Origin of the sequence: Pseudoxanthomonas sp. LjRoot127, from assembly GCF_964253495.1 — a bacterium.
GTDB lineage: Bacteria > Pseudomonadota > Gammaproteobacteria > Xanthomonadales > Xanthomonadaceae > Pseudoxanthomonas_A.
On sequence record NZ_CAXUQR020000001.1, the window covers coordinates 1 to 54,738 of the forward strand.

General features: G+C 65.4%; 59 protein-coding genes (1 of these 59 only partly in view). 37 read left to right on the forward strand and 22 right to left on the reverse strand.

Annotation, left to right across the window (positions count from 1 at the left end):
- From ACSQ19_RS00005 to ACSQ19_RS00045, 9 genes are all read left to right on the forward strand, one after another.
- A partial coding sequence (locus ACSQ19_RS00005) for a hypothetical protein (protein WP_436040751.1) occupies positions 1–293 on the forward strand: 293 nt, incomplete at its 5' end.
- Positions 294–813: 520 nt separating this feature from the next.
- A complete protein-coding gene (locus ACSQ19_RS00010; RefSeq protein ID WP_435999090.1) occupies positions 814–1,143 on the forward strand; it encodes a hypothetical protein in 330 nt (109 codons plus the stop codon).
- Positions 1,144–1,201: 58 nt separating this feature from the next.
- Positions 1,202–1,570, forward strand: a complete 369-nt coding sequence (locus ACSQ19_RS00015; protein ID WP_435999091.1) for a hypothetical protein — start codon at positions 1,202–1,204, stop codon at positions 1,568–1,570.
- A 59-nt stretch (positions 1,571–1,629) separates the two neighbouring features.
- Positions 1,630–1,986, forward strand: a complete 357-nt coding sequence (locus ACSQ19_RS00020) for a hypothetical protein (protein ID WP_435999092.1) — start codon at positions 1,630–1,632, stop codon at positions 1,984–1,986.
- A gap of 1,890 nt (positions 1,987–3,876) precedes the next feature.
- Positions 3,877–4,143 carry a hypothetical protein gene (locus tag ACSQ19_RS00025; RefSeq protein ID WP_435999093.1) on the forward strand — a complete coding sequence of 89 codons (267 nt, stop codon included), beginning with the start codon at positions 3,877–3,879 and terminating at the stop codon, positions 4,141–4,143.
- 772 nt (positions 4,144–4,915) lie between these two features.
- On the forward strand, positions 4,916–5,260 hold the full coding sequence (locus tag ACSQ19_RS00030; protein WP_435999095.1) for a DUF6794 domain-containing protein: 345 nt from the start codon (positions 4,916–4,918) through the stop codon (positions 5,258–5,260).
- Between the two features lie 930 nt (positions 5,261–6,190).
- Entirely contained in the window at positions 6,191–6,520 is a 330-nt protein-coding gene (locus ACSQ19_RS00035; RefSeq protein WP_435999097.1) for a hypothetical protein, read from the forward strand.
- A gap of 1,022 nt (positions 6,521–7,542) precedes the next feature.
- Complete coding sequence (locus ACSQ19_RS00040; RefSeq protein ID WP_435999099.1) at positions 7,543–7,755, forward strand: hypothetical protein; 213 nt, start codon at positions 7,543–7,545, stop codon at positions 7,753–7,755.
- A gap of 1,657 nt (positions 7,756–9,412) precedes the next feature.
- The gene (locus tag ACSQ19_RS00045; RefSeq protein WP_435999101.1) at positions 9,413–9,841 is read left to right on the forward strand and encodes a hypothetical protein; all 429 of its coding nucleotides are present in this window, start codon (positions 9,413–9,415) and stop codon (positions 9,839–9,841) included.
- A 35-nt stretch (positions 9,842–9,876) separates the two neighbouring features.
- On the opposite strand, the gene lolD is transcribed toward ACSQ19_RS00045, so the two are convergent.
- The 9 genes from lolD to ACSQ19_RS00090 all read right to left on the reverse strand — a co-directional run bounded on the left by lolD (position 9,877) and on the right by ACSQ19_RS00090 (position 16,530).
- Positions 9,877–10,584, reverse strand: a complete 708-nt coding sequence (gene lolD / locus ACSQ19_RS00050; RefSeq protein WP_435999103.1) for a lipoprotein-releasing ABC transporter ATP-binding protein LolD — start codon at positions 10,582–10,584, stop codon at positions 9,877–9,879.
- Positions 10,577–11,824 carry a lipoprotein-releasing ABC transporter permease subunit gene (locus ACSQ19_RS00055; protein WP_435999105.1) on the reverse strand — a complete coding sequence of 416 codons (1,248 nt, stop codon included), beginning with the start codon at positions 11,822–11,824 and terminating at the stop codon, positions 10,577–10,579. Before ACSQ19_RS00055 ends, lolD begins: the two co-directional genes overlap by 8 nt.
- A gap of 410 nt (positions 11,825–12,234) precedes the next feature.
- Positions 12,235–12,483, reverse strand: a complete 249-nt coding sequence (locus ACSQ19_RS00060) for a succinate dehydrogenase assembly factor 2 (protein WP_435999107.1) — start codon at positions 12,481–12,483, stop codon at positions 12,235–12,237.
- Positions 12,480–12,911 carry an MAPEG family protein gene (locus ACSQ19_RS00065; protein ID WP_435999109.1) on the reverse strand — a complete coding sequence of 144 codons (432 nt, stop codon included), beginning with the start codon at positions 12,909–12,911 and terminating at the stop codon, positions 12,480–12,482. The genes ACSQ19_RS00060 and ACSQ19_RS00065 overlap by 4 nt, the downstream gene beginning before the upstream one ends.
- A 4-nt stretch (positions 12,912–12,915) precedes the next feature.
- Entirely contained in the window at positions 12,916–13,698 is a 783-nt protein-coding gene (locus tag ACSQ19_RS00070) for a succinate dehydrogenase iron-sulfur subunit (RefSeq protein ID WP_055944159.1), read from the reverse strand.
- Between the two features lie 18 nt (positions 13,699–13,716).
- Positions 13,717–15,507, reverse strand: coding sequence for a succinate dehydrogenase flavoprotein subunit (gene sdhA, locus ACSQ19_RS00075; RefSeq protein WP_435999111.1), 1,791 nt, complete (start codon positions 15,505–15,507; stop codon positions 13,717–13,719).
- Between the two features lie 4 nt (positions 15,508–15,511).
- Positions 15,512–15,895 carry a succinate dehydrogenase, hydrophobic membrane anchor protein gene (gene sdhD / locus ACSQ19_RS00080; protein WP_296282418.1) on the reverse strand — a complete coding sequence of 128 codons (384 nt, stop codon included), beginning with the start codon at positions 15,893–15,895 and terminating at the stop codon, positions 15,512–15,514.
- Positions 15,892–16,284, reverse strand: coding sequence for a succinate dehydrogenase, cytochrome b556 subunit (gene sdhC, locus ACSQ19_RS00085; protein ID WP_296282420.1), 393 nt, complete (start codon positions 16,282–16,284; stop codon positions 15,892–15,894). The genes sdhD and sdhC overlap by 4 nt, the downstream gene beginning before the upstream one ends.
- A gap of 60 nt (positions 16,285–16,344) precedes the next feature.
- The gene (locus ACSQ19_RS00090) at positions 16,345–16,530 is read right to left on the reverse strand and encodes a DUF1674 domain-containing protein (RefSeq protein WP_296282421.1); all 186 of its coding nucleotides are present in this window, start codon (positions 16,528–16,530) and stop codon (positions 16,345–16,347) included.
- Positions 16,531–16,569: 39 nt separating this feature from the next.
- Here ACSQ19_RS00090 and ygfZ point away from each other — a divergent pair, with 39 nt between their 5' ends.
- Both ygfZ and ubiM read left to right on the forward strand, forming a co-directional pair.
- Positions 16,570–17,433, forward strand: coding sequence for a CAF17-like 4Fe-4S cluster assembly/insertion protein YgfZ (gene ygfZ, locus ACSQ19_RS00095; RefSeq protein WP_299343210.1), 864 nt, complete (start codon positions 16,570–16,572; stop codon positions 17,431–17,433).
- Positions 17,434–17,519: 86 nt separating this feature from the next.
- Positions 17,520–18,752: a 5-demethoxyubiquinol-8 5-hydroxylase UbiM gene (gene ubiM / locus ACSQ19_RS00100; RefSeq protein ID WP_435999115.1), complete on the forward strand. Its 1,233-nt coding sequence runs from the start codon at positions 17,520–17,522 to the stop codon at positions 18,750–18,752.
- A gap of 4 nt (positions 18,753–18,756) precedes the next feature.
- Here ubiM and ACSQ19_RS00105 read toward each other — a convergent pair whose 3' ends face one another.
- The 7 genes from ACSQ19_RS00105 to ACSQ19_RS00135 all read right to left on the reverse strand — a co-directional run bounded on the left by ACSQ19_RS00105 (position 18,757) and on the right by ACSQ19_RS00135 (position 25,500).
- The gene (locus ACSQ19_RS00105) at positions 18,757–19,299 is read right to left on the reverse strand and encodes an NADPH-dependent FMN reductase (RefSeq protein ID WP_435999117.1); all 543 of its coding nucleotides are present in this window, start codon (positions 19,297–19,299) and stop codon (positions 18,757–18,759) included.
- Between the two features lie 30 nt (positions 19,300–19,329).
- The gene (locus ACSQ19_RS00110; RefSeq protein ID WP_435999119.1) at positions 19,330–21,591 is read right to left on the reverse strand and encodes a thiamine pyrophosphate-dependent enzyme; all 2,262 of its coding nucleotides are present in this window, start codon (positions 21,589–21,591) and stop codon (positions 19,330–19,332) included.
- Positions 21,592–21,604: 13 nt separating this feature from the next.
- On the reverse strand, positions 21,605–22,255 hold the full coding sequence (locus tag ACSQ19_RS00115; RefSeq protein ID WP_435999121.1) for a glutathione S-transferase family protein: 651 nt from the start codon (positions 22,253–22,255) through the stop codon (positions 21,605–21,607).
- Positions 22,245–22,733, reverse strand: coding sequence for a hypothetical protein (locus tag ACSQ19_RS00120; protein WP_435999123.1), 489 nt, complete (start codon positions 22,731–22,733; stop codon positions 22,245–22,247). Before ACSQ19_RS00120 ends, ACSQ19_RS00115 begins: the two co-directional genes overlap by 11 nt.
- Positions 22,730–23,281: a GNAT family N-acetyltransferase gene (locus ACSQ19_RS00125; RefSeq protein WP_435999125.1), complete on the reverse strand. Its 552-nt coding sequence runs from the start codon at positions 23,279–23,281 to the stop codon at positions 22,730–22,732. The genes ACSQ19_RS00120 and ACSQ19_RS00125 overlap by 4 nt, the downstream gene beginning before the upstream one ends.
- Before the next feature lie 91 nt (positions 23,282–23,372).
- The gene (locus ACSQ19_RS00130) at positions 23,373–24,536 is read right to left on the reverse strand and encodes an acyl-CoA dehydrogenase family protein (protein WP_435999127.1); all 1,164 of its coding nucleotides are present in this window, start codon (positions 24,534–24,536) and stop codon (positions 23,373–23,375) included.
- Between the two features lie 148 nt (positions 24,537–24,684).
- Positions 24,685–25,500, reverse strand: coding sequence for a glycine zipper 2TM domain-containing protein (locus ACSQ19_RS00135; RefSeq protein ID WP_435999129.1), 816 nt, complete (start codon positions 25,498–25,500; stop codon positions 24,685–24,687).
- Positions 25,501–25,670: 170 nt separating this feature from the next.
- On the opposite strand from ACSQ19_RS00135, the gene ACSQ19_RS00140 reads away from it, so the two are divergent.
- Together ACSQ19_RS00140 and ACSQ19_RS00145 are read left to right on the forward strand one after the other, a co-directional pair.
- On the forward strand, positions 25,671–25,889 hold the full coding sequence (locus ACSQ19_RS00140; protein ID WP_296282438.1) for a DUF6116 family protein: 219 nt from the start codon (positions 25,671–25,673) through the stop codon (positions 25,887–25,889).
- Positions 25,890–25,892: 3 nt separating this feature from the next.
- Positions 25,893–26,660, forward strand: a complete 768-nt coding sequence (locus tag ACSQ19_RS00145; protein WP_435999131.1) for a TatD family hydrolase — start codon at positions 25,893–25,895, stop codon at positions 26,658–26,660.
- Here ACSQ19_RS00145 and ACSQ19_RS00150 read toward each other — a convergent pair.
- On the reverse strand, positions 26,641–27,456 hold the full coding sequence (locus tag ACSQ19_RS00150; protein ID WP_435999134.1) for a tRNA threonylcarbamoyladenosine dehydratase: 816 nt from the start codon (positions 27,454–27,456) through the stop codon (positions 26,641–26,643). The genes ACSQ19_RS00145 and ACSQ19_RS00150 overlap by 20 nt on opposite strands.
- Before the next feature lie 76 nt (positions 27,457–27,532).
- On the opposite strand from ACSQ19_RS00150, the gene ACSQ19_RS00155 reads away from it, so the two are divergent.
- The gene (locus ACSQ19_RS00155; RefSeq protein WP_296282443.1) at positions 27,533–27,973 is read left to right on the forward strand and encodes a cytochrome c; all 441 of its coding nucleotides are present in this window, start codon (positions 27,533–27,535) and stop codon (positions 27,971–27,973) included.
- Positions 27,974–28,114: 141 nt separating this feature from the next.
- Positions 28,115–28,591: a glycine zipper 2TM domain-containing protein gene (locus ACSQ19_RS00160; RefSeq protein WP_435999136.1), complete on the forward strand. Its 477-nt coding sequence runs from the start codon at positions 28,115–28,117 to the stop codon at positions 28,589–28,591.
- Positions 28,592–28,686: 95 nt separating this feature from the next.
- On the opposite strand, the gene ACSQ19_RS00165 is transcribed toward ACSQ19_RS00160, so the two are convergent.
- Positions 28,687–28,896: a cold-shock protein gene (locus ACSQ19_RS00165; RefSeq protein ID WP_055944114.1), complete on the reverse strand. Its 210-nt coding sequence runs from the start codon at positions 28,894–28,896 to the stop codon at positions 28,687–28,689.
- A gap of 229 nt (positions 28,897–29,125) precedes the next feature.
- Here ACSQ19_RS00165 and ACSQ19_RS00170 point away from each other — a divergent pair, with 229 nt between their 5' ends.
- The 4 genes from ACSQ19_RS00170 to ACSQ19_RS00185 all read left to right on the forward strand — a co-directional run bounded on the left by ACSQ19_RS00170 (position 29,126) and on the right by ACSQ19_RS00185 (position 32,443).
- On the forward strand, positions 29,126–29,611 hold the full coding sequence (locus ACSQ19_RS00170; protein WP_435999139.1) for a DUF456 domain-containing protein: 486 nt from the start codon (positions 29,126–29,128) through the stop codon (positions 29,609–29,611).
- 75 nt (positions 29,612–29,686) lie between these two features.
- Positions 29,687–30,871 (forward strand): phospholipase A, encoded by a 1,185-nt coding sequence (locus ACSQ19_RS00175; protein ID WP_436001040.1) that lies wholly within the window; start codon positions 29,687–29,689, stop codon positions 30,869–30,871.
- Complete coding sequence (arsC, locus tag ACSQ19_RS00180; protein ID WP_299343185.1) at positions 30,871–31,290, forward strand: arsenate reductase (glutaredoxin); 420 nt, start codon at positions 30,871–30,873, stop codon at positions 31,288–31,290. The genes ACSQ19_RS00175 and arsC overlap by 1 nt, the downstream gene beginning before the upstream one ends.
- A 43-nt stretch (positions 31,291–31,333) precedes the next feature.
- Complete coding sequence (locus ACSQ19_RS00185) at positions 31,334–32,443, forward strand: sterol desaturase family protein (protein WP_435999141.1); 1,110 nt, start codon at positions 31,334–31,336, stop codon at positions 32,441–32,443.
- Between the two features lie 116 nt (positions 32,444–32,559).
- On the opposite strand, the gene ACSQ19_RS00190 is transcribed toward ACSQ19_RS00185, so the two are convergent.
- Entirely contained in the window at positions 32,560–33,195 is a 636-nt protein-coding gene (locus ACSQ19_RS00190; protein ID WP_435999143.1) for a glutathione S-transferase family protein, read from the reverse strand.
- A gap of 148 nt (positions 33,196–33,343) precedes the next feature.
- Positions 33,344–34,861, reverse strand: a complete 1,518-nt coding sequence (locus ACSQ19_RS00195) for a fumarate hydratase (RefSeq protein ID WP_299343179.1) — start codon at positions 34,859–34,861, stop codon at positions 33,344–33,346.
- Positions 34,862–34,975: 114 nt separating this feature from the next.
- Between ACSQ19_RS00195 and ACSQ19_RS00200 the strand changes: the two genes are divergently transcribed.
- The 11 genes from ACSQ19_RS00200 (at position 34,976) to ACSQ19_RS00250 (ending at position 47,560) form a co-directional block, all read left to right on the forward strand.
- Positions 34,976–35,863 carry an RNA polymerase sigma-70 factor gene (locus ACSQ19_RS00200; protein ID WP_435999146.1) on the forward strand — a complete coding sequence of 296 codons (888 nt, stop codon included), beginning with the start codon at positions 34,976–34,978 and terminating at the stop codon, positions 35,861–35,863.
- A 43-nt stretch (positions 35,864–35,906) separates the two neighbouring features.
- Positions 35,907–36,347 carry a carboxymuconolactone decarboxylase family protein gene (locus ACSQ19_RS00205; RefSeq protein WP_436001042.1) on the forward strand — a complete coding sequence of 147 codons (441 nt, stop codon included), beginning with the start codon at positions 35,907–35,909 and terminating at the stop codon, positions 36,345–36,347.
- A 46-nt stretch (positions 36,348–36,393) separates the two neighbouring features.
- A complete protein-coding gene (locus ACSQ19_RS00210) occupies positions 36,394–37,038 on the forward strand; it encodes a trimeric intracellular cation channel family protein (RefSeq protein WP_435999148.1) in 645 nt (214 codons plus the stop codon).
- A gap of 105 nt (positions 37,039–37,143) precedes the next feature.
- A complete protein-coding gene (locus tag ACSQ19_RS00215) occupies positions 37,144–38,229 on the forward strand; it encodes a sensor histidine kinase (RefSeq protein ID WP_299343175.1) in 1,086 nt (361 codons plus the stop codon).
- 2 nt (positions 38,230–38,231) lie between these two features.
- The gene (locus ACSQ19_RS00220) at positions 38,232–39,080 is read left to right on the forward strand and encodes a LytR/AlgR family response regulator transcription factor (RefSeq protein ID WP_435999150.1); all 849 of its coding nucleotides are present in this window, start codon (positions 38,232–38,234) and stop codon (positions 39,078–39,080) included.
- 242 nt (positions 39,081–39,322) lie between these two features.
- Positions 39,323–42,421 (forward strand): efflux RND transporter permease subunit, encoded by a 3,099-nt coding sequence (locus ACSQ19_RS00225; RefSeq protein WP_435999152.1) that lies wholly within the window; start codon positions 39,323–39,325, stop codon positions 42,419–42,421.
- Positions 42,422–42,440: 19 nt separating this feature from the next.
- Positions 42,441–43,538, forward strand: coding sequence for an efflux RND transporter periplasmic adaptor subunit (locus tag ACSQ19_RS00230; protein WP_435999154.1), 1,098 nt, complete (start codon positions 42,441–42,443; stop codon positions 43,536–43,538).
- 77 nt (positions 43,539–43,615) lie between these two features.
- A complete protein-coding gene (locus ACSQ19_RS00235; protein ID WP_435999156.1) occupies positions 43,616–45,490 on the forward strand; it encodes an ABC transporter ATP-binding protein in 1,875 nt (624 codons plus the stop codon).
- 23 nt (positions 45,491–45,513) lie between these two features.
- The gene (locus tag ACSQ19_RS00240; protein WP_435999158.1) at positions 45,514–46,722 is read left to right on the forward strand and encodes a PQQ-dependent sugar dehydrogenase; all 1,209 of its coding nucleotides are present in this window, start codon (positions 45,514–45,516) and stop codon (positions 46,720–46,722) included.
- Positions 46,723–46,733: 11 nt separating this feature from the next.
- The gene (locus ACSQ19_RS00245) at positions 46,734–47,114 is read left to right on the forward strand and encodes a hypothetical protein (RefSeq protein WP_435999160.1); all 381 of its coding nucleotides are present in this window, start codon (positions 46,734–46,736) and stop codon (positions 47,112–47,114) included.
- On the forward strand, positions 47,111–47,560 hold the full coding sequence (locus ACSQ19_RS00250) for a PaaI family thioesterase (protein WP_435999162.1): 450 nt from the start codon (positions 47,111–47,113) through the stop codon (positions 47,558–47,560). Before ACSQ19_RS00245 ends, ACSQ19_RS00250 begins: the two co-directional genes overlap by 4 nt.
- Positions 47,561–48,189: 629 nt before the next feature.
- On the opposite strand, the gene ACSQ19_RS00255 is transcribed toward ACSQ19_RS00250, so the two are convergent.
- Complete coding sequence (locus ACSQ19_RS00255; RefSeq protein ID WP_435999164.1) at positions 48,190–48,987, reverse strand: amidohydrolase; 798 nt, start codon at positions 48,985–48,987, stop codon at positions 48,190–48,192.
- A gap of 18 nt (positions 48,988–49,005) precedes the next feature.
- Complete coding sequence (locus ACSQ19_RS00260) at positions 49,006–50,157, reverse strand: pyridoxal phosphate-dependent aminotransferase (RefSeq protein ID WP_435999166.1); 1,152 nt, start codon at positions 50,155–50,157, stop codon at positions 49,006–49,008.
- Positions 50,158–50,226: 69 nt separating this feature from the next.
- Between ACSQ19_RS00260 and ACSQ19_RS00265 the strand changes: the two genes are divergently transcribed.
- The 7 genes from ACSQ19_RS00265 to ACSQ19_RS00295 form a co-directional block, all read left to right on the forward strand.
- Complete coding sequence (locus ACSQ19_RS00265) at positions 50,227–50,733, forward strand: DUF3293 domain-containing protein (RefSeq protein ID WP_299343157.1); 507 nt, start codon at positions 50,227–50,229, stop codon at positions 50,731–50,733.
- Positions 50,734–50,837: 104 nt separating this feature from the next.
- Entirely contained in the window at positions 50,838–51,482 is a 645-nt protein-coding gene (gene ccmA, locus ACSQ19_RS00270) for a heme ABC exporter ATP-binding protein CcmA (protein ID WP_296282734.1), read from the forward strand.
- Positions 51,479–52,165, forward strand: coding sequence for a heme exporter protein CcmB (gene ccmB / locus ACSQ19_RS00275; protein ID WP_296282733.1), 687 nt, complete (start codon positions 51,479–51,481; stop codon positions 52,163–52,165). The genes ccmA and ccmB overlap by 4 nt, the downstream gene beginning before the upstream one ends.
- 13 nt (positions 52,166–52,178) lie before the next feature.
- Positions 52,179–52,937, forward strand: coding sequence for a heme ABC transporter permease (locus ACSQ19_RS00280; protein ID WP_435999169.1), 759 nt, complete (start codon positions 52,179–52,181; stop codon positions 52,935–52,937).
- Positions 52,934–53,101, forward strand: a complete 168-nt coding sequence (locus ACSQ19_RS00285) for a heme exporter protein CcmD (RefSeq protein ID WP_296282731.1) — start codon at positions 52,934–52,936, stop codon at positions 53,099–53,101. Before ACSQ19_RS00280 ends, ACSQ19_RS00285 begins: the two co-directional genes overlap by 4 nt.
- Positions 53,102–53,104: 3 nt before the next feature.
- Positions 53,105–53,566, forward strand: coding sequence for a cytochrome c maturation protein CcmE (ccmE, locus tag ACSQ19_RS00290; protein WP_435999171.1), 462 nt, complete (start codon positions 53,105–53,107; stop codon positions 53,564–53,566).
- A gap of 216 nt (positions 53,567–53,782) precedes the next feature.
- Positions 53,783–54,738: the 5' end (the start) of a heme lyase CcmF/NrfE family subunit gene (locus ACSQ19_RS00295; protein WP_435999173.1), read on the forward strand. It continues 985 nt past the right edge of the window; the window shows 956 of its 1,941 coding nt (coding positions 1–956); the start codon lies at positions 53,783–53,785; its stop codon lies off the right edge, out of view.

The following is a 54,738-nucleotide window of genomic DNA, read 5'->3' on the forward strand; positions in this document are numbered from 1 at the left end:
CGCAGGGGATAAATGTGCGGGATATCGACTTAATCATTGCTCAGCTGCATCTTGCACATCCGGACATGTCGGCAGCGCAACTGGCCGTCTTACATCCTGGGGCTGACGACGATGGCTTGTGGCTCTTCCGCCATCCGACTACTGACATTGAGGTGCAAATTGAGTCTAGTACCGGTAACTGTCCGTTCTTGCTGGAAAGCTCAGGGTCGTCTGGTCAGCTCACCGCGAGCAGTGTTGAACAGGCCGTTGCATTGGTGGTCGCTGGGCTTGGCATTTCCGGGCCAGCGGCCTAACAATTCATTCAAGCCGAACCCGCTTCGCGGGTCGGCTTAATTCCGGTGTTAGCCATCATGTCAGACAGTCCTCCACAGCTAGTCGATGTAAGGCCACTCACAGCGGAGGAGCTCGACCTTCTTAGCACCATCAGCATGGTTGGCTTCGGGGTCAGTGTGCTGGCCTTTGTCTGTGTAGTGGCAGCAGCCTCATTCGTCGCCGCTAAGACACGATTACCTGGACGCTTTAGCGTTCTCGCCAGTACGTTTGTACTCCCAATCTGGTGGGTATTCGAGCAATACATGGGCGGCAGCTTAGAGATGACATTCGGCCCGGTTGCACTTCTGGCTACTCTTATCGTGTATGCAGTGTTCTCAGGACTTTTCTCTTTTGGATTCGTGCGCATGTGCATGCACTTTCTCAAGCAACCGCCAAGCATGATGGCTAACAGTTCATTCAAGCCGAACCCGCTTCGCGGGTCGGCTTAATTCAGGTGTTAGGCCGCTTAAAGCAATGTTTCGCTTCCTCACACTCCTTTGCATGGCGATCTTCTTGATCGACCTGGTTGCTCGCTCGCTTGAGACCCGTCGCGTATGGGTGGGTTGGGGCATCGTCTTGAAGCGCAGGAAAAATCCAGTCGGCTACTGGCTGATGACATCTGCTTGGTCGCTACTCGCTCTTGGCACATCCGCCGGCGTCGTATGGCTCTTGTGTGTAGCACTCATTGGCTCTGGGCCTTACGCTCAACACCCCTTCTTTTCTTTAGATCAGGCATGGCCGCTAGCAGTATCTTCCGCTGTTCTCGGCTGGCTGGCTGCAAAGATCGTCACTCGCAGGCTGCGGCTCTGGCGTCACCGGCGCGCGGCCTAACAATTCATTCAAGCCGAACCCGCTTCGCGGGTCGGCTTAATTCTGGTGTTAGGCCCCAATGGCGACAGCAACGCAAACTGCAGCAGAAATCCAACGGCTCGTTTGGCTGTTCCTCCCTCTTTGCAATGACCGCGAGACCTTACTGGCTCTCGATACGATGGCTGCCGAGCCAAGTCAGTGGTCTGAGGGACACGAGTTGTTTCAAAGGATTCGTTCCAAGACTTTGGCCGCGGAGCGGGCCGGCGACCGCCTGAGCAATATCCAGTACTGCTTTGAGGAGGTTTGTGCCAAGACCCTCTACAACCTCAGCGGGTTCCCCGCGCCCTTTGACAAGGATTCTCCGGATTGGATTCGTCCCAATGCGTTAGCATTGGCCAATGTCTTGAGCATCCCCGATCCTGATTCAGCGATCCGTCTTGGGGCCTAACAATTCATTCAAGCCGAACCCGCTTCGCGGGTCGGCTTAATTCCGGTGTTAGGCCGCTAATGACAGATTCTCAGCAACTCCAAGATATCGCCAAGCAGCTGCGCGAGCTCCAGCGCACTTCTCCGATTGACGCGGCTGATCTCGCTGGCTGGGACGCTTCAGCACGTAAGTTCTCTAGCGCGCTAGATGTACCACTCCCACCCCAGGTAATGCACTATCTGCACGATGCAGACATCCGGATCAAAGACCCGGAATACCGCGCGTCCCAAGATCAGATCATCGCCGGCATCATTTCCGACCTTGAGTCCGGTATCGTCCCTGCATCAACCAGCACGACCTTATCGTTCCACCCGCGCTGGCTTGGGGCAGCTGCTCTCGTTGTTCTCGCAATAGTCTACTTGGCCGTGTTCCGGTGACGCGGCCTAACAGATCATTCAAGCCGAACCCGCTTCGCGGGTCGGCTTAATTCAGGTGTTAGCCCCAATGAAAGTTATCGTCCTTCTGATGCTTGTCTGGGCGCCTATCGCGCCCTTGGCTGCAAAGTGTGGCGATAGATTCCTTGTCTTTTCTGGATCTGTCGCAGACAAGCAAGGCAATCCTGTCAAATCTGCACTAGTGGGCGTTGCTTGGTCGGAGAACTCCATGCCAAGTGGTCCCGCCATGTCGCTCACGGATTCAGCAGGCCGCTACTCCATTCCTATCAGCTTTAACACATACTCGGGCCATTCCGCTTTGCGAGGCGACAGCTGCAAAGGTGTTCTTAAGAGAGTGTCCGTATCCGCTTACACTGATTCGGAGCGATCATGGCCCCTGATTCTGGATATCGATTCCAAGTCACAGGTTGATGTTCCTTTGCTAGAGATCGTCTTTCCAATCCAGCGCGAGCCAACTTGGCCACATGAGGTTGGGGCTAACAATTCATTCAAGCCGAACCCGCTTCGCGGGTCGGCTTAATTCCGGTGTTAGGTGCCTTGGGGAGGGCACGGCAAATGGAAATTTCTGCACTGCTAGGCGCGCTCACCTCCGCGTTCGTCCTTATCGTTCAGTCCTCAATGCTTTGGCTTCAGGCTCGTGCACTCCGACGACACGGGCATCCGTCATTTCGCTGGCTGGCTGCTGGCAGCGCACTTGGAGTGCTTTACTGCGCTGCTTCCATTCCTCTCTATGTGCTGCAGCTCGGAGAGACGACGTACTGGGCGTTAGTTGGCGGTTCTACTTTGCTGGTTTCTTCGGGTGCCACGCTCGGCTTGACTGGTACGATTCTTCTGTTCCGGTCGTACGCCAAACTTGCGGAGCGTGCTGGTCCAGGTTCAGTAGCCGGCACCTAACAATTCATTCAAGCCGAACCCGCTTCGCGGGTCGGCTTAATTCCGGGGTTAGGGCCCTATGGAAGCATCACTAGAAGTTGGGGGCTCTCTAGAGCATGACGGGGATGAGCTTGTCCGGTACACCGTGCGACTCTCTAACGGAAACTTTGTCGCCAGCACTTCAGCGTGGGGCAACGTCGGCGACCACTTGCAGCTAGCTGAAGCACTGACGGGTTTTCCTGCGTCAGCAGACTCGACGGCCAGCTACGCCTTTGGCAGTCCCGGCACCGGCCACTGCCACCTTGAACTCTTCTGCACTGACCGCCTCGGGCATGTAGGTCTTTGGGCCACCTTCGAGTCGACCTACCCGGTCGGTCGCTCCGAGCAGCGTGAGACAGCCCGTCTTTTCATGCGTTGTGATCCAGCTTCCATTGATACTTTCATTGCCGAGCTGAGGGGGTTCGCGGCAGGCTCGCCAAATCGGGCCAGGCTTCTCGGCTTAGGGCCCTAACAATTCGTTCAAGCCGATGCCGCTTCGCGGCACGGCTTAACTCAGGCGTTAGGTGGGGAGGACAAGATGGCGGTAACTCTAGGCTTAGTTGCATTCCTGCTCACCACCACGGGCGATCCGGCTTGTGCCGTCACCTTGTTCAATTTCTCCGGGGTGGACGTATCTGTCCCTATGGAGGGTCGTGATCTTGTACTAGAGCCGCGCGATAGTGCGCCTGTCCCGGTCACTTCGCTGTCTTCACTCGATTTTGGCGCCGTCAACCACCGCTTCTTGGTTTCTCCAGCTATGCTCGTTCTTTGTCCGGCCTCACGCCCGGTTGAGGTTGAGGCTCGCTCAGACGGACAGCTCTGGATTAAAGGTGTGGACGAGCAACCTGAGGGCATGCCGCTTAAGCCAGCTCAGTTGCAAGACCTCACCGGCTCCCCACCTAACAATTCATTCAAGCCGAACCCGCTTCGCGGGTCGGCTTAATTCTGGTGTTAGTTGCCATGGAAAGCTCACAAAAAATTCCCACCAAGAGCATGGCTGTTCTCTGCAGCTTGGCAGAGCTTTCTGATAGCGGACTGAGGGTAATTCTTGAGGATGCATGTAAAGGACATGAGTCAGGCACATGGGCTTACCACAGCCTGTTTACTTTCAAGGATTACGCACCGGGAAGTCTTGAAGACCTAGCTGGGCTACCCGAGGCTGAGCTAGCCGATTTCGGTTTCAACGTGCTGGCGCGCTTGCTTGCAAGCAACGGGCTTGGCACCTAACAATTCATTCAAGCCGAACCCGCTTCGCGGGTCGGCTTAATTCCGGTGTTAGGCCGCATGAAGAGCATCTTGGCAAACTCATCTATAACCTTCGGCATAGCCGTTCTTGCCTACGCGCTGGCTTGGATCCTAGGTTTGCTTCCCGTTGATTTCATGCTCCCCTCCGATGGCCAGGCTCACTCTCAATATTGGCGTGCCGTTCCGAAGGTATCGCAAAGTTTGGGTTACCTGCCGTACGCTCTCGCTATTGTCGGGTTGGCGATCCTGGTTGCGGGACTAGCTCTTCGTCGTCGGCTGCGCAACACTGCGGCCTAACAATTCATTCAAGCCGAACCCGCTTCGCGGGTCGGCTTAATTCCGGTGTTAGGCCCCGGGGTAGACTTATGGCAACTTCAGACAGCGAGTACTTTCATCAACTACCGCCGCTCACCTCAGACATCGTTGCTGAGCTCCGCACTGGCCAAGAGATTCCGCTTCTTCTGCTTGAGCACGTCCCTTCCGGCGGCGGTGCAATCTTTTCGGTTCAGTACACGCATCGTGAGCTCATCTACCGTAGCCCTGGGCAGAAGGATGCTGTCGCGGTAGGCACCGCCAAGCTCCTCGATGACGGAGAGTATCGAGACGCTCGCATTCTGTTCTCCCGCCCGCACCAAACCGCAACACTTCGCGGGCTTGTGCTGGAGGGACAGGTCAAGGTTGGTGGGCCGGGGCCTAACAAGTCATTCAAGCCGAACCCGCTTCGCGGGTCGGCTTAATTCCGGTGTTAGCCCTCATGAAGAAGCTACTGCTGCTCTTCACTCTTTCTTTCGCCAGCCCACTTTTGGCGCAAGACGAGCCAGAGTTGGGCCCTGAGAATTGGCCCACGACTGTCCAGGCGATCGCCGCAGACATCTTGGGCTCACTGTCTGACGAGGATAAGGCCACTCTGCGCATGACTAAGAAGGATGACCTGATCATGTTCCATCACGGCTGGGGCATGGGCATCCGTAACCATTACGGCCTATGGCGGGGTAACGACAAACTGATCGAGTCGGCTTGCGGCAAGGGGTGCCATCCGGATGATGCGTCCATGGTAATCATTGAGGCAGTCTGGTCAGCCCTGCAGCATGAGGGCTAACAATTCATTCAAGCCGAACCCGCTTCGCGGGTCGGCTTAATTCTGGTGTTATCCACCACATGAAGACTCTTGCAACGTTGGCATCAGTTGCTCTCTTGTCCGGCTGCGTGACTTGCGCAGATGGCGCTGCTGGCGTCGAGCAACGCGATCGATACGCTGGTGGATTCTGTGAGGCGACGCTGCAAGTCTCTGGCGACTTTGGATTTGAGAGTGTCGGCCACTTCAACCACTGCTTCTACAAGTCTAGGGACTTCGGTCAGTGCCAAAGTATGTCCGTTGCTCCATCGGGTTCAATCGCACTCTGGCAAGAGAGTTCAACGGGCTCCGTCGTGGCCTATCGCCCTGCCTGGGCACGGCCTGTGGTGCTTCTCAAGAGTTTTCCCACTCCACGTGCATTGGAGTCCGCTGTATGGGATGAGGCTGCTGGCTCTGTCACCGTCAAGGCATGGGAGCATGCGGAGACTCATAGATTGGCCATCCCGGGTGGTGGCTAACAATTCATTCAAGCCGAACCCGCTTCGCGGGTCGGCTTAATTCTGGTGTTAGGCCTGCACAACAGCATCTTGGGATCGCAATGCCTCACAACTCAGTCGATCTGCATATGCCCGATAATTTCTGGGATACACGTCATCCGCATCGACTGTGGACTTGGCTCCGCGTGCACATGCCCGGCCCGATCTCCGACTTTTTTCCCAAGGCCACTGACTGCACGACGAGTGGCGGATGGCATCGCTGGTACAACAAAGATGAGTTACATTCCGTCTGCTATCACTGCAAGGTCATCATCGAGGGCCAGCTTTGGCGCCAGCAGCCGAGCCAGCCCGGAGTGCAGGCCTAACAATTCATTCAAGCCGAACCCGCTTCGCGGGTCGGCTTAATTCCGGTGTTAGGCCGCTTAGAGCAATGTTTCGCTTCCTCACACTCCTTTGCATGGCGATCTTCTTGATTGACCTGGTTGCTCGCTCGCTTGAGACCCGTCGCGTATGGGTGGGTTGGGGCATCGTCTTGAAGCGCAGGAAAAATCCAATCGGCTACTGGCTGATGACATCTGCTTGGTCGCTACTCGCTCTTGGCACATCCGCCGGCGTCGTATGGCTCTTGTGTGTAGCAATCATTGGCTCTGGGCCCTACGCTCAACACCCCTTCTTTTCTTTAGATCAGGCATGGCCGCTAGCAGTATCTTCCGCTGTTCTCGGCTGGCTGGCTGCAAAGATCGTCACTCGCAGGCTGCGGCTCTGGCGTCACGGGCGCGCGGCCTAACAATTCATTCAAGCCGAACCCGCTTCGCGGGTCGGCTTAATTCTGGTGTTAGGCCCCGAAAGAGACATCTAAGATGGTCGGAAAATTCTTGAAACGTGGCGCGATCATTGACGTGATCAAGAGCCAGGAGCGCACCAATGCCATCCAAAAGCGGGATGGGCTATCCAAGCACCCGGTTCGCTTTATTACTTGCGGCTGCCCTGATCCAGACTGTGGGGGCTGGCATACAATCGAAACTGATCGCACTCTTCCGACAGAGGCTGATTGCGCTGAAGCAATTCGCTCACACAACAAGGCTCGCAAATCCCGCAAACGGATCGGGGCCTAACAAATCATTCAAGCCGAACCCGCTTCGCGGGTCGGCTTAATTCTGGTGTTAGGCATCAGATGGACATTGCCTCAAAACCATCGCCGTATCGCTGGAGGACCGCCGCGCGGCGGCGCCTGCCATGGTTTCTTATTAAGCTCGGCATCGCGGACAAAGGGACAGATTGCGAGGCTGCTGGCGGTACGCATGCCTGGTACAACAGGGACGATAGGAGCAGCGGGTGCTATCACTGCAAGGTCATCCGGGCCGGCCGCTCGTGGGAGTCGGCTGATGCCTAACAATTCATTCAAGCCGAACCCGCTTCGCGGGTCGGCTTAATTCTGGTGTTAGGCCGCAATGAAAGATCACCTTGTTACCGAGATCCATCTTCTACGGATTGAGACCGGTAGTCGATCAACTCCGTTGGCATCTGGTGAGTGGCGCACCATTCTTGGCATCGGCAACGAGCACTGGTCTGCCCGCCTTACTTTTGCGGACAGTCCTGGACCCGGCGATACCTTTCATGCCACGGTGCAGCTACTAGTTCCAGATGCACTTAAGCACTTTCCTGTGGGTTCTAATTTCACAGTCTGGGAAAATGGCAACAAAGGGACAGGTCGCGTTTTGTCGGTTGCGGCCTAACAATTCGTTCAAGCCGAACCCGCTTCGCGGGTCGGCTTAATTCTGGTGTTAGGTGTGCCTTGGGGAGTAAGTGATGGCCATTGTCTTCATAGTCCTCGCGATCGGCCTCGCCTTTGCCGCCCACCGTACGACCGATAAGCTTGTCCGCGTCTCCTGCATGGTCCTCTGCTTAGCAAATCTTGCGGGTGCCGCAACTGCTATCTACAAGGATGATCCGTATGCTTTCAAGCTTCGTCCAAATGACGGTGAGTACGACCCAAACTACCGACGTGACAGCCGTCGTTAGCATCAAGGCCGGCACACCTAACAATTCATTCAAGCCGAACCCGCTTCGCGGGTCGGCTTAATTCTGGTGTTAGGTGGGGAGGCCAAAAGTGGCGGTAGCTCTAGGCTTAGTTGCATTCCTGCTCACCACCACGGGCGATCCGGCTTGTGCCGTCACCTTGTTCAATTCCTCCGGGGTGGACGTATCTGTCCCTATGGAGGGTCGTGATCTTGTACTAGAGCCGAGCGATAGTGCGGCTGTCCCGGTCACTTCGCTGTCTTCACTCGATTTTGGCGCCGTCAACCACCGCTTCTTGGTTTCTACAGCGATGCTCGTTCTTTGTTCGGCCTCACGCCCGGTTGAGGTTGAGGCTCGCTCAGACGGACAGCTCTGGATTAAAGCTGTGGAGGAGCAACCCGAGGGCATGCCGCTTAAGCCAGCTCAGTTGCAAGACCTCACCGGCTCCCCACCTAACGATTCATTCAAGCCGAACCCGCTTCGCGGGTCGGCTTAATTCTGGTGTTAGCGCTCATGGTCTCTCTCATTCGCGCACTGACCGTTCTTTCGCTAGCCCTGCTCTTGGCGGCTTTGCTCTTGCCATTTGAGCGCCCCATGGCTGTGAATATCCCGCTGGATCAGCCACCCCCAATGTGGCTCTTCGGCGCCGCTTTGTTGCTTGCCGGCTTTGTGATTGGAGCCGCGGCTTCAGTGGGCCTCATGCGACTCAAACGATGGGGCCGACTGCTCGCCACAGCTGCATCTGCTTTTGTCCTCTTAGCCGCGTGGCTTCTAGCGCAATCGCCGCTCGCAAGCCATGTGGGTGGCTTTAGTACAACGCTCTTCGCTTCTGGGGCTTTGGCCCGGTTGTGTGGCGTCGCTCTGTCATACCATCCGATTGTTGCGCCACGCTTCCAGGCATGAGCGCTAACAATTCATTCAAGCCGAACCCGCTTCGCGGGTCGGCTTAATTCTGGTGTTAGCGCTAGGGAGAGTTCACATTGAGACGAGTGCGGCCAGTTCAAACAATATCAGGCGCCTACTGGTGTCTTTGGGCCTGACAGCCTTCGCGTGCATGAGTGTAGGCAAGTTCCCTGGCGCCGCTGGTTGGATAGGCGGCGCCGGATGGCTCTTGCTTGGAGCGACATTTTTCGCGGCGTCCTCTACTGTCGTCACCGGTCCAGGACTTTCCAAACCAAACGGTGGCCTGACAGTTCTTTCGTTCGCGCTTTCGCTGGCCCTTATCGTTGGTAGCGTAGTCATCTGGGCAGGCACGCGCTAGCAATCCATTCAAACCGAACCCGTTTCGGGGGTCGGCTTGATTCTGGGATCAGGCCCCGCGTGAGCCATATGGGGAACTTGCAGTCAGCAGCATGAAAACTCGCGTGCATTGTTCCCCCGATACGTACTGCAAGACGGGTATCGCGCTGGTTACCATCGCAGCCCTCCTCTTCCTGGTGGGACTTGCCAAAGATCCCGCGCCCAGTGACGAAATGAGACGTTTTCTTGTCGCGGGCTTGAGCGTGGGTGGGGCGTTGCTGTACGTCGCCGGCAAGATCGTGTCAGCCAAGCGCAGGTAGCTCAGCGCCTTCGCAGCAGCCTCCCCCCGCGGCGCCTAACGGCCAGGATCCTCTCGAGCCGAGTACGGGGGTAAGATCCCCGCACGTTCTTGGAGCCTGCCATGTCGAAGATGCTTCGCAACATCGCTGCCGTCGTCGCCGGCCTCGTACTGGGCAGCCTCGCCAACATGACCGTCGTCATGCTCGGACCCGCGCTCTTCCCGCCCCCGCCGGGCGTGGACATGACGACGGCGGAGGGCCTGCGGCAGGCGATGCCGCTGTTGCAGCCGCGGCATTTCATCGCCCCGTTTGTTGCGCACGCACTGGGGACGCTGGTCGGTGCGCTTGCCGCGCATCGGATCGCCGGCAGCCGCAAGGCACTGGTCGCCTGGGTGATCGGCCTTCTGTTCCTGTGTGGAGGCATCGCCGCCAGCGTGATGATTCCCGCACCCATCTGGTTCAAGGTCTGCGACCTGTTGTTCGCCTACCTGCCGATGGCGTGGCTGGCGATCCGGATCGCGACGTATCGGAAGCGCGCGCCTGCCGCTTGATACAGGAGCGCGGCGCGCGGTCGCGCCGCCCCCGATCAGACGGCGTCGCGGGGCAGCTCGCGCAGCCTGCCTTCGTGAAGTTCCAGCACCCGGTCCAGCCGGCGCGCCAGGCGGCGATCATGGGTCACCAGTACTAGACTGGTCTTCTGCGCCCGGTTGAGGTCGAGCATCAGGTCGAACACGGTCGCCGCGGTCTTCTCGTCCAGATTGCCCGTGGGCTCATCGCCCAGCACGCAGGCCGGTTGGTTGACCAGGGCGCGCGCCACCGCGGCACGCTGCCGCTCGCCGCCCGACAATTCACCGGGTTTGTGCGCCAGGCGATGCCCCAGGCCGACCGACTCCAGCAAAGCCCTCGCCTTGCCTGACGCCGTTTCCGCGTTCGCGCCACCCAGCATCACCGGCATCATGACGTTTTCGAGCGCGGTGAACTCGGGCAGAAGGTGGTGGAACTGGTAGACGAACCCGAGCGAGCAGTTGCGCAGCTGGCCACGCGCCGCGTCGGACAGCGACGACATCTTCTGTCCGGCGACGTACACCTCGCCCGAGGTCGGCGTGTCCAGACCGCCGAGCAGGTGCAACAGCGTGCTCTTGCCCGCGCCGGACGCGCCCACGATCGCGACGGTCTCGCCGGGCTGCACGTTCAACTCCAGCCCGTCGAACACCGGCGTGCGCAGCTTGCCTTCGGCATAGGTCTTGCCCAGCGCTTCGGCGTGGACGACAGCGGAACGGATGGCGTCATTCATAGCGCAGCGCCTCCGCGGGCTGGGTGCGGGCGGCCCGCCATGCCGGGTAGAGCGTGGCGAGGAAGCTCATCGTCAAGGCCACGGCGGCGATCAGCACGACTTCGCTGCCGCTGAGTTCGTAGGGCAAGCCGGTGATGTAGTACACGTCCGGCGGCAGCAACGTCACCTTGAACACGGCTTCGATGGCGGCGAGGATGTACTCCAGGTTGATGGTCAGCAGGATGCCGCCGACCACGCCAAGGACCGTGCCCATCACGCCGATCAGCAGGCCCTGCACCATGAACACCTGCATCACGCCGCGCGGCGTCAGGCCCAGCGTGCGCAGGATGGCGATATCGGCCTGCTTGTCGGTCACCAGCATGACCTGGGAGTTCACCAGCGAGAACGCGCCCATCAGGATGATGAAGGACAACAGGATGCCCATCACCGTCTTCTCCATTTTCAGCGAGTGGTAGAGGTTGGCGTTCTCGCTGGTCCAGTCGCTGATCCGGTAAGGTCCCTGCAGACGCAGCGCGAGGTCGCGTGCCACCTCCCAGGACTGGTACATGTCGTGCAGTTTGAGACGCACGCCGGTGACGCCCTCGCCCATCCGCAACACACGCTGCAGGTCGCCCATGTGCACGAGCGCGAGGTTGCGGTCGACGTCGTTGTGACCGACCGAGAAAATGCCGCTGACGGTGAAGCGCTTGATCTTGGGCATCGCGCCCATCGGCGTGCCTTGGAAGTCGCCCGCGGTAACGACGACGCTGTCGCCTACGCCGACGCGGAGCCAGGCCGCCAGCTCCTGACCCAGCAGGATGTGGAATTCACCCGGCTTCAGCGAGTCCAGCGTGCCCGACTTCATCTTGTCGCCGATCACGGAAACCTTCGGTTCCTCGCCAGGCAGGATGCCGGTGACCAGCGCACCCTGAGGATCGGCATTGCCGGTCAGCATCGCCTGCACGTTGATGAAAGGAGCCGCGCCCGACACGCGCGGATCGCCCATCGCGATCTTCGTGGCATGCGGCCAGTCGTGCATGGCCTCGCCCGCGCCCATTACCGTCGCGTGCGCCGTGGCCTGGAGCAAGCGGTCGCGGATTTCGCGCTGGAAACCGCTCATCACCGACAGCGTGGTGATCAGGATCATCACGCCGAGCGCAATGCCCACGACCGAGGCCAGCGAGATGAAGGAGATGAAACCGTTGCGGCGCTTGGCGCGGAGATAGCGCAGGCCGATGGCGACGGGAATGGGTTTGAACATGCCCCTATGGTGCCCGATCCCTCCGGTGCCGCCCAGCATCCCCGCTGCCCGCAGCAAGCCGGAGTTCACGCCGCCGTGCAGCCGGCAGCGTATCCGGCCACCAGGCAGCATGACGCCAACGCCCGCCGGCACGCTCGCGCCAACGGAGAAACGCCAGCGGACCCCGCCACCGCAGGCAAACCGCGCACATCGGCACGCCGTCGACGCTGGGGGCCCGCTCGTTGCCGGGAAACCAGAAGACCAAGGCGGGCTTCCGCCCTTCCTTGCGCGACAGCCAGAGGCCATACCCGAGCGCAAAAGCACCGGCAGGCCAGGCGATCGGTCGCGGCATTTCGCTCGTCAGGATCGAGACGGCACCCAGCGCACCCAGCAGGATCAGCACCGCCTGCAGCAGGCGCGACGGCCGCCACTCAAGCCGGCAGTTGACGGATCCGTTCGACCAGCGCGGCGAGTTCCGCATCGGGACAGTGCTCGTAGCCCATGAACCAGCGCCAGAGCTTATCGTCCTCGCAATCGAGCAGCCGTAGGAAAACAACGCGCTGCGGTTCGGATTCGACCGCCCAGCAGCGGTCGAGATAACGTCCGAACAACTGGTCCAGTTCGCGCATGCCACGCCGGCAGCGCCAGCGGATGCGCTTGAGTTCGCGATCGTCGCTCATGCCGCGGCCAGCGCCAGCGCGAGGCGCACCCAGAACGCGATCAACACCAGCGTTGCCAGCGCATAGGCCACGAAGCGGGTCATGACATGGTTCCAGGTGCAGTGCACCAGGCTATGCGCGGTTCGCAACGCGACGAACGCCCATGCCAGCCCGAGCGACACCGCATCCGAGACGCCGAGCTGCGCCGCCAGCATCACGCCGGCATAGAACAGCACCGGCAGCTCGAAGAGATTGCGGAAGTTGTCCGACGCGCGGGTGTCACTCAACAGGCGCACCGAATCCGCGGCATTCGCCAGGGCCTGCGCGTGGATGCGCTTGCGGGCCATTTCCCCCAGGCGAAGCTGGTACAGCCTGACCCACACGAGGAAGGTCAGGCCGGCCATTGCCACGGCGGGCCAGAGGATTGCCGTGGCGGGTCCATCGCTCATGCGGTCAGGCGCGACGCGCCATCATCAGCTTCTTGATCTCGGCGATCGCCAGCGCCGGGTTCAGGCCCTTCGGGCAGGTCCGGGCGCAGTTCATGATGGTGTGGCAGCGGTACAGCTTGAACGGATCTTCCAGATCGTCCAGGCGCGCACCGGTGTCCTCGTCGCGCGAATCGATGATCCAGCGGTAGGCCTGCAGCAGGATCGCCGGGCCGAGGTAACGCTCGCCGTTCCACCAGTAGCTCGGGCAGCTCGTCGAGCAGCAGGCGCACAGGATGCACTCGTACAGGCCGTCCAGCTTCTTGCGGTCTTCCGGGGACTGCAGGCGCTCGCGATCCGGCGGGGCCGGCGTCTGCGTGCGGATCCAGGGCTTGATCGAGGCGTACTGCGCGTAGAAATGGGTCAGGTCGGGAACCAGATCCTTCACCACGTCCATGTGCGGCAGCGGATAGATCGGCACTTCCGCCTTGCCGCAATCGCCGATGGCCTTGGTGCAGGCCAGCGTGTTGGTACCATCGATGTTCATCGCGCACGAACCGCAGATGCCTTCGCGGCACGAGCGACGGAACGTCAGCGTGGGATCGATCTCGTTCTTGATCTTGATCAGCGCGTCCAGGACCATCGGGCCGCACTTGTCGAGATCGATCTCGTAGGTGTCGGTGCGCGGATTGGCGCCGTCGTCCGGGTTCCAGCGGTACACCTTGAAGGTGCGCACGTTCTTGGCGCCCTTCGCGGGGAAGTGCTTGCCCTTGGTGACGCGCGAGTTCTTCGGGAGCGAAAATTCGGCCATGTGTCAGGTCTCCCGGGCTCAGTAGACGCGCGGCTTGGGCGGCACCACATCCACGTCTTTGCTGAGCGTGTACATGTGCACGGGGCGGGAATCGAAGCTGCACTTGCCGTCGTCGGCGACGTTGACCAGCGTGTGCTTCTGCCAGTTGACGTCGTCGCGCTCCGGGAAATCCTCGTGCGCGTGCGCGCCGCGGCTCTCATGGCGCTGTTCGGCCGAATTGATCGTGGCCACCGCGCTGAGCAGCAGGTTGTGCAGTTCGTAGGTCTCGATCAGGTCCGAGTTCCAGATCAGCGAACGGTCGCTGACCTTGACGTCCTGGAAGCTGGAGAAGATGTCCGCCATCTTGTCGCAGCCTTCCTTCAGCGTCTTGCTGGTGCGGAACACGGCGGCGTCGGCCTGCATCGTGCGCTGCATGTTGTCGCGGATCACGGAGGTGGGCGTGTCGCCATTCGCGTTGCGCAGCTTGTCCAGGTGCGACAGCGCCTTGTCGCAGGCATCGCCGGCCAGCGGCTTGTGCGCAGAACCGCTCTTGATGGTCTCGGCGCAGCGGTTGGCGACCGCGCGACCGAACACGACCAGGTCGAGCAGCGAGTTGGAGCCCAGGCGGTTGGCGCCATGCACCGACACGCAGGCGGCTTCGCCGATGGCGTACAGACCGGGCACGACGGTATCCGGGTTGTCGCCGACCTTGCGCACCACTTCGCCGTGGTAGTTGGTCGGGATGCCGCCCATGTTGTAATGCACGGTCGGGATGACCGGGATCGGCTGCTTGGTCACGTCCACGCCGGCGAAGATGTGGGCGCTTTCGGCGATGCCGGGCAGCTTCTCGTTGATGACTTCCGGGCCCAAGTGGGTCAGGTCGAGCAGGATGTGGTCCTTGTGCTCGCCCACGCCGCGGCCTTCGCGGATCTCGATGGTCATCGAACGGCTGACCACGTCGCGCGAGGCCAGGTCCTTGTAGTGCGGTGCATAGCGCTCCATGAAGCGCTCGCCATTGCTGTTGCGCAGGATGCCGCCTTCGCCGCGCACGCCTTCGGTGATCAGGCAGCCCGCGCCGTAGATGCCGGTCGGATGGAACTGCACGAATTCCATGTCCTGCATCGGCAGGCCGGCGCGCATCACCATGCCGCCACCGTCGCCGGTGCAGGTATGCGCGGACGTCGCCGAGAAATACGCACGGCCGTAGCCGCCGGTGGCCAGCACCACGCCATGGGCGCGGAACAGGTGCAGCGTGCCAGTGGCCATGTCCAGGGCGAGCACACCACGACAGGCGCCTTCTTCGTCGAAGATCAGGTCCAGCGCGAAGTACTCGACCATGAAGCGCGCGTCGTGCGCCAGCGACTGCTGGTACAGCGTGTGCAGCATGGCGTGGCCGGTGCGATCCGCGGCGGCGCAGGTGCGCTGCGCCGGCGGGCCTTCACCGAACTTGGTGGTCATGCCGCCGAACGGACGCTGGTAGATCTTGCCGTCCTCGGTGCGGGAGAACGGCACGCCGTAGTGCTCCAGCTCGATGATGGCCGGAATGGCCTCGCGGCACATGTACTCGATGGCATCCTGGTCGCCCAGCCAGTCCGAGCCCTTGATGGTGTCGTAGAAGTGGTAGCGCCAGTCGTCCTCGCCCATGTTGCCCAGCGCGGCCGAGATGCCGCCCTGCGCCGCCACAGTATGCGAGCGGGTCGGGAAGACCTTGGTCAGGCAGACGGTCTGCAGGCCCTTGGCCGCCAGGCCGAACGTCGCGCGCAGGCCGGCGCCGCCGGCGCCCACCACGACCATGTCGTACTTGTGTTCGGTGATCTTGTAAGCGGACATTGACTCAATTCCCCAGCGCGATGCGGGCCACGGCGAAGACGCTCACGATGGCGCCCAGCACGGCGATGAACTTGACGGTGGTCTGCACCGCGAGGGCGAGCAGCGAGTTGTGGATGTAGTCCTCCAGGATGACCTGCAGGCCCAGTTGCGCATGCCAGAACATCGCGACCAGGAAGCCGACCAGCAGCATCGCATTCCAAGGCTTGGCGATGGCGGCCGTGGCGGCGACGTAGTCCGCGCCCGCCAGGCTCAGCACGAACACGAGGAACCAGATCGTCAGCGCGACCAGCGCGGTGGCGGTCAGGCGCTGGTGCACGAAATGCTCGGTGCCGGTCTTCGCCGAGCCCAGGCCGCGCGCGTTCTTGATGGGGGTACGGAAGTTGCTCATGCCCCACCTCCCACCAGTACGTACGCCCACACCAGGGCGGTGATGACCAGGCTGCCGATCACCGACAGCCAGCTGCTGCGCACGAACGTCGCGATCCGGTAGCCGATGGCGAAGTCCTGCACGATGTGGCGGATGCCGTTGCACAGGTGGTAGGCGAAGGCCCAGGTCCAGCCGAACAGGAACACCTGGCCGTACCAGGCGCCGGCGTGGCTGCTGAAGCAGTTCCAGGCCTCAGGACCCATCATCAGCGCGACCAGGCCGGCCGTGATCAGCAGGGCGCCCGCAGCGAGCACGACGCCGGTCGCACGATGCAGGATGGAGGTCACCATCTGGATCTGCCAACGGTAGACCTGGAGATGGGGGGAAAGCGGACGTTGTGGAGTCGCCATTCGTTGCGCTCGTTGTCTCGGCTGGGCAGTCAGGGACCGCGTTGGCTATACGTGCACTGCTCAGAAATCGATGCAGCGTCCGTTCTTTTCCCAATCCCCGTAACGCGTGGGCTCGGGCCCGTCGCGGCCACCGATCTCCTTCTGCACGACCGTATCCGTCGCCCCTTCGCCGGGTGTCGGCGTCGAGGTGGCGGATGGCTGTGTTCCGGGATCGGGTTCGGGAGTCGGGGGAGTTTGACCTATCATGGCGGTCTCGCAACGCACAAAATTTTAATCCCCGCCCCCTTGGCTGACAACCTTTCCCGTACCACCGCGCCGTCTTTCGCCCTGTCCGACCATGCCCTGGTGACGCTGGAAGGGCCTGATGCGGCGGCGTTTGCACAGGCCCAGTTCGCCAACGACGTGGCCGGCCTGCCGGTCGGGCAATGGCAGTGGAACGCGTGGCTGACGCCCAAGGGACGCGTGATGGCGGTGTTTGCGCTGGCGCGGCTGGCGGAGGATCGCGTCTGGCTCGTACTGCCGGACCACCCTGCCCCTGCGTTCGTCGAGTCCCTGCGACGTTTCGTGTTTAGACGAAAGTTGAAGATCGAACTCCACGTCGATACGACGATCAGCGGCGCTTTCGCCGTACCCCACGCTGCGCGCGGCGCGACCTTGGGGATGGACGGCGGAGTGCTGGAGCTGGACTGGAGCGGACAAGGCGGTCCGCGCACGCTGCGTGTCGGTGCACCGGGCGTCGATGACGTTGCGCAGCAGGCCTCGTGGCGTGCCGCCGACCTGCGTCATGGTCTTCCCCGCCTTCCCGATGCCCAGCGCGAACAATGGACGCCGCAGCAGCTGGCGCTGGACAGGCTGGCCGCCTACAGCGTCAAGAAGGGCTGCTACCCGGGGCAGGAAATCGTGGCGCGCACCCACTTCCTTGGCAAGGCCAAGCGCGCATTACAGGGCTTCCACGCGGCAGGCTCCGTCGCTCCGGGCGCCATCGTGCGCGACAGCGAGCGCGACATCGGGGAAGTCGTCAGCACGGTGGCCGACGGTCCGCAGACCCTGCTGCTGGCCGTGCTGCCGCTGGACCACACCGGCGAAGGCGTGTTGGCCGATACGCAGCCGCTGACGCGCATTCCCTTGCTGGACGGCCTGAGCCGCTGACGATCCTGCGTGGCGATTGATCCACGTCAATGACGTGGGCGACTGCGTGCCTAGACTGCCGTGAACCCAGGCACGAAGACACGCGCATGCACCACGACGTCATCATCATCGGCGCCGGCCCCGCGGGGTTGTGCCTGGCCAAGGCCTTGTGCGATCTCGACCTCAAGGTCGCGCTCGTGGAGCGGCAGTCGCGCGCCGCCATCGCAGAGCCCGCGTTCGACGGCCGCGAGATCGCGTTGACGCATGCCTCAATGCGCCTGCTGCGCGACCTCGGGATCTGGCAGCATCTGCCCGACGACGCCTGCTCGCCCCTGCGCGCCGCCCGCGTCATGGAAGGCGACTGCCTGCACGACATGCGCATCGACGCCGCGCTGGCCGGCAAGGAACAGCTCGGCATGCTGGTGCCGAACCAGCGGATCCGCGAAGCGGCATGGAAGGCCGTCAGCGACCTACCCGGGCTGGATTTCTTCGATGGCGCGCGGATCCATGCCGTCCGCACGACCGACGACCATGCCGGCATCACCCTCGGCGACGGACTCCGCCTGGAAGCACCGCTCCTGATCGCGGCAGACAGCCGCTTCTCCGAGACGCGCCGCGCGATGGGTATCGGGGCCGATCAGTACGATTTCGGCAAGAGCATGCTGGTCTGCCGCATGCATCACGAACAGCCGCATCAGGGCGTGGCGTGGGAATGGTTCGGCCACGGCCAGACACGCGCGCTGCTCCCGCTGAAGGAGCATGAATCCTCCGTCGTCATCACCCTGCCGGATGCCGCGGCACGACGTCTCGCCGCGCTGGACATCGACGCATTCGCCTGCGAGATGGAGCAGCGCTACGGGCATCGCCTGGGCCACATGACGCTGGAAAGCAGCCGGCATGTGTATCCGCTGGTGGGCGTCTATGCGCGCCGGTTCGTCGGGCGCCGGTTCGCGCTGGCCGGAGACGCGGCGGTCGGCATGCACCCGGTCACGGCGCATGGCTTCAATCTCGGGCTGGCCAGCGTCGAGCGGCTGGCGGCCATGGCGCGCGACGCGATGCAGCGCAAGGGAGACCTCGGGTGCGCGGAAGGGCTGGCGCGTTACGAGCGCCGCCATCGCCGCGGCACACGGCCGCTGTACCTGGCCACGCGCGCCATCGTGGAGCTCTACACCGACGACCGTGCGCCGGCACGCTTGCTGCGCGAGGGGGTGCTGCGAGCGGGTCGCCGACTGACCCCTTTCCGGCGTGCGCTCGCGGGCATGCTGGCCGACGAGAGCCCGAGCGACCGTCGCCCGCTGCAGCGCCTGCGCGACGGCCTGGCGCTGTTGCGCCCGGCCTGACGGTTCAGGCCACCCAAGCCTCGAAACGATCCAGGAACAGCTGCAGGCGCTTGCGCAGGCGCTCGTCGGCGATATCGCCCGTCGCATCGATCTGGCCTTCGCGATACTGGATGGCGATCTCGGGCTGCGGCAGCACCGCCACGTCGACCGCCGCCAGCACGTTGCGCAGGTGTTGCTGGGCCGACACCGTGCCATGCGCGCCCGGTGAGGTACCGATGATCGCCGCGCGCTTGCCGCCGAAGGAATTGCTGCCGCCGGGACGACTGCCCACGTCGATGGCGTTCTTAAGCACGCCAGGAATCGAGCGGTTGTACTCCGGCGTGATGAACAGCAGCGCATCGCAGGCTTCCACCTGCTGCTTGAACTGCCGGCCCGTCGCGGGGAAATCCGCATCGTCGTCCTGGTCGTACAACGGCAGCTCGCCGATGCCGATCTCCTCGAACGCGAAGCGATCACCGGCCAGCCGCTGTACCGCATGCGCGAGCTGCCGGTTGTAGGAGCCGGAGCGCAGGCTGCCGATGATGAGACCGATGCGGGACGTGGGCATGTGCGTTTCTCGATCAGGTTGTGGCCGCCATCATGCCAGCCGGTCGGCCGCCGCGACGATATCGTCATCGCCCGGGAGTACCAGGAAGGCTGCGCCGGCCAATGGGATGTACGTATCCGCGCCGACCACGCGCTGGAAGGGACGCGCGCTATAGCCGGCCTCGGCGATCGCGGTGATGACCCCCTCGCCCACGCCCGCCGCATGGCGGCCTTCGTCGACGATCAGGATCCGCTTCGCCGTCTTCGCCTGCGCCGCGATGAACGCGGCATTGAGCGGGACCAGCCAGCGCAGGTCGACCACACGCACCTTCCAGCCATGCTTGGCCTCGATGGCACGCGCGGCACGCAGGCTCATCGGTACGCCGTTGCCATAGGTGAAGATCACCAGATCGTCCGCGCCTTCACCGTATACGCGTCCCTCGCCCAGTGTCATCGCCTCGTCCTGCGGCGGATACGGGAACAGCCACTGCCCGTCGCCGGTCTCGTACAGGTCCTTGGTCATGTACAGCGCGATCGGCTCGAGGAACAGGGTGACGCGCCCGTCCACCTTCGCCAGCGCCGCCAGCGTGCGCAGCATGGTGGCCGCATCATCGCCACGCGAAGGGCACCCGACGACCAGCCCCGGGATGTCGCGCAGGGCCGTGATCGAATTGTCGTTGTGGAAATGTCCACCGAATCCCCGCTGGTACCCGAGGCCGGCGACGCGCACGACCATCGGGTTGCGGTACTGGTCGTTGCTGAAGAACTGCAGGCTGGCCGCCTCGCCGCGGATCTGGTCGCAGGCGTTGTGGAAGTACGCCAGGTACTGGATTTCCGGCAGCGGCAGCATGCCCATGTTGGCGTAACCCTGGGCCATGCCGAGGATCATCGTCTCGTCGAGCAGCGTATTGAACACGCGGCTGCCCTTGAACGCCTTTTGCAGGCCCTTGGTGACGGTATACACGCCGCCCTTCTGCGCCACGTCCTCGCCGAACAGCAGCGTCTCCGGATACTTGCAGAACAGGTCGTGCAACGCGTTGTTGATCTGGATGGCGAGATGCCGGGGCGGCGACTTCTCGGGCAGCCTGTCCTCGCTACCGAAGGCCGCGACGCGCCGTTCGTGCGGGGCTTCGCGCACGGCCTCCGCCGCCACCGCGCCGGGCGTATAGGGCGCGAGTGGCGCCATCACGTGATCGAGCGTGGTGATGCGCGGACGGCGGTCGGCATCTTCGGCGGCAGCGAAGCAACGCTTGCGCATCGCTTCGTATGTCGCGAGCAGAGCGTCCTTGGTGTACAGGCCCGACGCCAGCGCGATCGCGGCACTGCGCAGCAGCGGATCGGTCGCCTCGACGGCGCACAGTTCCTCCAGCGGACGCCATTCGATTTCGAAGTCGGTGCCGGCGTGGCCCATGATGCGGGTGGTGCGCAGGTGCAGGAAGGTCGGGCGGCGGGTGTGACGGCAATGCTCGACCGCCGCCTGCACTTGGCCATAGCCGCTCGCCAAGTCCAGGCCGTCGGCGTGGAAATAGTCCAGGTCCTTGCGGTCGCGGAAATTGCGGCCGATCCAGCCGTCCGGTGTCTTCACCGAAATGCCGATCCCGTTGTCCTCGCAGACGAAGAGCACCGGGGCGGGAAGTTTCTGGTATGCGGTCCATGCGGCGGCATTGAACGCGGTCTGTGCGGTGGCATGGTTCGAGGACGCATCGCCAAACGAACAGATCGCAATGCTGTCGTCGGGAATCGGCAGCGCATGGCCGATGCGGCGCGCCTGTTCGATCGCCACGGCGGTGCCCAGTGCCTTGGGCAGGTGCGAGGCGATCGTCGAGGTCTGCGGCAGCACCCACAACGGCTTGCTGCCCCACACCTTGTGGCGGCCGCCGGACGCGGGGTCTTCCGCACTGGCGGCAAAGCTCAGCGCTGAGTCCATCACGGGATCCATGCCGGGCAGCTTGCGGAAGCGTTCGGCCATGAAACCGCCGCTGCGGTAGTGCAGGAAGGCGGGATCGGTATGCCGCGTCAGCCGCGCCACCATCGCGTTGCCTTCGTGGCCGGAGCTGCCGATGGTGTAGAAGACCTTGTTCTGCACGCGCAGCACGCGCGCCATCAGGTCCAGATGGCGACTCACGAGCTGGGATTCGAGCAGCTCCACGAAGCCAGTCGCATCCAGCGCACTGCCTGGCAGCACGGGCTCGCCGTGGGCCGGCACGCTGCGCACCTGGCCGTCCCATTCCCTGACGAACTCGATGAAATTCTGGTCGCAGATCTCGGCCCGGTTCAGGCCCTTCATGCGTGCGGGAATTGCTTTGGCAGTCATGTGCTCGCTCGGATCAGGAGGACGCCAGGCGCGCGGCGACATCGTCGCTCACGCCGGGCATGGGAACGAAACCCGGCTGCGCGCGTACGCGGGCCAGCCAGTCGGTGATATGCGGGTATGCGGCGAGGTCGAAGCCGCCTTCATCGGCGCAATGGGTATAAGCAAACAGCGCGATGTCGGCCACGCCGTAGTCGTCACCGGTGAACCACGCCGCGCCTTGCAGGTGCTTTTCCATCACGACCAGCGCCTGGGCGCCGCGTTCCTGCAGACGAGGCAAGTCGTCACGACGCGGCGAATCCACGGGCGTCCATCCGCGGATGAAGCGCGCCACCGCGATGTAGGGCTCGTGGCTGTATTGTTCGAAGAACAGCCAGCTCAATGCCTGCGCACGCTGCCAGGTATCGGCCGGCAGGTAGGGACTGCCGTCTGCCAGCCAGCAGAGGATGGCGTTCGACTCCACCAGGATCGCGCCGTCCGCGCGCTCCAGCATCGGCACCTTGCCGTTCGGGTTTTTCGCCAGGTAGTCCGGTGTGCGGGTGCCGCCATTGGCGCTGTCGACCTCGACCCACGCGTAAGGCCGTGCGAGCTGTTCGAGCAACAGGCGCACCTTGTGGCAGTTGCCCGAGGTGGACATGCCATGGACGGTGACGGGATCAGGCGACATGCGGGTGCTCCGGCGATACGGGAATGCGGGCGGCCTTGGCGAGATCCTTCTCCCGACCGAACGCGAGCAGGATGCGGCGTTGCTCATCCAACGTCGGCACACGCACTTCATGGCCGGCGACGTCAAGGCGTAGATCGTCGTGCACCTGCACGGGCCGCCATCCCGTGGCCGTCATCAGTTCCAGTCCACCCATGACTTCCACCGGCATCGGCAGGTGCACGAAGCGGGCGAACGCGGAACGGAAACGGGTTTCGTCTGCAGGGCGGTAGGCCGCATCGACGTGATCGATCCAGGCCTCCCGCAATTGCAGCGCATCGCGACGGCTGCAGAGTACGTCGATGTCCTGCGGTGCGACATTCGGAATATCCGCCAGCACCATCGCGGCACTGCCGATGATCCACCAGGGATCGCGGAACGTCCGCATCAGCTCGGGCAAGGCATCGTGCAGGCCTGCGTACAGCGCGGACGTCGACGTCACGGTTGGGCGACTCTGCGTTCCTGCCACTGCGCGCGCGTCTGGCCCCAGACTTCGACCGGTTTCTCGTGGTGCGGTTCGGGAAGGCGATCCATCCGCAGGTAGGTCGAACCAAGTTTCGCGGCGACCGACTTGGAGTTGGCGTTCTCCGGATCGATGGTATGGATCACCTCTTCCCAGCCCAGGTGTTCGAACGCCCAGTCGATACTGGCCGTCGCTGCTTCCGGCGCGTAACCGCGGCCCCAAGACTCACGGGCGATGCTCCAGCCTACTTCGGTGCCCGGCCAGCCTTCTGGCTGCCACGGCCCTACCCGGCCGATCCAGCGGCCGGTCGCTTTCTCGATCACCGAGAACATCCCGAAACCCTGCAGATGCCAACTGCCCAGCGTGGCGGCGAGGCTGCGCCATGCCGGCGAACGGGCCTGCGTGCCGCCGATGTAACGCATGGTCTCTTCATCGGTGGCGAACGCGGCCCACGCTTCGTAGTCCTCCCGCCGCGGCAAGCGCAGCAGCAGGCGGGGCGTGTCGAGTTGGAGTTCGGAAAGGTCCATCGGTGCCACGTCATCCCAGAACGGAAGGCCATCCCACGCGCTGAACACCCGGTCCGCGCACGCCGTCGGACGTGCGCGTTGCGGGACCCGCTCAGAACGCGTTGATGCCCGTCAGCTCGCGGCCGATCACCAGCTGGTGCACGGTTTCCGTGCCCTCGTAGGTGATGACCGATTCCAGGTTCAGCGCGTGGCGGATGGCGGCGTGCTCGGTGGTGATGCCGGCGCCGCCCAGCAGGTCGCGGCATTCGCGGGCGATGTCGATGGCCATGCGGCAGTTGTTCCACTTCGCCAGCGACACCTGAGAAGGCGCCATGGTGCCGGCATCCTTCAGGCGACCCAGTTGCAGCGACAGCAACTGCGCCAGGGTGATCCGGCGGGCCATCTCTGCCATCTTGATCTGTGCACTCTGGGTGGCCGCCACCGGGCGGTCGAACAGGATGCGTTCCTTGGTGTAGGCCAGCACTTCGTCGAGGCAGGCGATGGCGGCACCGATCGGGCCCCAGGTGATGCCGTAGCGCGCCTGGGTCAGGCAGCCCAGCGGGCCCTTCAGGCCTTTGACGTTGGGCAGGCGGCTGCTGTCGGGCACGCGCACGTTGTCGAAGAACAGCGCGCTGGTCACCGATGCGCGCAGGCTCATCTTGTGCTTGATCTCCTGCGCGGTGAACCCGGCCATGCCCTTCTCGAGCAGGAAGCCCTGGATCCCGTCGTCGGTCTGCGCCCAGAGGATCGCGATGTCGGCCAGGTTGCCGTTGGTGATCCACATCTTCGAGCCATTGATGACCCAATCGTCGCCATCGCGGCGCGCGTGGGTCTTCATGTTGGCCGGGTCGGAGCCGCCGTGGGGCTCGGTCAGGCCGAAGCACCCGATCACCTTGCCGGCCGCCATGTCCGGCAGCCAGCGCTCACGCTGTTCTTCGCTGCCGTAGGCGTAGATGGGATACATGCACAGCGAGGACTGCACGCTGACGAAGCTGCGGATACCGCTGTCGCCGCGCTCGAGTTCCTGGCAGATCAGGCCGTAGCTGACCGCGTTGAGGCCGGCGCAACCGTACTTTTCCGGCAGCGAGGAACCCAGCAGGCCGAGCTCGGCGATCTCCGGCACCAGTTCCTTCGGAAACCGGCCCTGGTCGAAGGCATCGCCGATGATCGGGCGCACGCGCTCGTCGGTGAAGCGGGCGACGGCGTCCTGGACGGCGCGCTCCTCTTCGCTCAGCAGGGAACGGACATCGAACAGGTCGTACGGGTTCAGGGCCATCGCGCTTCAACCGGCATATGAGGTATCCGGTGATTGTATGCGTTGGCCATCGGGGGCGGTAAGCGCCAGTCCGCACAGCAAAGGCCGGCGAAATGCCGGCCTTTGCGGGGTGCCACGTTGAAATGCAGGCCCGGTCCGGGCCGGATCGTCAGCCCTTGTCCGGGGCATCCACGCTGGCCGTCTGGGTCACCACCTGGCCGTCGATCACCGGCAGGCGATCGCCCGGCTTCTGGTCCAGGCGGATCGTCTTGTCCTGACCATCGAAACGGTAGGTGACGTCGTAGCCGATCACCTTGTCGGTGGTGCCGAGCGCAATACGGTTGCCCGGCTTGCTGTCCATGCGCATGGTGCCGGTGGAGCCATCAGGATTGCGGTACGTCACGTTGTAACCCGTCACCCGCGACGACTCCGACGTCGCGTTCTCGGTGTGGCACTGGCGCTCGGTGCGATTCACGACCCGGCCACCCACGTGGCGCTTGTCCACCTGGTTGCCGATCGCACCGCCCGCGACGGCACCCACGACGGTGGCCGCCTTCTTGCCGTTGCCGCCGCCTACTTGGTTGCCCAGCAGGCCACCGATCACCGCACCGGCCACCGTACCCCCCGCGTTGCCATCGCGTTCGGGCAGGCGCTCCTGCACGACCACGTCTTCGCACACCTCGCGCGGCGAACTGGTCGTGGAGGTCTCGCGCACCGCCTCGGTGCCGATCACCGTCGCATACAGCTTCTCGGAACTGGTGACCGGCTCCGACTTCACCACGGTGGCGTACTGCAACGTGCCCGTGGGGATCTGGTTGTCGATCATGGCCGCGTCATCCGTGACCAGCGTGCCATCGGCCGACGTCACCAGGCCGTCCTGGCCGGTCGGGCTCTTGTCGCCGCCCTTGAGGAATGCCGCCGTGGCGACACCGCCCACCAGCAATGCGCCGACGGCAACCAGAATCGTTGTGGTATTGCTCTTCATCGCTGCCTCCAAGTCGGGCTGCCCCGATTCACATTGGCCATCATTGCACCACTGGGAACCTGAACAAAGTACCGGTGAAGGCCCACGAAAACGAACGAAAAATGAACGCTTCCGCGACGTTCGGATCATGCTAGCGTGGCGTCCGTTGCACTCCGGAACGAGTCTCCTCCATGCCGAACCCGCTACTGCTGCCGTTGCTCGACTGGGCCCGCAAGCTGCGCTATCCGACCTTGTTCAAGATCACGGCTGCGCTCTTCGTCGTCACGCTGTTCCTGCCCGATCCCTTCCCGTTCGTGGACGAAATCCTCTTCGGCCTGGGCACCCTGTTGCTGGCGAACTGGAAACGGCGCAAGGAACCACCGCCCGCCATCGAGCCCACCCAGCGCTGACAGATGCTGGTCGACAGCCACAGCCATTTCGACGCGCCCGAGTTCGATGGCGATCGCGCCGCGGCGCTCGCGCGTGCGCGCAGCGCCGGGGTGACGCGCCAGATCGTTCCGGCGGTTGCCGCGTCGACCTGGCCGGGACTTCGTGACGTCTGCCTGCAGGACTCCGGTCTGTTCCCCGCCTATGGCTTGCATCCGATGTACCTCGCCGAGCATCGCCCGGAGCATCTAGACGCACTGTGGCAGTGGATCCAGCGCGAGCATCCGGTGGCGGTCGGCGAGTGCGGGCTGGACTTCTTCGTGGACGGTCTGGATGCCGACGCACAGCAGCAGTATTTCGATGGCCAACTGCGGGTGGCGCGCGAATTCGGCCTGCCGGTGATCGTGCATGCACGACGCGCGGTGGACGCCGTGATCGCAGCGATCAGGCGCGTGGGTGGACTGACCGGCGTCGTCCACAGCTTCTCCGGCAGCCCGGAGCAGGCGCGCCAGTTGTGGCGGATGGGTTTCCTGATCGGCCTGGGCGGACCCGTCACTTACGAGCGTGCGAACCGCCTGCGCGCACTGGCACGCACGATGCCGCTCGACTACCTGCTGCTGGAGACCGATGCGCCGGACCAGCCGGACGCCGGCATCCGCGGGCAACGCAACGAGCCCGAACGCCTGTCCGTAGTGCGCGACGTGATTGCCAGCCTGCGCGACATAGCGCCGGAGGACGTCGCTGCCGCGACCACGCGCAACGCCGAGCGCCTTTTCAAGCTGCCGGTGGCCTGACCGCCGTCTTCGCGGGCTTGGCCAGCAGTTCGAGCGCCTTGCCCACCATCGCGAACGCAAACGCACCGGTGATATGGGTGGCGGCCCCCAGCCCCACACCGCAATCCAGTTTCAGCGCCGCATCCGCCCCCAGCTGCGGGCGCAGGCCGCAGACGCTGCCGTCGGCCTGCGGATACTTGACGTTTTCGAGCGAGTACACGGCCTGCACCCCGAAGTAGCGGTCGCTGTTCTTGGGGAAATTGAACTCCGCGCGCAACTTCTTGCGCACCAGCGCCAGCAGCGCGTCGTGTTCGGTACGCGAAAGATCACGCAGGCGGATCTGGGTGGGATCGGTGCGACCGCCGGCGGAGCCGGACACCACGATCGGCAGCTTGCGGCGGCGGCACCAGGCGATCATTTCCACCTTGACCCGGAAACTGTCGCACGCATCGAGCACCAGGTCGAAGCCGCGATCCAGCAGCTCGCCCATGTTGCCGGACGTGAGGAACTGCGGCACGGCATCGATATCGATCAGGGGGTTGATCGCGCGGCACCGCTCGGCCATCGCCTCGGCCTTGTTGCGCCCGTAGTGCCCTTCGAGGGCCGGCAATTGGCGGTTGGTGTTGGATACGCAGATGTCGTCGGCATCAATCAATGTGAGATGACCCACACCGGAGCGCGCCAGTGCCTCCACCACCCACGAGCCCACGCCGCCCATGCCCACCACGGCGACGCGCGCCTGCGCATGGCGTTCTACGGTTCCCACGCCATAGAGGCGGTCGATGCCGGCGAACCGGTCCCGGAGTTCTTTCTTCATGGCGCCAGTGTAAGCCGTGGCGCAAACCGTGATGGCCGTCGTACCATCGCGGCGTCATCCACAAGGAGCCCGCCGCATGGCCAGCCAACCCGACACCAAGAAGCCCTCCGCCGCGTCGCGCTACCTCTTCCTCTTCCTGATCGGCCTGGTGGTGGGTGCTGTCTGTACGGTCATGGCGATGCGCGCGTTGCAGGCGCGGCAGGATCCATTCCCCCACAGCGTGATGCACGTGATGGCCAGGCACTCGGCGCAATTGGCCGACACGGTGAAGCAGAACCGCTGCGCGGCCACCGACACCATCCCGCACGTACGCACACTGCGAGCGATGGCGAACGATCTGGACATGGCATTCCCAGGGATCGCGGACGACCAGCGGTTCAAAGCGCATACCAGCCAGTTCCGCGCGGACCTGGACGCGGCCCTGAGCGCGCCGCCCACCGACTGCGCGGCCGCAGGCGCCCTGGTCGAGAAGGTAGGGGCGGACTGCAAGGCATGCCATCAGGATTTCCGGGGATGACGATAGCCGCGGCATGAATCGCACCTGACATCCGGGCCGCGCAAGCGGCTCGATTGTCATGATGTTCACGCGGTCATGTGGAGCATGCGCCCCGACGGGACACGATCATCCTGACGGTCCTACCATCTACAGGAGGCATCCATGAACCTGCGTCTTCTCGCCATCGGCATGACGACGGCCATCGCCCTCGCCGGCTGTGCAAGCACGTCCCCGGGCTACGGCAGCAGCGGCTACGGCGGTGGCTACAACAATGCGCCGGCCAACCGCTACTGCGCGGACTGCGGCATCGTCGAACGCATCGACGTGGTGTCGTCCGGCCGCAGCGCTCCGTCCGCGACCGGCGCCGTGCTGGGCGGCATCGTCGGTGCGGTCGCCGGCCGCCAGATCTCGGACCGCACGGGCGGCAGCGAAGGCAACAAGAATGTCTCCACGGTTGCAGGCGCGGTGGCAGGTGCCGCCGCCGGCAATGCGATCCAGAACCGCACCACCGGTGACACCTACAACATCACGGTGCGCATGGACGATGGACGCCGCGTGACGATCAGCCAGCGCGACCTCGGCGGGGTCCGGGAGAACACCTACGTCCGCATCCAGAACGGTCGCGTGGTCATCCGCTGATCGCCCGCGCCACACCGCAGCAAAGAAAAAGCCCGGCATCCGCCGGGCTTTTTCCTGTGGAGCCCGCGCCTTCGCGCGGTCCTGCATTCTCCAGTTCAGACCGGCTGGACGGCATCCGCCTGGAGGCCCTTCTGGCCCTGCACGACGGTGAAGCTGACCTTCTGGCCTTCCTTCAGGCTCTTGAAGCCCTGGGTCTGGATGGCACGGAAATGCACGAACACGTCCTCACCATTCTCGCGGCTGATGAAGCCGAAGCCCTTGGCATCGTTGAACCATTTGACGGTTCCGGTTTCACGATCAGACATCTACTTGCTCCTTGAAACGGGTGGTGGATACGCCTGCTGGGCGGCTGGTTGCAAGGAGGAAGCGAGGTACAAGGATGCAGCGGATCATGGATCTACCCCATCAGGCCACGATTCACGGTGACCTTGGCAACGGCAGCGGCCGCACAGTAACCCGGCATTTGGCAAAATGCAAACACGTGAGCCGAAAAGTCAACCCCCAGACAACCCTTTGATTCCTCAGGAGATTTGATTGGACATCCAGATGCTTTATTACGCCTTGGCGGTGGTACTGATCCTGGTGGGCGTGGCCGGGGTGATCCTGCCTGCCCTGCCCGGCCTGCCGCTGGTGTTCGCGGGCATGCTGCTGGCCGCCTGGGCGGGTGACTTCCAGCAGATCGGCTGGGTGACGCTGGTGGTGCTGGGACTGCTAACAGCGCTCTCGTTCGCGGCCGACATTTTCTCCACCGCGGTCGGCGCGCAGCGTGTCGGCGCCAGCCGCAAGGCGCTCTGGGGCACGGTGATCGGCACCTTCGCCGGCCTGTTCTTCATGCCCATCGGCCTGCTGGCCGGCCCGTTCATCGGTGCGCTGCTCGGCGAGCTCTGGCATGGGCGCGAGTTGCGGCAGGCGACGAAGGTCGGGCTGGGGACCTGGCTGGGCATCGTGCTGGGCGTTGTCCTGAAGCTGGGGCTGACCTTCGCGATGCTGGGCCTGTACGTCTTCGCCTGGATCTTCTAGGCCATGTCGACGCGCCTTCGCGCCCATGGCTGGCAGAATACCGCTCCCCACCCGCCTTCCCTGATCGAGCCCCGCATGACGCACCGCGCCCGACTCCTGCCGCTCGCCATCGGCGTTTCCCTCTCGTTCGCTGCCCAGGCGCAGGACGCACCGGCCGTTCCCTCCGCCGAGGCCTGCTTCCTGCTCGAGAACGATGCCGCCCGCCTGGCCTGTTACGACCAGGCGCTGGGCAGGAGTGCCCGCGACACGCGGACCGCGGACGAACAGGCGCGCGCTGCGAAGGAAGCGGAGGCGCAGGCACGCGACCAGGCGCGTGCGTCGGCCCGCGCCGAGGCCGAGGCGGCCAAAGCGGCGGACCTGCCCATGGGCGAGCGCGCCCGGCGGCGCATGGGCGCCTGGTTCCGGGTCGACGACGAGGCGGACGCCGACCTGATCGCCAACGCCGGCCGCGGTTCGCTGCTCGACAGCCGCTGGGAGCTGGCCAAGGATTCGAAGCTGGGTGTCTTCCAGTTGCGCGCCTACAAGCCCATGTACCTGCTGCCAGCGTTCTGGACCAGCCAGGTCAACGAGACGCCCTCCTCGCCCAATCCCGACAACACGGTCACCGAGCCGCAGGCACTGCAGGACATCGAAGCGAAGTTCCAGCTGAGCTTCAAGACCAAGTTCGCCGAGAACCTGTTCGGCGACAACGGCGACATCTGGGGTGCATACACCCAGAGCTCGCGCTGGCAGGTCTATAACGGCGAGGAATCACGCCCGTTCCGCGAAACCAATTACGAACCCGAAGTGATGCTGGTGTTCCGCAACAACTACAGCCTGGCGGGCTGGAAGGGGCGGATGGCGGGCATCGGCATCAACCACCAGTCCAACGGCCGCAGCGATCCGCTGTCGCGCAGCTGGAACCGCGTCATCGCCACCATCGGCCTGGATCGCGAGAACTGGGCTTTCGTCGTGCGTCCGTGGTATCGCGTCCCGGACGGCAACGACGACGAGAACCCGGATATCGAGGACTACATCGGCCGCGGCGATGCGATGCTCACCTACGCGCGCGACGGCCATGTATTCACCGTACTGGGCCGGCACTCGCTGCGTGGCGGCGATCAGTCGCACGGCGCCCTGCAGCTGGACTACGGCTTCCCGATCAATCGCGCGTTCCGCGCCCACGTGCAGTTGTTCCATGGCTACGGCGAAAGCCTGATCGACTACAACCACAAGGCCACCTACGTCGGCCTGGGCATCTCGTTGCTGGACTGGTACTGATGGACGACGTGACGATCTACCACAACCCCGCGTGCGGCACCTCGCGGAACACGCTGGGACTGATCCGCAATGCGGGTATCGAGCCGCAGGTCATCGAATACCTGAAGACGCCGCCCGATCGCGCCACGCTGGTGTCGCTGATCGCGGCGATGGGCACGCCCGTGCGCGAGGTTGTCCGGACCAAGGAAGCGCTTTACCCGGAACTCGGCCTTGCCGATGCCGACGACGCGGCGCTCATCGACGCCATGCTGGACCATCCGGTGCTGATCAACCGTCCGATCGTGGTGACGACCCTCGGCACCCGGCTTTGCCGGCCCTCCGAACGGGTCCTGGATATCCTGCCGCAGGCGCAGCGTGGCGCTTTCAGCAAGGAAGATGGCGAGCCGGTCGTCGACGAGGCCGGAAACCGCCTCGCCTGACGTAAGATCCTGCGCAGGAATCGCACCGCCTGCCAGGATGCTCATGACACGCCCTCGCCGTTCGTTCTTCGCCTACGCTTCGGCCATGCTCGGGCTGCTGAGCCTGATGGCCGTCGCCTGTTTCCATTTCCCCGAACTGCTGACGAGCAGGGAATTCCGGGCCGCCTACAACGAGCAGTTCGCTCGCCACCTGCTGCTGGTCGGGTTGGCGGCCGCCTTCGCCATGGGCACCTGGGCCATCCTTCGCGACCGCAACAAGCGCATCGCGCTCATCGGTGTCGGTGGTGCCACGCTGGCGGTGCTGCTGGGCGGCACCAACGTGCAGTTCGACGCCATCGGCAAGACACCGTACTCGCTGGGCCTGGACTGGTTCGTGATCTCGCTTTTCTTCTCGGCGCTGGTGTTCGTGCCGCTGGAACACTACCTCGGCAAGCGCCGGATCTCGCCGCTGCGTCCCGGCTGGCGCACCGACGTGACGTACTTTTTCATGAGCCACATGCTGGTCCAGTTCATCCTGATCCTGGTGACGGCCTCCACCTCGACCATCGCCGGCCTGGCCGCGTTCCCCGCCTTGGAGGACGCCATCCAGTCGCTGCCGGTCTGGGCGCAGTTCCTGATCGCCGTGTTCGTCGCCGACCTCGCGCAAGCGCTGCTGCACCGCGCGTACCACAACATTCCGTGGCTCTGGCGCTTCCATGCCGTGCACCATTCCAGCCGCGAGATGGATTGGCTGGCCGGCTCGCGCACCCATATCGTCGAGATCGTGCTGACCCGCAGCGCGGTGCTGTTGCCGCTGCTGGTCCTCGGCTTCTCGACCCCGGCCGTGAATGCCTACGTGATCCTGGTAGGCCTGCAGGCCGTGCTGGCGCACGCCAACCTGGGCATCCGCTTCGGCTGGCTCGAGTACCTGCTGGTGCTGCCGCGCTACCACCACTGGCACCACGCACGGCACAAGGACTACCTGGACGTGAACTACGCCATCCACCTGCCGCTGGTGGACATGCTGATGGGCACGTTCAAGCTGCCGCCGAAGCAGGAAGACTGGCCCGACGAATACGGCGTGATGAAGCTGGAGACGGTGCCTCGCGGCATCATGCGCCAGCATCTGATGCCGTTCCAGGGCGGGAAGAAGTTCGAAGAGTACGTGGACTGAGCCAACGCGATGATCGCTGTGGGAGCGACGTAAGTCGCGAGCTTTTTTCCATCGGCCCGCATGGATTCAATCCCGGAGCTTCGCGACTTACGTCGCTCCCACAAGACGCCGTTTCGCTAGGTCCAGTCCGTCAATCCTTCGCGCGCATAGACTTCCCTGAAACTCGGCAGCGCCTTCATGCGCTGTGCGTAGATCTGCAGCGCCGGCCAGGCATCGGTGGGCTTGGGCATGTTGCGCGACCAGCGCATCAGCATCGTCAGCAGGAAGTCGGCCGCGGTGCGCTGCGTGCCCAGCAGGTAAGGCCCATGCGCTTCGAGATGCTCTGCGACGTGTCCCCACGCCTTTTCCAGCTTCGCCCGTGCGTGCTGCCGGGTGGCCTCGACATTGGCTTCGCCGGCGATCTCGTCGGAGTAGAACCACGCGCGGTATGCGGGCATCAGCGTGTTGGCGCAAAACAGCATCCAGCGGTAGTACTGCGCTCGCTGCGTGCTCGCCACTGCCGGCGCCAGCTCGGCACGCGGATGCGTATCGGCGAGATGCATCAGGATCGCGGCCGTCTCGGTGATCACCTGCCCGTCCATCACCAGCGTGGGCACAACACCGGCGGGGTTGAGCTTCAGGTATTCGTCGGATTTCTGGTCGCGCTTGTCGAAGTCCAGCTCGTGCAGCTCATGCGGGACGCCCAGCTCGATCAGCAGCCAGTGGACGACGAGGCTGGCGGTGCTGCGGGAGTAGTAGAGCTTTGTCGACATAGATGGGCCTCTGCGATTTGAGCCCCTCTCCCCATGGGAGAGGGGTTGGAGTGAGGAGCGCCAACCGTCAGCATGATTCAAGCAATCAGACTTCGCTCGCCCCTCATCCGCCTTCGGCACCTTCTCCCGCAGGGAGAAGGGAACAGCGTCAGGCCACCACCACCGGAATCTTCCCGATCCGCGCCTGCCACTCCTTCGGGCCGGTCTGGTGCACCGAGGTGCCTTGCGAGTCGACCGCGACGGTCACGGGCATGTCCTGCACGGTGAACTCGTAGATCGCTTCCATGCCCAGGTCGGCGAAACCGACGACCTTCGCCGCCTTGATCGCCTTGGAGACGAGGTACGCCGCGCCGCCGACCGCCATCAGGTAGGCCGACTGGTGCTTCTTGATGGCCTCGATCGCCGCCGGGCCGCGCTCGGCCTTGCCGACCATGCCCAGCAGGCCGGTCTGCGCCAGCACCTGTTCGGTGAACTTGTCCATGCGGGTGGCGGTGGTCGGGCCCGCCGGGCCGACGACTTCATCGCGCACGGGATCGACCGGCCCCACGTAGTAGATGAAGCGGCCCTTCAGATCGACCGGCAGCGCCTCGCCCTTGTTGAGCATGTCGACCATCCGCTTGTGCGCGGCATCGCGCCCGGTCAGCAACTTGCCGTTGAGCAGCAGGACTTCGCCCGGCTTCCAGTTGGCGACGTCTTCGCGGGTCAGCGTGTCGAGGTCCACGCGACGACCCTTCGATGCGTCGTAGGTCAGCTCCGGCCAGTCTTCCAGCGAGGGCGGATCCAGCATCACCGGGCCGCTACCGTCGAGGGTGAAGTGCGCATGGCGGGTGGCGGCGCAGTTCGGGATCATCGCCACCGGCAGGTTCGCCGCGTGGGTCGGGTAATCCTTGACCTTGATGTCGAGCACCGTGGTCAGGCCGCCCAGCCCCTGCGCGCCGATGCCGAGCGCGTTGACCTTCTCGTACAGCTCCAGGCGCAGTTCCTCGGCGCGATTGGACGCGCCGCGGGCCTGCAGGTCGGTGATGTCGATCGGCTCCATCAGCGATTCCTTCGCCAGCAGCATCGCCTTCTCGGCGGTGCCGCCGATGCCGATGCCGAGCATGCCCGGCGGGCACCAGCCGGCGCCCATCGTCGGCACGGTCTTCAGCACCCAGTCGACGATGGAATCGGACGGGTTGAGCATCGCGAACTTCGACTTCGCTTCGGAACCACCGCCCTTCGCGGCGACGATCACGTCGACGGTGTTGCCCGGCACGACCTTGACGTTGACCACGCCCGGCGTGTTGTCCTTCGTGTTGGTGCGCTTGCCGGCCGGGTCGGCCAGCACGCTGGCGCGCAGCTTGTTGTCGGGGTGGTTGTAGGCGCGGCGCACGCCCTCGTGGACCATGTCCTCCACGCCCATCGTGGCGTCGTCCCAGCGCACGTCCATGCCGATCTCGAGGAACACGGTGACGATGCCGGTATCTTGGCAGATCGGCCGATGGCCTTCGGCGCACATGCGCGAATTGATCAGGATCTGCGCGATGGCGTCCTTCGCGGCAGGCGATTCCTCGCGGTCATAGGCCGACGCGAGGCTCTTGATGTAGTCGACCGGGTGGTAGTAGCTGATGTACTGCAGGCCGTCGGCGATGGACTGAATGAGGTCTTCTTGCTTGATCGAGGTCATGGGACGTGAAGCCGGGGGCTGCCGGTGGGGTAGCGGGCGGAAGCGCCCATTTTAGGCCAAAGTGACTCCGTGCCCGGCTGTCACGCCACGTCGCCCTGCCCCGTCTTTGGTCGCATGAACGCCGAAAACACCTTCGAAACCCACCGCTCCCGTCTTTTCGGGCTCTCCTACCGGCTGCTGGGCAGCCGCAGCGACGCCGAGGATGTCGTCCAGGACACCTGGCTGCGCTGGCAGCAGACCGACAAGACCGGCATCCGCGACCCGGAGGCCTGGCTGGTCACCGCCGCCACCCGGCTGGGCATCGACCGCCTGCGCGCGGCGCGCGTGCAGCGCGAGCACTACACCGGTCCGTGGCTGCCCGCGCCCTCGGACATCGACGAGGCCCCCGGCCCGGAGCGCACCGCCGAAGTCTCGGAACAGGTCTCGCTAGCCTTCCTGGCCGTGCTGGAACGGCTGGGCCCGGAAGAGCGCGCCGCCTTCCTGCTGAAGGAAGCCTTCGACTACGACTACGCGCAGATCGCGCCCCTGCTCGGCCAGAGCGAAGCCAATTGCCGGCAGATGGTCCATCGCGCGCGCGAACGCGTGCAGGCCGGCCGTCCGCGCTTCGAAGTGCCGCCGGAGAACCACCGACGCCTGCTGGAGCGCTTCATGGACGCCGCGCGCCGCGGCGACCAGCCTGCGATCGCGGCCCTGCTTCGCGAGGACGCGCAATTGGTTTCCGATGGCGGCGGCAAGGGACAGGCGGTCATCCGTCCGTTGCTGGGCGCGATCCGGATCGCGCGCCTGTTCTGGGCCGCGTATCGCCGCCAGGACCCGGCCATCGCCTGGTGCATGGGCACGGCCAACGGCGAACCGGCGATCCTGCGCTACCGCGATGGCGTGCTGATCGCGGTGATGGTGGCGGTGAGCGACGGCGAGCGCATCAGCGAGCTCTTCACCATCGCCAATCCCGACAAGTTGGGTACGGCTGTCACGGCGAAGGACGGTGGCGCGTCCTGGTAGTGAAGGTGGCCGGTGTGGCCGCCATTGAGGCACTGCCATGAACATGAAATTCCATCGCGTCGACTATCCCAAGCATGTCCCCGAGGCCTTCCGCGGCCTCTACGCCACCAGCACGGCCGTCCACAACGGCGTGCTGGGAAAGGAGTTCCTCGAACTCATCTTCCTGCGCGTCTCGCAGATCAACGGCTGCGCCTACTGCATGGACATGCACAGCAGCGCACTGGTCAAGGCCGGGGTGGAGTCGCGCAAGCTGCACACGCTGGCCGGCTGGCGGGACAGCCGCTTCTTCGATGCCCGCGAAGGCGCGGCACTGGCCTGGGCGGAGCAGCTGACTACGTTGCCCTCCGGCGCACCGGCCGACAGCACCTATGAGGCGCTGAAGGCGCATTTCGACGAACACGGCATCGCCGAGCTGACCATGGCGGTGGCCATGATCAACGCCTGGAATCGCCTGGGCGTGGGGATGCAGCCGATCCTGGCCTGACGGAACAAGGCTCGCAGGCCCGCCACGCCGGCGGCACAATGCCGGCATGGATACCCTCTTCCCCATCCTCGACCTGATCGGCACGTTCGTGTTCGCGCTCAGCGGTGCCACGCTGGGCGTGCGCCGCCGCCTCGACATCTTCGGCGTCCTGGTGCTGTCGTTCATCGCGGCCACGGCTGGCGGCATCACCCGTGACCTGCTGATCGGCGCTACGCCACCGGCCGCGCTCAGCGATTGGCGCTATCCCGTGACGTCGCTGGCCGCTGGCATCGTGACGTTCTTCTGGGCGCCGCTGATCGAGAAGCTGCACCATCCGGTGCGTCTGTTCGATGCGATGGGGCTGGCGCTGTTCGCCGTGGCCGGCACGCAGAAGGCGCTGGAATACGGCATCTCGCCGCCGATGGCGGCCGCGATGGGCATGCTGACCGGCATTGGCGGTGGCATCGCGCGCGACGTGCTGCTGGCGCAGGTGCCGCTGGTGCTGCGGGCGGAGCTGTATGCGGTGGCCGCGCTGGCCGGCGCACTGGTGGTCGCGCTCGGTCACTGGCTGGCGCTGCCCGCGCTGCCCTGCGCCCTGGTCGGCGCAGGCCTCTGCTTCGGCCTGCGCATGATGGCGGTGACCTACGGCTGGCACCTGCCGGTGGCACTGCAATCGGGTGGCGATGGCGAGCCACCCGGCCCCTTGGGCTGATCCGGCGATCCTTGCGCCGAAGCGTGCGCGGCGGCCGATGAGCCGTGCGGCATGTCGCCGGGCATGGCATTAGCATGGCGGCACCTGCGTCTTCGCGAGCCCGCCATGGCCATTTCAACGGCCCACCCTCTAGATCTTCCCCGGCACCAGGCGTTCTGGAGCCTCCAGGCAGGCGGCTGGCTGGCGTACTTCGCGCTTGGTTCGCTGCAGGCAGTCGCCTACGGCAAGCCGGCAGGCTACTGGATCGTGCCGTTCACCGCCGCCTGTACCGGGTTCGTGGCCACGGCGGTCCTGCGCCAGCTGTTGCGCGCCTGCTGGCGGCTCAAACCCGCCCAACTGGCGGCCGCGATGGTCCTGCCGATGCTGGCAGCGTCCACGGTGATGAACCTGACCAGCCGCGCGGTGATGCTGCGCTTCTGCGAAGACTGCGCGCCCGCCAACCATCTGGAGTTCGTCGCGCATTCGCTCGGATACATCTATGTGGTGCTGGCCTGGGTGGGGCTGTACCTCGGCATCAAGTACTACCGCCAGTTCCAGGACGAAGCACGGCGCACGCTCGCCGCGCGCAGCATGGCGCACCAGGCCCAGCTGAAGATGCTGCGCTACCAGCTGAATCCGCACTTCCTGTTCAACACGCTCAACGCCATCTCCACCCTGATCCTGGACCGCGACAACGCCACTGCCAACCGCATGGTGCAGGGGCTTTCGTCGTTCCTGCGCCATTCGCTGGACAACGACCCGATGCAACGGGTGACGCTGCGGCAGGAACTGGATGCGCTGACGCTGTATCTGGACATCGAGAAGATCCGCTTCGCCGAACGCCTGCGCATCGAGACCGACATCGACGAGGACTGCTGGCGCGCGCTGCTCCCCAGCCTGCTGCTTCAGCCGTTGGTGGAGAACGCCATCAAGTACGCGGTCGCGCGCCAGGTTGCCGGCGGTCTGTTGCGGATCGAAGCCGAACACGATGCCGGCCAACTGGTGCTGCGGGTGATCGATGACGGCCCCGGCTGCAGCAGTCTTGAAGGCAACGCCCTGCCGCCGGGCAAGGGAGTGGGACTTCGCAACACGCGCGAACGCCTCAGCGTGCTGTACGGAGAGGCCGGCGGCTTTTCCGTGCGCAACCGCGAACGCGGCATCGAGGTGATCTTGCGCCTGCCGTTCGAAACCTCGCAGACCCTCGGTGACTGAGCATGGACAGCCACGCCCGCACGGAACCTGCCCCCCGCCTGCGCGCCGTGATCGTCGACGACGAACCGCTCGCGCGTCGCGGCCTTGAAATCCGCCTGAGCGCGCATCCCGACATCGAGATCGTAGGCCAGTACGGCGACGGCGCATCGGCCATCGCCGGCCTGCGCGAGCACCGCCCGGACCTGATGTTCCTCGATGTGCAGATGCCCGGCCTGGATGGTTTCCAGACACTGCGGGCGATCCCCGCCAGCGAGATGCCGCTGGTGGTGTTCGTGACCGCCTACGATCACTATGCGATCCGCGCGTTCGAGGCGTCGGCCACCGACTACCTGCTGAAACCGGTGGAAGATTCGCGGCTGGCCCAGGCGCTGGCGCGCGTGCGCCAGGCACGCGCCCAACGCGAAGCCAGCGGCCACTGCGCCCACCTGCTCGGCCTGCTGGGGGAACTGAGCGGCCGCCCGCCGCTGGACCTGGACGAGGCCCTGAAGCCGGACGCGCTCGACCTGCTGCGCCGCGAGGAGAAACTCGCCGTCCGCGATGGCGGCCGCACCGTGCGCGTGGACCTGCACAGCATCCGCTGGATCGATGCCGCCGGGGACTACATGTGCATCCATGTGGACGGCGACGAAGCGAACGGCACCACGCTGATCCTGCGCGCGACGATGCGCGAACTGGAGAAACAGCTGGACCCGCAGCGCTTCCCCCGCATCCACCGTTCCACCATCGTCAACGCTCGCCGCGTGGTGGAAATGCGCCCGCACACCAACGGCGAAAGCTTCCTGCGCCTGGACTGCGGCCAGGAACTGAAGCTGTCGCGCAGCCATCGCGACAAGCTGGCGGTATTGCTGTAGGCGTCGTCGGCTTCTTGTGGGAGCGACGTAAGTCGCGATGACGGACCTTGATACGGCCATCGCGACTTACGTCGCTCCCACCACAGAACCGCTCATCGCGCGTAACGCAGATTCTCAAGACTCGGTTCGTCGTCGCGCGTCCACCACTCGCCGCAATGCGGCTTGCCGCATGACTTCCGGGCCATAACGCCGCTCGTCACTGCGCGCATCGTGCGCACCGCCGACCACCACGCGGACGTACGATGAAACTCACCGATGCCTCACTGCGCAATCCCGCCGCCGTCGCCGTGGTGGTGGCGATGGTCTGCGCATTCGGCCTGTTGAGCCTGGGCAAGCTGCCGCTGCAGTTGTTCCCGGACATCGAGCGCCCGCAGATGTCGATCCAGACCGGTTGGCGCGCGGCCTCGCCGCAGGAAATGGAATCCGAGATCGTCGAGCCGATCGAAACCGTGATGCAGGGCCTGCCCGGACTGGAGGAGATGACCTCCAATGTCAACGCCGGCAACAGCTTCATCAACCTTACGTTCGCCGTGGGCAGCGACATGGACGCGATGCTGGTGGAAGTGCTCGCGCGGATGAATCGCCTGCAGCCACTGCCGCGCGATGCGACGCCCCCCGTGGTGCAGGCCGGCGCGGACAACGCCAACAACTCGCTGACCTACTTCTTCGTGCAGAAGCTGCCCGGCACGCGCGGCGACATCCTCGACTATCGCCAGCTCATCGAGGACCGGATCGTGCCGCGTCTGACGTCCGTCGATGGCGTGGCCGGCGTGGAGATCAATGGCGGTGCGGAGGAGGAGCTGACCATCACCCTGGACCTGTCGCGGGCCGCGGCACTGGGCATCCAGATTCCCGATGTGGCTGCCGTCGCTGCACGCGCCACCGATGTGTCCGGTGGCGTGGTGGAAGCCGGCCGCCGCGAGTACGTGCTGCGCTTCGCCGGACGCTATTCGCCCGAGGCGCTGGGCAACCTGATCCTCGCCTGGCGCGATGGCCGGCCGGTACGGCTGGCCGATGTCGCCACGGTGGAGGTCAAGCGCCCCGAGCAACGCTTCTTTGCCTACCAGAACGGCAATCCGGCGATCGGATTGCGCATCCTGCGCGAAAGCGGCGCCAACGTGCTCGACACGCTGGACGAGGTGAAGCGTGTCGTCGCCGACGTGCGCGAGCAGGAACTCAAGCCACTGGGCCTGGACATTGCGCAGAGCTTCGACGCGTCGGTCTTCATCAACCGCGCGCTCGGCCTGCTGTCGGGCAGCCTGACCGCCGGCGTGCTGCTCGCCGTGGGCTGCCTGTGGTGGTTCCTGCGCGATATACGCGCCACCGCGTTGATCGCGTGCGCGATTCCCATCTCGCTGCTCGCCACTTTCATCGTGCTGCAGCTCACCGGGCGCAGCCTCAACGTCATCTCGCTGGCTGGCCTCGCCTTCGCGGTGGGCATGGTGATGGACGCGGCGGTGGTCGTTGCGGAGAACATCGTGCGCCTGCGCGAGCAAGGCCTGTCGGCCACGCATGCGGCGCTGGAAGGCACGCGTCAGGTCGGTGGCGCATTGGTCGCGTCCACGCTGACGACGGTCGCGGTGTTCCTGCCGGTCATCTTCATGGACGACGTCGAAGGCCAGCTCTTCGCCGACCTGGCGCTGACCATTTCCATCGCGGTGGGCATCTCGCTGCTGATCGCCGTCACGGTGCTGCCCGCCGCGGCCGGCAGCTGGCTGCGCACGCGGCCTGGCGAGGAAAACCAGCATCGCTTCTGGTCGCGGCTCAGCGACTGGGCCCTGAAGACCACCGAAGGCCGGCCGCGCCAGCTCGCCTGGGTCGGCGGCCTGGTGCTCGCACCCGCCCTGCTTGCGGTAGTGCTGATGCCGCAGATCGACTACCTGCCGCCGGTGAAGCGCGCCGCGGTGGACGCCTTCTTCAACTTCCCGCCGGGCATGAGCCCCGAACGCGTGAACCGCGAGATCGCCCCCGCATTGCTGGAGCGCATGCGCCCGTACATGGAGGGCGAGAAGGGGCCGCAGCTCAGCAACTGGTACCTCAACCTGTGGCCGGGCGGCGGCACGCTGGGTGCGCGCGTGGTCGATCCGGACGACATCGGTGAACTCGAGCGCATCGTGCGCGACGAGATCGTGGTCGGCTTCCCCGATACGCGCGCGTTCGCCAGCGAAGGCGAGCTGTTCGGCAGCTTCGGGGGCTCGGCGCGCGCCATCGCCATCCACCTGCAGCACAGCGACGGCGATGCGCTGGCGCGTGCGGCGGAGGCAGGACGAAGAGCATTGTCCGAGCGTTTCACCGGTGCCAACGTGCAGGCCTGGCCCAATGCCGACGGCGGCACCCCGGAGCTGCGCGTCAATCCCGACGACCGGCGCCTGGCCGAAGTCGGCTGGCGGCGCCCGGAGCTGGGCACGGTGGTACGCACGCTGGGCGACGGCCAATGGCTGGGCGAGCATTTCGATGGCGACCGCCGCCTGGCGATCATCCTGCGCAGCAACGGCGAGGACGACATCGCGCGCCTGGGCGATGCCCCGCTGGCCACGCCGCAGGGCGGTGTGCTGAGCCTGGCCGACCTGGCGCAGGTGGACACGGTACTCGCGCCGAACCAGCTGCGCCGCATTGATCGCCGTCGCACGGTCACGCTCACGGTCGATCCTCCCGCGGCGATGTCGCTGGAAGAAGCGCTGGACATCGTCAACGAGGAGATCGTGCCGACCCTGCGCGACAGCCTGCCGCCGGATGCGGCCATCCGCATCTCCGGCAGCGCTGACCGGCTCGGCGAGGTGGTGCGCAGCATGGGCATCAACTTCGCGATGGCGCTGGTCGTGCTCTTCATGCTGATGGCCGCGATGTTCCGCTCGCTGCGCGACAGCGCCTTCGTCATGGCCACACTGCCGATGGCAGTGCTGGGTGGCGTCGCCGGCCTGCGCGTCCTCGACCTGGTCGCCGGCCAGACGCTGGATCTCCTCTCGATGATCGGCTTCATCATGCTGCTGGGCATGGTGATCAACAACGCCATCCTGCTGGTCGCCCAGACGCGTGAAGCGCAGGCCGACGGCGCATCGCTCGACGACGCGCTCAAGCAAGCGCTCGAACAACGCCTGCGCCCGATCCTGATCGCCGCGCTGACCGGCGTGCTCGGCGCGCTGCCGATGGCGATCAATCCAGGGCCCGGTGCGGTCATCTATCGCGGACTGGCCGCGGTGTCGGTCGGTGGCGTCGCGCTCAGCCTGCTGTTCACCGTGGTGCTCGTGCCTGCGCTGCTGCGCCTGGCCGGCGAACGCACGCCGCATCCGCGCGGCGACCAGGCCGAGGACGCGTTCGCGCTTCCCCGTGCCACTTCCTGACCCTGTCCTGGAGAATCCCATGCGTCCCCTGCCCAAACTGCTGCTCGCCTCCGCACTCGCGGGCGTCCTCGTCCTGCCATGGATGAAACGGGAGGCCGAAGCCAGCGCGCCACCCGATGAGGCATCGCCGCCCGCCATCGTCAGCGTCGCACCCGCCGTCAGCACGGCCTTTGCGCCGCACCAGTGGTCGCCGGGCAGTGTCATCAGTCGCCGCGATGCGCGTGTGGCAGGCGAACAGACGGGCCGTGTCGTCGACGTCGCGGAGGTCGGCCAGCGTGTTCGCCGCGGACAGGCGCTGGCCGTCCTCGACGACGCCGCGCTGCGCCTGCGCGAGCAGGAGAGCCAGGCAGATCTTGCGCGCATCCAGGCGCAACTCGCCTTGGCCACCCGGCAGGAACAGCGCTACGCGCAGCTGGCGGAACAACAGAACATCGCGCGTGCGCAGTACGAGCAGCTGCGCGCCGATCGCGACGTGCTGGCCCAGGAACGGGCACGCGTGCTGGCCCAACTCGCGCAGCTCCGCCATCAGCGGGCGCAGATGGTCGTCCGCGCGCCGTTCGACGGCATCGTCGTGGAGCGCCACACGCAACCTGGCGAATACCTGGTCACCGGCGCCTCGGTCGCGCGCCTGGTGGACACGGGCGCGCAGGAAGTCCGCGTCCGCGCACCGGTCGACCTGGCCCGCCATCTGTCGCCCGGTACCGAGGTACGCGTGCGCAACGCCGGCACAGAACGCGCCTATCCCGTCAGCGTGCTGGTGCCGGTGGGCGACGAAGCCTCGCGGCAGCTCGAACTGCGCATCGCGGTGGACGGCATGGACATTCCCATCGGCACCGCGGTGGACGTGGGCCTGCCCACCGCCCCGTCGCGCACGGTGATCGCGGTGCCGCGCGACGCGGTGATCCTGCGCCGCGAGGGCGACTTCGTCATGCGGGTGGATGCCGCCGGCAAGGCCGAACGCGTGCCGGTGACGACCGGTACGGAACTGGACGGCCTGGTCGAGGTCGGCGCCGGGATCAAGGCGGGCGATCGCCTGGTCGTGCGGGGCGGCGAACGTGTGGAAGCCGGCCAGATGCTGGACATCCGGTCGCCGGCACCGGCGCTGGCGAAACGCTGACACTGTGCGCCGCGGGGACGCCGGGACGACCGGCGGCCTTCACTGACGACGACCCCACGAACGGGCACAATCCGGGCATGCCGTCCGCCCCTACGCATGCCGCGCCCGCACGCAATCCCACGCCCAACCTGCGCGAGCGCTTCGATGCGATGCGCAACCTCGGCCCGTTCCTGCGCCAGATCTGGCAGACCAGCCGCACGCTGACGCTGGCGAGCCTGGGCCTGCGCCTGGTGCGCGCGTTCGTCCCCGTGGTGACGCTCTACATCGCCAAGATGATCATCGACGAAGCCATCCGGCTGGTCGGGCTGGGCCTGGACTTCGGATCGCTCGGCGAAGCGTGGCGCAGCGGGCAGCTGGACACGCTGGCCACGCTCCTGGCACTGGAGTTCGCGCTGGCGATCGGCTCCGACCTGCTCGGCCGCCTGGTCAGCTACGCCGACGCGCTGCTGTCGGAGCTGTTCACCAACGCGACCAGCGTGCGGCTCATGGCGCATGCGGCCACTCTCGACCTGGAGGACTTCGAAGACCCCGACCTGCAGGACAAGCTGGACCGTGCGCGCCGCCAGACCATGGGCCGCATGAACCTGATGAGCCAGTTGTTCGGCCAGGTACAGGATGCCATCACCGTGGTCGCCTTCGCTGCGGGCCTGCTGGTCTACGCGCCTTGGCTCATCGCCCTGCTCGCGATCGCGTTGATCCCGGCCTTCGTCGGCGAGGCGCACTTCAATGCGCTGGGCTATTCGCTGAACTTCCAGTGGACGCCCGAACGGCGCCAGCTGGAGTACCTGCGGCAGATGGGCGCGAGCGTGGAAACCGCGAAGGAGGTGAAGATCTTCAATCTCCACCGCTTCCTGATCGAACGCTACCGCACGCTCGCGGAGAAGTTCTTCCTCGCCAACCGCGCGCTCGCGCGCCGGCGTGCGCTGTGGGGCACGGTGCTCGCCGCGCTGGGCACGCTCGGGTATTACGTCGCGTATGCCTACATCGCCTGGCGCACGGTGCGCGGCGACTTCAGCATCGGCGACCTGACCTTCCTGGCCGGCAGTTTCCTGCGCCTGCGCCAGTTGCTGGAAGGGCTGCTGATCGGGTTCTCGCAGGTGGCCGGCCAGGCGCTGTACCTGGACGACCTGTTCTCCTTCTTCGAGATCGAGCCGGAGATCACGTCACCTGCAGATGCCGTGCCGGTCCCGCGTCCCATCACCCACGGCTTCGTCTTCGAGAACGTCGGCTTCCGCTATCCCGATGCCGAACGCTGGGCGGTGCGGCATCTCGACTTCGAACTGCACGCGGGCGAAGTGCTGGCCCTGGTCGGCGAGAACGGCGCCGGCAAGACCACGCTGGTGAAGCTGCTCGCGCGGCTGTACGACCCCGACGAAGGCCGCATCCTGCTCGATGGACGGGACCTGCGCGAGTACGACCTCGATGACCTGCGCGCCAACACCGGCGTGATCTTCCAGGATTTCGTGCGCTACCACCTGACCGCGGGCGAGAACATCGGCGTCGGCCGCATCGAGGCCATGCACGACGATGCGCGCGTGCGTGCCGCCGCTGCCCGCGCCATGGCCGACGAGGTGATCGAAAGCCTGCCGCGCGGCTACGACCAGCTGGTGGGCCGCCGCTTCAAGAACAGCGTGGACCTGTCGGGCGGGCAGTGGCAGAAGATCGCGATTGCGCGCGCCTACATGCGCGATGCGCAGGTGATGATCCTGGATGAACCGACCGCCGCACTCGATGCGCGTTCCGAATTCGAGGTCTTCCAACGCTTCAAGGAATTGTCGGACAATCGGACCGCGGTGCTGATCTCGCACCGCTTCTCCAGCGTCCGCATGGCCGACCGCATCCTGGTCCTCGACCAGGGGCGGCTGGAAGCCAGCGGCACGCACGCACAACTCATGGCCGCCGGCGGCCGCTACGCCGAACTGTTCGAGCTGCAGGCCGCCGGTTACCGCTGACTTCCCCCACAGGAGATACGACGTTGCGCAACGCCCACCATCGACTCGCCACCGCCCTCCTCCTCGCCCTGCCGTTGGCCGCCTGCGATTCCTCGGCCAACGGTGACGCGGCCAGGGCGTCGGCGCCCGCCGCCGCGCAGGCCGCACCCGCAGACCAGCCGTCGCAGACGCTGGCCAGCGCGCAGGGCCAGATCCGCGTCACCCGCGTCGCCAGCGGCCTCGACCACCCGTGGAGCCTCGCCTTCCTGCCGGATGGCGCCATGCTCGTCACCGAACGCAGCGGCCAGTTGCGCCGCGTCGGCGCGGACGGGGCGGTATCCGCGCCGATCACCGGCGTACCCAAGGTGTGGGCTACCGGTCAGGGCGGCCTGCTCGATGTCGTACTGGCGCCCGACTTCGCCAGCAGCCAGCGCATCTATCTGAGCTACGCCGAACCCGGCGAGAACGGCACCGCCGGCACCGCCGTCGCCTACGGCACGTTGTCCGGCGATGCACTGGCCGACGTCAAGGTCATCTACCGCCAGGAACCGAAGCTGGAAGGGCCGAACCACTTCGGTTCGCGCATCGTGTTCGACGATGCCGGCCACGTGTTCATCAGCCAGGGCGAACGCAACCAGCGCCCCACCGCGCAGGACCTCGGCAAGCTGCAGGGCAAGCTGGTGCGCCTGAACCTGGACGGCAGCGTGCCCAAGGACAACCCGTTCGTCGGCCGCGCCGATGCGCGCCCGGAGATCTACAGCTACGGCCATCGCAACATGCAGGGCATGGCACGCGATCCGCGCACGGGCAAGATCTGGCAGAACGAACACGGGCCGCGCGGCGGCGACGAGATCAACCTGCCGGAGGCCGGCAAGAACTACGGGTGGCCGGTCATCACCTACGGCATCAACTATTCGGGCCAGCCGATTCCCGAGGCCGAAGGCAAGGCGAAGGACGGCATGGAACAGCCCTACCACCTGTGGGAGAAGTCGCCCGGCGTGTCCGGCATGGCGTTCCTGACCGGCAAGACCGGCAGCCCATGGAACGACAGCCTGTTCATTGGCGCCCTGGCCGAGCGCAACCTGATCCGCCTGACGTTGCAGGGCGACAAGATCGTCGGCGAGGAGCGCCTGCTCAACGAGATCGGCGAGCGCGTGCGTGACGTGCGCGTGGATGCGAACGGCAATGTCTATGTCGTCACCGACGAGGACGACGGCAAGATCTGGCGCATCGAGCCGCCGAAGGCGCCATGAGGAGATCGTCGATGATGCGCGGCATCCTGTTCGCCTGGGTCCTCTCCGCCACCTTGCTGGCGCACGCGCAATCGCCCACGGACTACAGCGACGCCAAGCGGCGGGCGGATGCGGACGAGGCCTCATTGCCCGCGGCCAGCGCCAGTGCCCTGCGCGATGCACAGGGCATTGCGCTGGAGGCCGCCATCGCCGGCTGCGCGACGCCGACGGCGGATACGTCGCCGTTCGTGGTGGTGGCGGAACTGGACGCATCGGGCAAGGTCGTGCGTACCTGGCGGGAGGGCGGCACGCCGCTGGCGATCTGCGTGCAGAAGCGGATCAATGGCAGCACGCTGTCAGCGCCGCCGCGCGCGCCCTTCTTCACCTCTTTCGAGCTGAGCTTCACCCGATGAGCGACGCCGCGACCGACATCAACGCACTACTGCATGCACGGCTACCGGCCGGCGCGCCGTTGCAGATTCCGCCGCCCTGCCTGCTCGACATGCAGGGCGAGCCCATCGATTACGTGGAAGGCCAGTCGCTGGCGATGCGCTTTCCCGTGCTGCCTCGCTATCAGAATCCGATCGGGCACATGCAGGGCGGCTTCATAGTGGCCGCACTGGACAACACGCTGGGGCCGTTCTCGTACCTGATCGCGCCGCCGAGCGTGACCACCTCGCTCAATACGCAGTACCTGCGACCGGTGACGCAGGAGATGCCGCACATCATCTGCCATGCGCGTTTGGTCGAACGCACGCGCAATCAGTTGTTCCTCGCCGGCGAGGTGCGCGACGACGCGGGCCGGGTGCTGGCGATGTGCCAGGCGGTATGCCAGATCCTGCCGCAGAAGGCGGGTTGAGCGCACGGCAACACGTAGTGAGCGCGATACGCACACTGCGCATTAACCACTCGGGCTCAACCTCTTTCGGTTAAGTCTGATGTGTGCCGGCATGGTGCCGCTGGCCGCGGGGGCCCTACTTTTCTTTGCTTGTGCAAAGAAAAGTAGGCAAAAGAAACACCCCCCGGCGGTCCGCCCGCCGCTGCGCGGCGGGTGCGCAGTCACGACGGGAATTTTCGGACGGGGCCTCCTGCCCCGGCCGAAAACGGCGCACATCCTTGTGCGCCGCCCTGCGGGTTTTACCCGCCGTGACTGCCGGACCTAAAGGGGCCCCGAAAGCCGACACGGACAGATTCGGCGTGCATGCCTTTGACCTGGCTCTTCAGGGTCCCCATGAGGCACGGCGAGTGGGCCGGGTAAAACCCGAAGGGCGCCGCCCCGGATGGGCGGCGTTTTCGTATGGCACAGGGATGTGCCTTACGAAAATTCCCGGACCGCTCGCGGACCCGGAGCGAAGCGCAGGGCGTGCCGCCTGGGGTGTGCTTTCTTTGGTTACTTTCTTTGCACACGCAAAGAAAGTGACGCCTCGCGGCGAGCGCACCATGCTGGCTGCACCAGCAAGCTCGATACCGAGCACGACATCCGAGGGATCAACGCAACTCGAACCGATCCGCATCCAGCATCGCCGGGAACTTCTCCCGATGCGCCGCCAGCGCCGCCGCCGAGATCGTCGTCGTCACCACCCCCTCGCCAGCCGGCAACTCCACCACCGGCTGCCCCAGGAAATCGATCACCGCACTGTCGCCGCTGTACGCGTGCCCATTGCCGTCCGTACCCGCACGATTGACGGCGGCCACGTAGCACAGGTTCTCGATCGCCCGTGCCCGCAACAGCGTCTTCCACGCATACGCCCGCGGCGCTGGCCAGTTCGCGACGAACAACTGCAGATCGAAATCCAGCTGTCCCGGCCGCTCCACGTCGTACCGGTTGCGCGCGAACACCGGGAAGCGCAGGTCGTAGCAGACCAGCGGATTGATCCGCCAGCCCTTCCATTCGAGCGTCAGCCGCTCGCTGCCCGCGGCATACCGCATGTGCTCGTTGGCGTAGCGGAACAGATGACGCTTGTCGTAGTGCTGCAGATCGCCATCCGGCGTGGCGAACAGCAGGCGGTTGAATACGCCTTCCGCCGTGCGCAGCTGCACGCTGCCGGTGATCGCCGCATCGAGCGTCGCCGCCTGCTCACGGATCCACGCCACCGTGGCGCCGTCCATGCCTTCGGCCTGGTCGATGGCCTCGTTGCTGAAGCCGCTGGTGAAAGTCTCCGGCAACACCAATAGATCGGTCTGCCCGGCGAGCGGCGCGATCAACGCGCCGTAGTAGTCGCGGTTGCCCGCCGGATCGTGCCAGCGGGTCTCGCCCTGGACGAGGGAAATGCGGAGGTCCTGCATCTGTGTCTCCGTATCCGCTTACAGCGCCTTCAACCGCGCGATCGCCGCATCCAGCGTCGCCTCGTTCTTGGCGAAGCACAGTCGCGCCAGGCGCTGGCCGGTCGGCGGCGTTTCGTAGAACGGGGACAGCGGGATCGCGGTGACGCCATGCTCGACGGTCAACCACTTCACGAACTCGGCATCCGGGAGGTCGCTGACCGCCGAATAATCGACCAATTGGAAATAGCCGCCCGGCACCGGCAGCGGCACGCACTTCGTGCCCAGCAGTTGCTCGCGGAAGCGGTCGCGCTTCTCTTGGTAGAACGCGCCCAGTTGCTCGTAGTGCTCCGGTTCCTGCCGGATCATCGCGGCGAAGGCGTGCTGCGCCGGCGCGAACGTGCAGAACACGTTGTACTGGTGGACCTTGCGGAATTCCGCGCTCAGCGTCGGCGGCGCGATGGCGTAGCCGATCTTCCAGCCGGTGCAGTGGTAGGTCTTGCCGAAGCTGGAGACGACGAAGGCACGCGCGGCCAGCTCGGGATACCGCAGGATCGATTCATGGCGGCGGCCGTCGAACACGATGTGCTCATAGACCTCGTCGGAAATCAGGTAGATGCCGGTGCCTTCCAGCAGCGCCGACAGCGCGCGGATATCCGCTTCGTCGAACATCGCGCCGGACGGGTTGTGCGGGCTGTTGATGATCAGCAACCGCGTCTTCGGCGTGATGGCGGCGCGCACGCGGTTCCAGTCCACCGCAAACGTCTGCGGATCGAGCGGCACATGCACGGCACGCGCGCCGGCCAGGTCGATCGCCGGTTCGTAGCTGTCGTAGGCCGGGTCCAGCACGATGACTTCTTCGCCCGGGCGCACCACGGCGTGGATCGCGTTGAACAACGCCTCGGTGGCGCCGCTGGTCACGGTGATCTCGGTATCCGGGTTCACTTCACGGCCGTAACAGCGCAGCACCTTCTCCGCGATGGCCTGGCGCAGCGGCGCCACGCCGGTCATCGGGGCGTACTGGTTGTGGCCATCGCGCATCGCGCGGTCCAGCTCGTCAACCAGTCGCTGCGGAACGGCGAAATCCGGGAAACCCTGCCCCAGGTTGACCGCGCCGTGCTCGGCGGCGAGCTGCGACATCACGGTGAAGATAGTGGTGCCCACCTTGGGCAGCTTGGTCTGCGGCTGGGACATCCTGGGGCGGGCACTCGATGAAGGGAATGCGGAGTGTACGCGCTGGGCGTTACGCGCGATGATGCGGCCATGGCCGACCACCGCGTTCCCGCTGCCGGCGCGACCCTCGGGGATGTCCCCGAGGCGGAACGCGCACGGCTGGCCACGGCCTGGGCTGCCGCGCACTATTTCGTCACCGTGGGCCGGCAGGAATGGCTGTTCCGCACCGGCTCGACCGCGCCGGATGTCGAACGCCAGGTCATGGCGACCCGCTATCTGTTCATCACCGCGTGGAACCCGCCACCCGGCGAGGCGCCGCGCCCGGTCAACGACATCGCGCAGGAACGCCTGCACGCACGCCTGCACGCGCTGGGGTTGTCATTCCACCCGGCGCTGGGCTGCAACAATCAGGGAGGCATGGTCGAACACGGCTGCCTGGTGCTGGACGCCACGCTGGAACAGGCCGACGCCCTGGCGCGCGAGTTCGGCCAGGGCGGCACGCTGTTCTGGCACGCTGACACGCCGGTGCGACTGCGGATGATGTGGCCGCGCCCGCCGCAGGCCGACGGCGACCCGCATACCGACTGGGTGGGGTGACGGACCGCGACCGTCTGTCGCAGGCGGCCGGACCGGCCCGGCCGTTTAGAATGGGCGTTTGATCCGACAGGACACCCCGCTCCCGCCCGGGAACGCCCGATCCGATGACCGACGCCGCTTCCCGCCACCCGCCCTTGCTGGCTGCCCGTGCCCTGGCGTTCTCGCGCAACGACGAGCCGGTGTTCGGGCCGCTGGATTTCGCCGTGGATGCGGGCGAGGCGCTGCTGGTGCAGGGCGGCAACGGGGTCGGCAAGACCACCCTGCTGCGGGTGCTGGCCGGCCTGCTGCATGCCGATGCCGGTCAGATCGACATCGACGGGCAGCCGGCCGGGCCATCGCGCCGCGCGCATGCGATGGCCTATCTCGGCCACCTGCCCGCGCTGAAGGCCGACCTGAACACGCTGGAAAACCTCAACTTCCTCTGCGGCCTGCACGGTCGCCGTGCACGCCAGATGCCGGGCAACGCCCTGGCGATGGTCGGCCTGGCCGGCTACGAGGATGCGTTCGCACGCCAACTATCCGCAGGCCAGAAGAAGCGGCTTTCGCTTGCACGGCTGTGGCTGTCGCCGTCGCCGCTGTGGCTGCTGGACGAGCCCTACGCCAATCTCGACCTGGAGGGCATTACCCTGGTGAACCGGATGATTTCCGCGCACCTGCGCGAGGGGGGTGCCGCACTGGTCACCACGCATGGTGCCTACGCCGCTCCCCCCGTGCAAACGCGGATGCTGGTGATGGAGCGCCCGGCATGAGCGCCGCGCCCTCCCTGCTGCAGACCGCGCGCGCCCTGATCGTGCGCGACGTGCAACTGCTGTGGCGCCGCCGGGGCGATGCGATGCAGCCGGCACTGTTCGCGTTGCTGGTGGTGGTGCTGTTCGCCCTCGGCCTGGGAACCGCGCCGCTGGTGTTGTCGAAAGTGGCGCCGGCGGTGCTGTGGGTCGCCGTGCTGCTGGCCGGCCTGCTGTCGCTGGACACGCTGTTCCGCGGCGATGCCGAGGACGGTTCGCTCGAACAATGGATCCTCGCCCCCGTGCCGCTGGCCTGGCTGGTACTGGTGCGCGTATTGACCCACTGGGCCACCACCGCCCTGCCGCTGGTGCTCGCCGCGCCGCTGCTGGGCGAGATGCTGCACCTGCCGCGCAACGACCTGCCGATGCTGCTCGCCACGCTCGCGCTGGGCACGCCGCTGCTGAGCCTGCTGGGTGCGGTGGTCGCGGCGCTGACGGTCGGCATGAGGCGCTCTGGTATCCTTGTGGCCCTGCTGGCGCTGCCGCTGTACGTGCCGGTGCTGGTGTTCGGCGCGGGCGCCGTGGCCGCCAACGCGCAAGGGCTGGATGCCTCCGGCGCCCTCCTCTGGCTGGCCGCCGGCCTGCTGCTGTCGCTGTTGCTGGCGCCGCTGGCCGCCGCCGCGGCGATCCGCATCGCCCTGACCTGAAGAACGTGGCTGCATGAATCCTCTCGTCCGCTGGTTCCATCAACTCGGCTCGCCTCCCACCTTCGACCGCTTCGCCGCTCGCTGGACGCCGTGGTGCTACCTCGCCGCCATCGTGCTGCTGGGCGTGGGCCTGTGGCAGGCGCTGTTCGTGGTGCCAGCCGACTACCAGCAGGGCGACAGTTTCCGCATCCTCTACATCCACGTGCCCAGCGCATGGATGAGCATGTTCGTGTTCGGCCTGATGGCGTTCTACGCGGCCATCGCACTGATCTGGCGTATCAAGCTGTGCGAGATCCTGGCGATGGCGTGCGCGCCCACCGGTGCCGCCTTCACCGTCATCACCCTGGCTACCGGCAGCATCTGGGGCAAGCCGATGTGGGGCACGTGGTGGGACTGGGACCCCCGCCTGACCACCGAGCTGATCCTGCTGTTCCTTTACCTCGGCGTGATGGGCCTGTACGGCGCCATCGACGACCGCCGCAACGCCGCGCGCGCGGCGGGCCTGCTGGCCATCGTCGGCGTGGCGATCCTGCCGGTGATCCGCTACTCCGTGGTGTGGTGGAACTCGCTGCACCAGGGCCAGACCATCCGCGTGTTCGGCGAATCCAGCATGGACGACAGCATGATCCTGCCTCTGGTGCTGATGGTGGTCGCGACGAAGTTCTGGTTCGCCGGCTCGCTGCTGGCGCGTGCGCGCGCCGACAACCTGCGTCGCGAGGCCGGCAAGGACTGGGTTGCGAAACTCGCTGCCGCGAAGGAGGTCGCGCCGTGAGCTACCTCGAATACGTCATCGGCGCCTACGCCGTCTTCGCCGTGGTACTGGGCTGGGATTTCCTCGCCCCGCGCCTGCAGGTGCGCCGTGAACTGCGCGCCGCCCGCCAACGTGTGGCGCGCGATGCCCGCCGCGGCGCCGCCCCCGCCGACCTGGAACGCTGACAGATGAATCCCGTTCGACGCCGTCGCCTGCTGTTCGTGCTGCTCGCCGTCGTGGTGGCCGGCATCGCCACCGCGCTGATCGCGATGGCCCTGCAGCGCAACGTGGCCTACCTCTACACGCCCGCCGAAGTGCTGCGCGGTGAAGCCGGCGAATCCCGGTTCCGCCTGGGCGGCATGGTGGAGAAAGGATCGTTCAAGCGCGAACCCGGCTCGTTGGTCTCGCAGTTCGCCGTCACCGACGGCGACGCCCAGCTGACGGTGCGCTACGACAAGATCCTGCCGGATCTGTTCCGCGAGGGGCAGGCCGTGGTCGCGACCGGCTCCATGCAGGACGGCGTCTTCATCGCCACCGACGTGCTGGCCAAGCACGACGAGGCCTACATGCCCAAGGAAGTCGCCGACAAGATGGGCAAGGCGCATCAGAAGCATGATGTGCAGGCGGCGCCGGCGGGGTCGCCGAATTGATCCTCGCGCCCGCTGACAGTTTCCTTCTCCCCGCGAGCGCGGAGGAGGTGCCCGAAGGGCGCATGAGGGGCGCTTTTGGCTCTCCGCACATGCGCACGAAGCGTAGCCCGCGCACCCGGCCACTCTTTGATCGTCTGAACACCCGCAACTCCGCTCGCCCCTCACCCGCCTTCGGTACCCTCTCCCCGCTACGCAGGGCGAGGGGATGGAATACGCATGCTTCCTGAACTCGGACAAATCGCGCTGATCCTGGCGCTGCTGGTTGCGATCCTGCAGGCGGTGCTGCCGCTGGCGGGCGCGCACCGCAACAAGGCGGCGTGGATGGACGTGGCGCGCCCCGCCGCCTACGCGCAGTTGTGGCTGGTGATGCTGGCCTTCATCGCGCTGACGGTGGCATTCGTGAAGCAGGACTTCTCGGTCAAGTACGTGGCCGACAATTCCAACTCGCTGCTGCCGATGGTTTACCGCTATACCGCCGTGTGGGGCTCGCACGAAGGCTCGCTGCTGCTGTGGGCGCTGGTGCTGGCGTTGTGGACCGGTGCCGTGGCCCTGTTCTCGCGTGGCCTGCCGCCGGTGGTGATGGCGCGCGTGCTGGGGGTGATGGGCGTGGTCGCCATCGGTTTCCTCGCCTTCCTCATCTTCACCTCGAATCCCTTCGTGCGCCTGCTGCCCTCGCCGGGCGAGGGGCGCGACCTCAACCCGCTGCTGCAGGATCCGGGGATGATCATCCATCCGCCGCTGCTGTACGTGGGCTACGTGGGCTTCGTGGTGCCGTTCGCGTTCGCGATCGCCGCCCTGCTCGACGGCCACGTGGATGCGCGCTGGCTGCGCTGGACGCGGCCGTGGACGAACGTGGCCTGGGGCTTCCTGACGCTGGGCATCGCGCTGGGCAGCTGGTGGGCGTACTACGAACTGGGCTGGGGCGGCTGGTGGTTCTGGGACCCGGTCGAGAACGCCAGCTTCATGCCGTGGCTGGTCGGCGCGGCGCTGATCCATTCGCAGGCGGTCACGGAGAAGCGGGGCGCGTTCCGCGGCTGGACACTGTTGCTCGCCATCGCCGCCTTCTCGCTGTCGCTGCTGGGCACGTTCCTGGTGCGCTCGGGCGTGATCACCAGCGTGCACGCGTTCGCCGCCGATCCCACGCGCGGCGTGTTCATCCTGATCTTCCTCGG

What these genes read in the sequence shown, in the direction of transcription:
- ACSQ19_RS00010 (WP_435999090.1), top strand. Translation starts at nt 814, where the DNA reads ATGGCGATCTTCTTGATCGACCTGGTTGCTCGCTCGCTTGAGACCCGT.
- ACSQ19_RS00015 (WP_435999091.1), top strand. Translation starts at nt 1,202, where the DNA reads ATGGCGACAGCAACGCAAACTGCAGCAGAAATCCAACGGCTCGTTTGG.
- ACSQ19_RS00020 (WP_435999092.1), top strand. Translation starts at nt 1,630, where the DNA reads ATGACAGATTCTCAGCAACTCCAAGATATCGCCAAGCAGCTGCGCGAG.
- ACSQ19_RS00025 (WP_435999093.1), top strand. Translation starts at nt 3,877, where the DNA reads ATGGAAAGCTCACAAAAAATTCCCACCAAGAGCATGGCTGTTCTCTGC.
- ACSQ19_RS00030 (WP_435999095.1), top strand. Translation starts at nt 4,916, where the DNA reads ATGAAGAAGCTACTGCTGCTCTTCACTCTTTCTTTCGCCAGCCCACTT.
- ACSQ19_RS00035 (WP_435999097.1), top strand. Translation starts at nt 6,191, where the DNA reads ATGGCGATCTTCTTGATTGACCTGGTTGCTCGCTCGCTTGAGACCCGT.
- ACSQ19_RS00040 (WP_435999099.1), top strand. Translation starts at nt 7,543, where the DNA reads ATGGCCATTGTCTTCATAGTCCTCGCGATCGGCCTCGCCTTTGCCGCC.
- ACSQ19_RS00045 (WP_435999101.1), top strand. Translation starts at nt 9,413, where the DNA reads ATGTCGAAGATGCTTCGCAACATCGCTGCCGTCGTCGCCGGCCTCGTA.
- lolD (WP_435999103.1), bottom strand. Translation starts at nt 10,584, where the DNA reads ATGAATGACGCCATCCGTTCCGCTGTCGTCCACGCCGAAGCGCTGGGC.
- ACSQ19_RS00055 (WP_435999105.1), bottom strand. Translation starts at nt 11,824, where the DNA reads ATGTTCAAACCCATTCCCGTCGCCATCGGCCTGCGCTATCTCCGCGCC.
- ACSQ19_RS00060 (WP_435999107.1), bottom strand. Translation starts at nt 12,483, where the DNA reads ATGAGCGACGATCGCGAACTCAAGCGCATCCGCTGGCGCTGCCGGCGT.
- ACSQ19_RS00065 (WP_435999109.1), bottom strand. Translation starts at nt 12,911, where the DNA reads ATGAGCGATGGACCCGCCACGGCAATCCTCTGGCCCGCCGTGGCAATG.
- ACSQ19_RS00070 (WP_055944159.1), bottom strand. Translation starts at nt 13,698, where the DNA reads ATGGCCGAATTTTCGCTCCCGAAGAACTCGCGCGTCACCAAGGGCAAG.
- sdhA (WP_435999111.1), bottom strand. Translation starts at nt 15,507, where the DNA reads ATGTCCGCTTACAAGATCACCGAACACAAGTACGACATGGTCGTGGTG.
- sdhD (WP_296282418.1), bottom strand. Translation starts at nt 15,895, where the DNA reads ATGAGCAACTTCCGTACCCCCATCAAGAACGCGCGCGGCCTGGGCTCG.
- sdhC (WP_296282420.1), bottom strand. Translation starts at nt 16,284, where the DNA reads ATGGCGACTCCACAACGTCCGCTTTCCCCCCATCTCCAGGTCTACCGT.
- ACSQ19_RS00090 (WP_296282421.1), bottom strand. Translation starts at nt 16,530, where the DNA reads ATGATAGGTCAAACTCCCCCGACTCCCGAACCCGATCCCGGAACACAG.
- ubiM (WP_435999115.1), top strand. Translation starts at nt 17,520, where the DNA reads ATGCACCACGACGTCATCATCATCGGCGCCGGCCCCGCGGGGTTGTGC.
- ACSQ19_RS00105 (WP_435999117.1), bottom strand. Translation starts at nt 19,299, where the DNA reads ATGCCCACGTCCCGCATCGGTCTCATCATCGGCAGCCTGCGCTCCGGC.
- ACSQ19_RS00110 (WP_435999119.1), bottom strand. Translation starts at nt 21,591, where the DNA reads ATGACTGCCAAAGCAATTCCCGCACGCATGAAGGGCCTGAACCGGGCC.
- ACSQ19_RS00115 (WP_435999121.1), bottom strand. Translation starts at nt 22,255, where the DNA reads ATGTCGCCTGATCCCGTCACCGTCCATGGCATGTCCACCTCGGGCAAC.
- ACSQ19_RS00125 (WP_435999125.1), bottom strand. Translation starts at nt 23,281, where the DNA reads ATGGACCTTTCCGAACTCCAACTCGACACGCCCCGCCTGCTGCTGCGC.
- ACSQ19_RS00130 (WP_435999127.1), bottom strand. Translation starts at nt 24,536, where the DNA reads ATGGCCCTGAACCCGTACGACCTGTTCGATGTCCGTTCCCTGCTGAGC.
- ACSQ19_RS00135 (WP_435999129.1), bottom strand. Translation starts at nt 25,500, where the DNA reads ATGAAGAGCAATACCACAACGATTCTGGTTGCCGTCGGCGCATTGCTG.
- ACSQ19_RS00140 (WP_296282438.1), top strand. Translation starts at nt 25,671, where the DNA reads ATGCCGAACCCGCTACTGCTGCCGTTGCTCGACTGGGCCCGCAAGCTG.
- ACSQ19_RS00145 (WP_435999131.1), top strand. Translation starts at nt 25,893, where the DNA reads ATGCTGGTCGACAGCCACAGCCATTTCGACGCGCCCGAGTTCGATGGC.
- ACSQ19_RS00150 (WP_435999134.1), bottom strand. Translation starts at nt 27,456, where the DNA reads ATGAAGAAAGAACTCCGGGACCGGTTCGCCGGCATCGACCGCCTCTAT.
- ACSQ19_RS00155 (WP_296282443.1), top strand. Translation starts at nt 27,533, where the DNA reads ATGGCCAGCCAACCCGACACCAAGAAGCCCTCCGCCGCGTCGCGCTAC.
- ACSQ19_RS00160 (WP_435999136.1), top strand. Translation starts at nt 28,115, where the DNA reads ATGAACCTGCGTCTTCTCGCCATCGGCATGACGACGGCCATCGCCCTC.
- ACSQ19_RS00165 (WP_055944114.1), bottom strand. Translation starts at nt 28,896, where the DNA reads ATGTCTGATCGTGAAACCGGAACCGTCAAATGGTTCAACGATGCCAAG.
- ACSQ19_RS00175 (WP_436001040.1), top strand. Translation starts at nt 29,687, where the DNA reads ATGACGCACCGCGCCCGACTCCTGCCGCTCGCCATCGGCGTTTCCCTC.
- arsC (WP_299343185.1), top strand. Translation starts at nt 30,871, where the DNA reads ATGGACGACGTGACGATCTACCACAACCCCGCGTGCGGCACCTCGCGG.
- ACSQ19_RS00185 (WP_435999141.1), top strand. Translation starts at nt 31,334, where the DNA reads ATGACACGCCCTCGCCGTTCGTTCTTCGCCTACGCTTCGGCCATGCTC.
- ACSQ19_RS00190 (WP_435999143.1), bottom strand. Translation starts at nt 33,195, where the DNA reads ATGTCGACAAAGCTCTACTACTCCCGCAGCACCGCCAGCCTCGTCGTC.
- ACSQ19_RS00195 (WP_299343179.1), bottom strand. Translation starts at nt 34,861, where the DNA reads ATGACCTCGATCAAGCAAGAAGACCTCATTCAGTCCATCGCCGACGGC.
- ACSQ19_RS00200 (WP_435999146.1), top strand. Translation starts at nt 34,976, where the DNA reads ATGAACGCCGAAAACACCTTCGAAACCCACCGCTCCCGTCTTTTCGGG.
- ACSQ19_RS00205 (WP_436001042.1), top strand. Translation starts at nt 35,907, where the DNA reads ATGAAATTCCATCGCGTCGACTATCCCAAGCATGTCCCCGAGGCCTTC.
- ACSQ19_RS00210 (WP_435999148.1), top strand. Translation starts at nt 36,394, where the DNA reads ATGGATACCCTCTTCCCCATCCTCGACCTGATCGGCACGTTCGTGTTC.
- ACSQ19_RS00215 (WP_299343175.1), top strand. Translation starts at nt 37,144, where the DNA reads ATGGCCATTTCAACGGCCCACCCTCTAGATCTTCCCCGGCACCAGGCG.
- ACSQ19_RS00220 (WP_435999150.1), top strand. Translation starts at nt 38,232, where the DNA reads ATGGACAGCCACGCCCGCACGGAACCTGCCCCCCGCCTGCGCGCCGTG.
- ACSQ19_RS00225 (WP_435999152.1), top strand. Translation starts at nt 39,323, where the DNA reads ATGAAACTCACCGATGCCTCACTGCGCAATCCCGCCGCCGTCGCCGTG.
- ACSQ19_RS00230 (WP_435999154.1), top strand. Translation starts at nt 42,441, where the DNA reads ATGCGTCCCCTGCCCAAACTGCTGCTCGCCTCCGCACTCGCGGGCGTC.
- ACSQ19_RS00235 (WP_435999156.1), top strand. Translation starts at nt 43,616, where the DNA reads ATGCCGTCCGCCCCTACGCATGCCGCGCCCGCACGCAATCCCACGCCC.
- ACSQ19_RS00245 (WP_435999160.1), top strand. Translation starts at nt 46,734, where the DNA reads ATGATGCGCGGCATCCTGTTCGCCTGGGTCCTCTCCGCCACCTTGCTG.
- ACSQ19_RS00250 (WP_435999162.1), top strand. Translation starts at nt 47,111, where the DNA reads ATGAGCGACGCCGCGACCGACATCAACGCACTACTGCATGCACGGCTA.
- ACSQ19_RS00255 (WP_435999164.1), bottom strand. Translation starts at nt 48,987, where the DNA reads ATGCAGGACCTCCGCATTTCCCTCGTCCAGGGCGAGACCCGCTGGCAC.
- ACSQ19_RS00260 (WP_435999166.1), bottom strand. Translation starts at nt 50,157, where the DNA reads ATGTCCCAGCCGCAGACCAAGCTGCCCAAGGTGGGCACCACTATCTTC.
- ACSQ19_RS00265 (WP_299343157.1), top strand. Translation starts at nt 50,227, where the DNA reads ATGGCCGACCACCGCGTTCCCGCTGCCGGCGCGACCCTCGGGGATGTC.
- ccmA (WP_296282734.1), top strand. Translation starts at nt 50,838, where the DNA reads ATGACCGACGCCGCTTCCCGCCACCCGCCCTTGCTGGCTGCCCGTGCC.
- ccmB (WP_296282733.1), top strand. Translation starts at nt 51,479, where the DNA reads ATGAGCGCCGCGCCCTCCCTGCTGCAGACCGCGCGCGCCCTGATCGTG.
- ACSQ19_RS00280 (WP_435999169.1), top strand. Translation starts at nt 52,179, where the DNA reads ATGAATCCTCTCGTCCGCTGGTTCCATCAACTCGGCTCGCCTCCCACC.
- ccmE (WP_435999171.1), top strand. Translation starts at nt 53,105, where the DNA reads ATGAATCCCGTTCGACGCCGTCGCCTGCTGTTCGTGCTGCTCGCCGTC.